Below are 55805 nucleotides of genomic sequence, written 5' to 3'. Positions count from 1 at the left end.
TGTCAACGTCGCCCGGCGTCGTGAACGTGCTGCCGAAGAAGTTGTCACCCGTCAGCGGCTGAACCAGGTCGACCAGCGGATCGTACTGGCGACCCAGCGTGAGCGTACCGTATGCATCTTGCGTCAAGCCGACGTATGCCTGGCGACCGAACAGCTTGGTGCCCGTGCCGTACGAACCCATCTTGCCGTTGTTCGGGTTGAAGCCGCTTTCCAACTGGAAAATCGCCTTCAAGCCACCGCCCAGGTCTTCCGAGCCCTTCAGGCCCCAGCGGCTGCCCTGCAGGTTACCCGCTGCGAGCTGCCACAGATTATTGTTAGCCGGGTTGGCGTTGTGAACGTACTGGACCGATTCATCGATCAAGCCATACAGGGTCACGCTGCTCTGAGCGTGAGCGACGCCCGTTGCGCCCAGGAGCGCCAGCGAGAGGGTAGACAGTGCGATTCGTTTCATCCATTTCTCCACGCAGATGATTAGTTTACTTGTTGCGGAAAGGAGAATAGCTCACTGCGTCAATCAGCAAGAACTGGAAAAAAAAGAGTGTCGCCAAAAACCGACAACCCGCGCAAACCCTTGTATTTAAAGCTCATCCGGGATTGTTGCCTTTTCGGCAATATTGATTCGTTGCATTCGCATTATTGTTGTTTCGTTGACGATGAACGTTTGAGTGTGCCTACTTCCCGCATTTATTTGTAATAGATATGTAATGAAGTCGTCTAGCGAAGCGACGGCGGCGGGAGTGCGCCCAAGCGGCGCCATGCATTTTGGCCGAAAAGGGGAGTAGACAGACGGGTGCGATTGTGATCCACACGCACCAACAAGGTGCGGCGCTGATTGTGCAACCGCCGGGCTATTTGGAACCGTCGTCGTCCGCGCGCGTGTGCCGCGCCATGCGGGCCGCCGCGAGGCCGGCGGCCGCGGCCAGCGCGACCGACTTCCACGGATGCTCGCGCACGTAGCGATTCGCCGCAACGGCTTTGCGGCTCGCGCCAAGCAGCGTAACGGCCGCCAGATGCGTCGCGCCCGCTTCGGCGGAAAGCACCGAGCGTCCGACGCCGAGCGCCTTCGCGCCTACCGATGCTTTTGCGTGTGTCTCGAACCGCGGCGGTTGAACTTCGGCGGACACAGCGCCAATCCTCGAAGCCCGCGCGTCGCTCGAATCGGACGAACCGGCGTGCAACGCCGCGCCGCCCGGGACCGTCGACGCCGCCAGCACCGACGCCAGCTTCGCGCGGCTGCCCGGCGGCGCGTCGGACTGCATGCCCCAACCGCCGCGCGGATCGTTCAGCCGGCCGCGCGCCGCCGAAAATTCCGCGCCGAGCAGCAGCACCGCCGCGGAAAAGTACAGCCACATCAACAGCACCGCGAGCGATCCGGCCGCGCCGAACGAACTCGCCATGCCGGCGTGCGCGAGGTACAGCGCGAACAGCTTCTTGCCCGCCGAAAACAGCACCGCCGCGACCACGCCGCCGACCAGCGCATCGCGCCAACGCACGCTCGCGTCGGGCAGAAACTTCAGCAAGCCGGCGAACGCGAACGCCAGCACGAGCAAGCCAACACCGAGTTGCAGCAGATTGCCGATCACCACATAAGGCGAGTCGCCCCACAGCCACTTGCCGACATACGTGATCACCGTATCGAGCACGAGCGAGACGATCAGCAGAAACGCGACGCCCAGCACGAGCCCGAACGAGATCAGCCGCACGCGCACCAGCGCAAGCACGCTCGACGTGCGCGGACCGGTGTACGGCCATACGACGTTGAGCGCGCTGTTCAGCGAAGAGAAAGTGGCCGACGCGCCGATGGCCAGCATCGTGAACGAGATGATCGCGGCCACGCCGCCCGCGCTGCCGCTGTGATGCGCGTTTTCGACGATGGTCTGCACGCCTGCCGCGGCCTGGTCGCCGAGCAGTCCGTGGATGTGGTCGAAGAGTTCGCCGCGCGCGGCCTCGGCGCCGAAGAACCAGCCGGCCACGGCGATCACCATGACGAGCGTCGGCGCCAAAGAAAACGCGGCGTAGAACGCGATGCTCGCTGCCAGCGCAGTGCAGCGGTCTTCGGAAAACTGCTTGAGTGCTCCGATCGCCCAGTTCGCCTGCGTGCGAGCCATGTGCTGGAGGTTGCCGGCGGAAAGCGTGTCGATGTCCATGGTCGAAGTCTCACTGGTTCGGGCGGTGCGCAGGCACGAGCCGCTCGGGCCGGCCGGACGCAGCCTCCGTATGGCCGTCGTTCGCAAGCGTTGTGCCTGTGACTATAGCAAGCGCACTGGCCGCACGCCGCATTGCATGCCGCACCGCGCGCATGCCGGTAGAATGCGATGGCCTTCCTCTCTACTTCTCTCGACCGCCATGCATTCGCACGAAGCCGTAAAGCAGTTGGACGTGATCCCCGCCGATGAACTCGCCACGCGTTTGCCGCCGCAAGTGCTGGCGCAGTTGCCGCAACAGGGCGTCACGGTTTTCTCCGTCACCGACGACGCGTCGGACACCGCCGCCTTCAGCGCACGCTATGGCTTCGGTCTCGAGGACTGCGCGAATACGATCGTCGTGCGTTATAAGAAGGACGGCGGCGAGCACTATGCGGCGCTCGTTTCGCTCGGCTCGCTGCGGCTCGACATCAACGGAGCGGTGAAGGCGGCGCTCGGCGCGCAGCGGCTGTCGTTCGCGAAGCGTGAGCTTGCGGTTGAACTGAGCGGCATGGAGTTCGGCGGCATTACGGCTTTCGGCTTGCCGCAGGACTGGCGCATTCTCGTCGATGCCGCCGTCATGGAGCGCGCGCAGATCGTCATGGGCGCGGGCATTCGCGCGGCCAAACTGCTGCTCGCGCCGGACGTGTTGCGTCAATGGCCGCGCTGCGAAGTGGCGCAGATGACGCTCGTGGCGGAGTAACTATCGCCGGTTAAGTGACTGAGTGACTGACTGAGTAATGCGGAAGCGCCACGCGGTCCGCACAGTGGCCGCGTGGCTTGTCGACGATCAGATGATGAGGCGCGACACCTTCGTACCTTCCAGCGATACGCCCGCCATCAAGCCGCCGTTGGTCAGCACGAATGCTTCGACCGGGCTTGTCGCCGTCGATGTGTCGATCGCGCCGTTCGCGCCGACCTTGAGCACCGCGACGGTTGCGTCGGCGCCCGCTGCCCAGCCCTGGCTATTGAGGAATTTGTCGAGTGCTTCCTGCGTCATGAACAGGAAGATAAGCGCCTTCGACTGCGCGCCGATCTGCAAGCCAAACGATCCCGCCACCGTGCTGTAGTAGCCGGTCGTGCGACCGCCCACGCGCAGCCCGCCTTCGCCGTATTGGCCGCCGACCCAGAAGCCCGCCGAGATCACCGACGGAAACACCAGCACGCCGCGCGCTTTCGCCACGAGTTCGCGCGAACCGCCGACGTTCGCGTAGAGACGCGAAAGCGTGGAGTCGATACCCGCGTTGATCGTGTCGCGCTTGTTGGCGTTCGCGGACGCCGACGTGCCCGACGACCCTGACGTGGTGGTGCAACCGGCAAGGCCGAGGCCCGCGGTAGCGAAAGCCGCGCCGGCCGTCGTGATGAATTGTCGTCTGCGCATGATAGTTGTCCTTTTACGTTATCGAGGCGGTTTTTGTTTATGGATCAAAGGTAATGCTGTGACGTTGGCCAATAGGGCCAGCATCAATGATAAAGCAGCATTTGCCGTGCCTGATCCATGCCGCCCGCGCAGAGGGACATTCATGCGTCGGGTGCGAGGAATCCGCGCTGAGACTCGCGCGGGTTCCTCAGCGGATTCCTCCGCGGGTTCCTTTATTCGCTGCCACGCATTACATGGCTGGGCGAATGTTCTGGTTATGACGGAAGAGGTTGTGCGGATCGTAGCGGCTCTTAACCGCGACGAGCCGTTCGAAGTTCGGGCCGTATGCATCGGCGACGCGGCTCGCTTCTTCCTGCGTCATGAAGTTCACGTAGACGCTGCCGAGCGAGAACGGCGCTGCCTGCTCGAAGAATGCACGAGCCCACGCGATGCAACGTTCGTCGTCGGCGGGATCTTCCCAGCGGCCATGCACGTTCATCGCGTATTGCGTGTCGCGGCTCGAGTAGGCGGTCGCATTCACCGGCACGCGTTGCGTTTGCGCGCCGATCTGCCCGAAGAAAATCTCGCACTGTGGAGAAGGCAGATTCTCGATCGACTGAAGCAGTGCGTCGATCAGACCATCGTCGATATTGGCGAGATTGTGCGACTTCCAGTAGTTGCGCGATCCCGGCGCGAGCAGCGGATCGAATGCCTGTTGCCACATCGCATACGGCATTTCGCCGAGATGTTCGCCGACGGGCGTGCCGAACGTCTTCACTTGCGCGACCGCCGAAGGACCGTTCGCGATTGGCCCGGTGTAGCACATCGGGAAGATGATCACCGGCTTGCCGTGCACTTCGGCCGGCAGGAACGGCAGCGGCGGCGCGAGCCGTAGAACCGCCCACACGCTCAGGTCGTCGGGCATCTGCGCGGCGGCCGCGCGATATTTGACGAGCGCGTCTCTCGCCTCGGCGAACGGCAGCACGACGAGCCCGCCGTACACCATCGGTCCGACGGAATGCAGTGCGAATTCGAACGACGTGACCACGCCGAAATTGCCGCCGCCGCCACGAATCGCCCAGAACAGATCTTCGTTCGATTCGGCGCTGGCGCGAAGCAATTCGCCTTCGGCGGTGACCACGTCGGCTGAAATCAGATTGTCGATCGTCATGCCGTATTTGCGGCTGAGCCAGCCGAAGCCGCCGCCGAGCGTCAGGCCCGCGACACCCGTGGTCGAATTGATGCCGAGTGGTGTTGCAAGTCCGAAGGCTTGCGCTTCGTGATCGAAGTCCGCGAGCGTTGCGCCCGGTCCCACATACGCGCGTCTTGCGATCGGATCGATTCGCACGGACTTCATCTGCGAGAAGTCCATCACGAGACCGTCTTCGCATAGCGCGCTGCCGGCAATGTTATGACCGCCGCCGCGAAGCGCGAGCGGCAGATCATTCGCGCGCGCGAACGCGATGCCGCGACGCACGTCGGCGACGCCGGCGCAGCGCAGAATCATCGCCGGGCGGCAGTCGATCATTGCATTCCAGATGCTGCGGGCTTCGTTGAAACCGGGATCGTCGGGCAGTACTAGCTGCCCACGTATGGCGGTTTTCAGTTCTTCGATGGCGCTGCTCGACACTTGAGCCATGGCTTGTCTCCTGGTGTTGTAAGGGCGCTTTTTCAAGCGCTGTCGGCTGACCCAAGCAGACCGAAAGAATGTTGACAGCCTGGTTCAGCGTCCAGTAAACGGCGAGCTTCGCGCTACTCAAACGCACGTAAACCCGCGTGCGCTTCGCTGTTTGCTGCGAAGCACGCGCAGCGTGCCTTTGCGAGCGTGTATCGCCGACAACGGAATGCCGGCGCCGCGAATGGTGCATGTGCTTGCGGAAAAGATCGCGTGTGAAAGTGTTGGCGAACTCTGCTAATAGCGGAGTTCTGGCGTGACAGGTATGACGAAACTCGCGTGAGTCGCGCGTTGCGTGAAAGGCTTAGCGCGGCACTTCAATGACCTTGTCGTGAGCCACGACGAAAACCCTTTCTCCACTCACGCGGCCGTCGTCGCGCGCACCGCCGGTAAAGCTGCCGAATGCGGGCAGCACGCCGCATTGCGCGCCGAAACGAAAGCACGGCACGCGAACCGAGTCGTTGCGCGTCGCAATCCGATAGACAGGATGCAGATGGCCGGCGAGCGCGTACGCGCCGTCGACGGTCTGCGGGTGATGACACAGCGCCCACGGTCCAACGCGCCACGGCTCCAGCACAAGTTCCACATTGAGCGTACCAGGCAACGCGCCCGCATGCCGATCGTGATTGCCTTCTACGAGCAAGATTCGCAAACTCGGATGCCGCGCGCGCCACACGTGCAGTGCATCGAGAATCTCTTCGGCGTGCGCCTCGCGCGCATGCAGCAGATCGCCGAGAAAGACCAGCGTGGACGGTTCGAATTCGGCGATCAGTATGTCCAGACGCATCAGGTTGTCGGCAGTGGAACCGATGGGCACCGGCACGCCGCGCGCACGAAATACGGCGTCCTTGCCGAAATGCGCATCGGCGACGAAAAGACAGCGCAGCGCGGGATCGAAGGCCGCGCGCAAGCTCGACAGCACGAGCGGATGGCCGGCAATTTCAACGGACAACGACGCAGGCTTCATACGCGGGCCGCCTTCTCGAGTTCCGCAAGCATGCGCTGTACGCGATCCGCGAGCTTCTCTGTGCTTACTTTCTCGCGCAGGCGTCCGACGATAAGCGGAAACGCAAAGGGAGTCGGTTTTTTCGGATGCATGAGAACGAGGCGGCTCGCGTTCATTCGTTCTAGCGCGCTACGAATGCGTTTCGCGTCGAGTTCCTGCAATAGCACTTCGGTATCAGCCTGATCGAGTAACAGATTGCCGCTGTCATGATTGCGGAAGATCTCATAGAAAAGGCCGCTGGAGGCCTGCAATTGCCGGGCGCTTTTCTGCTGCCCTGGATGTCCCTGAAACACGAGCCCCGACACGCGCGCAATTTCGCGGAATCGTCGTCGAGACAACTCCGACGAATTGAGGCTCGCCAGAATGTCGTGATCGAGTTGTTCCGCCGAGAGCAATTCACTCTCCAATGCCGCGGCCCAGTCGAATGGTTGCGCGGACAACAGCTCGAAACCATAGTCGTTCATTGAAATAGAAAAAGTACCGGGCTTCTCTCGCGCGATTCTCCAGGCGAGCAATGCGCCAAGACCGATATGCGCGGTGCGCCCCGCAAATGGATAACAGAAGAAGTGATGCCCTTCGCGCGACTTGAGTACTTCGGCCACCAGCAAACCGGGCTGCGGCAGAGCCGACCATTTCTGCTGCAATTCGAGCAGCGGCCGAACGGCGCGCATCTCGGGTTCGTCATAGATGCCGCCGGCGGCGCGCGCGAGCATCGTCAACGTCGCCTCGGCGAGTTCCGAGGAGAGCGGCATGCGGCTGCCTGCCCATTGCGGCATCGCGCCGCGTGCCGAGGTCGCGCGTTTGACCCACGCAGTCATGTCCTGCACGCGAATCAATTCGAGCGCACGTCCGCCGAAGGTAAAAATATCGCCGGGTTTCAGCCGCGAAATAAACGACTCTTCGATTGCGCCTATGCGGCCGCCCGCCAGATACGCGACATTCAGCGTGCCGTTCGCGACGATCGTGCCGACGTTGTTGCGATGCCGCCGCACCAGATCTTCGCGCGGCACGCGGTACAGGCCGTCGCTTTCGCGCACCACGCGGTGGTAGTCCGGGTACGCGCGCAACGCGGTGCCGCCGCCTTCGACGAAACCTAATGCCCAATCGAATTCATCTTGCGTTAGTTGCCGGTACGCGTACGTCGTGCGAACTTCGTCGTAGAGATCGCGCGCGTCGAAGCCGCCGCCAATTGCCACTGTCACCAGATGCTGAACGAGAACATCAAACGGTTTGTCCGGCGTTTCGCGGCATTCTATTTGCCGCTTTGCGACTGCCTCGCGCGCGGCGGCCGCTTCGACGAGTTCGAGCGCGTGCGTGGGCACGATGGTCACGCGCGACGGCCGTCCCGGCGCGTGACCCGAGCGGCCGGCGCGCTGCATCAAACGCGCGACGCCTTTCGGCGAGCCGATCTGAAACACGCGCTCCACAGGCAGAAAGTCGACGCCGAGATCCAGGCTCGATGTGCATACAACGACCTTTAGCAAGCCGTTCTTCAAGCCGCGCTCGACCCACTCGCGCACTTCCTGATCGAGCGAACCATGATGCAACGCAATTGCGCCGGCCCATTGCGGACGCGCTTCGAGCAGCGCCTGATACCAGACTTCGCATTGCGAGCGCGTGTTGGTAAATACGAGCGATGTCTGCGCCTCGCCGATCGCCTCGGCCACGGCCTCGACCTGGCGCATTCCCATATGACCGCCCCAAGGAAATCGCTCGATGGTCTCGGGAATAACCGTGTCCACGATCAATGCCTTCGGCAGCTTGCCGTGCACGCTGACACGCGGGGTTCTGACCGGGGAGAGCAATACATCGGCGGCGAAGGGAAGGTTGCCGAGCGTCGCCGACAAGCCCCATATCTGCAAATCGGGCCGCCAATGCGCGAGCCGCGCCAGCGCCAGTTGTGTCTGCGTGCCGCGCTTGTTGCCGAGCAGTTCATGCCATTCGTCGACGACCACGAGCTTTACGTGCGAGAGTACTTCGCGCGCATCGGGTCTCGTCAGGATCAGCGACAGACTCTCGGGCGTCGTGATCAGCGCTGACGGCATGCGCCGGTTTTGCCGCGCGCGTTCGGCGGTGGACGTATCGCCGGTTCGCAAGCCTACTGTCCACGGCACGGCCAGTTCGATCGCCGAGCTTTGCAATGCGCGTGCCGTATCGGCGGCAAGGGCGCGCATCGGCGTGATCCAGAGGACGGTGAGCGGCTCGGGCTGCATGCTTGTGGCGCGCCGACGCGTCGCCGCTGAATGGGAAGGTACGGCTCGCGCGAACGCGGCAAGCGCGCCGAACCAGATGGCCCACGTCTTGCCCGCGCCCGTGGTTGCATGGAGCAGGCCGCTCGCGCCTCGCTCCATCTCGCGCCACACCTCGCGCTGAAAATCGAACGGCTGCCAACGCCGCGCTTCGAACCACGCATGCAGCTTCCCGGCGAAAGGGCGCCGCGCCGCCTCTTCGTCGATGGAAAACGGCAGCGGCTCGAATGCCGGCTCGCGAGCGTCGAGCCGCGCCTGTTGCTCGCGGCTGCGCGGAATGCGTCGCGGCCGTGGCGCGCGGCGTCGCTCCGGCACGACCGAAGGCGGCGCAATGTCCTGCTTGTCGGGATCAACCGGCTCGTTCATTGAAAGTTGAAAGCGCTCGTTGGCATCGGGTTGCGCACGACGATACTTCGCCGTACCTCTTCTACGTGGACCGCGCGCGCAAAGCGCTGGTTCAAGAGAATTGCGCTGACACGCCGCCGCAGTCCATGTTTAAATGCCTCGCTTCAGACGCGCGGGCTCCCGCCATTGGCCATCGGCAAGCGGGTACGCGCTGAACCTGCGCTCGATTCAATAACGGAGTTGACGGTGAATAACAAGTTCGCAGCGTTGCCCCGATCACCCCTGCAAATTGCAGCCGCGCAAGCGCTACCGGTTTGCGGAGACGTGACGGCAAACATCATGAAGACGGTCGAATTGACCGGTCTTGCCGCCGATCGCGGTGCCCGACTGGTGGTTTTTCCCGAGAAGTTCCTGAGCGGCTATGAACCCGGCCTGATCGCCGGCGACCCAGCGCAATATGCATTCGAACTCGCCGATGCACGTCTCGATCCGATCCGCGAGATTTGCCGCCGACGCGGCATTGCGGCAATTGTCGGCGCGGCCACGCGCGGCGCGGACGGCCTGCGTATTTCGTCGCTCGTATTCGATTGCCGCGGCGAGGACGCAAAGCCGTATCACAAGCAGTATCTATATAGAAGCGAAGCGGAAATCTACCGGCCGGGCACGCAAGGCTGCATGCTCGAACTCGACGGATGGCGGCTCGCACTCGGCGTGTGCTACGACTCGGGCTTTCCCGAGCACGCGCGCATGGCGGCGGTAAACGGCGCGCACGCCTATCTCGTGAGCGGGCTCTTTAGCGTGAAGTCCGGCTATCACCAGTCGCGCATCTGGTTCCCCGCACGCGCGTTCGACAATACGATGTATGTGTTGCTGTCGAATCACGTCGGCATGACCGGCGGCTGGGACACATGCGGTGCGAGCGCAGTCTGGAGTCCCTATGGCGATGTGATTGAAGAAGCCAGCCGCGAACGGGAAGAAGTCATCGTCGCGCGGCTCGATCCGGCCGTGCTTGCCGACGTTCGCGAACGGGAAACGGCGCTGGCGGATTTCGTCGCGCATGGCGATATGGCGGCCGATAACGTTGCGGTGCTGCCGCTGGATTAGCAGCGCGCTCTATTCCGTGCGCTAGAATGAACCGTACTACCCATCTGGAGATTCGTTTTGAAATCTATCGTTGCTCTGCTTGCCGCTACTGTACTTTCGTCGACGGCGATGGCTGCCGCTTCTACTGAGAAGCTGCCTTCGGGCGTGGTTGTCGAACACCTCGTGCAAGGCACCGGCGCGCAGCCGGCCGCCACCGATGTCGTGAAGGTCAACTATCGCGGCACGCTTGCGAACGGCACTGAATTCGACGCGTCCGCGAAACACGGCGGTCCGGCAACGTTCCCGCTGAACCGCGTGATTCCGTGCTGGACGCAGGGCGTGCAAACCATGAAAGTGGGCGGCAAGGCAAAACTGACGTGCCCGGCCGCCACCGCCTACGGCAGCCGCGCCGTGGGCACGATTCCGCCGAACAGCGACTTGACGTTCGAAGTCGAGCTGGTCGACATCGTCAAATAAGGCGCGACGTGCGCTGAAACGCAACCCCGCGACGGATAACGTAGCGGGGTTTTTTTATGGGCTGCAGTGGCCCGCCGTGGCCCGCAGTCGGATAGAGGATGGAATAAAACACGACAACACCGCGTAGGGCAATAAAGAACGACGTCTTTTCAACTCGCCGCCTACTCGCTCGTTTACCAGTGCTGTTGTAGTCATTCATCGTGCATGAGGAGAATCTGCCATGAATATCGACTTTCATTACGGCGTGGTCTATATCGTCGCGCGAGTTGGCGGAATGACGCCGAGCCAGGCGCTGACGGTCGCCCATGCGTGCCAGTATGTCGACGATGCAACGACGCCGGGCATCCTGCGTTTTCAGGGCGGCGAGACGTTCGAACGCTTCGCCACCGCGCACAAGACCTTCGACTATGCGAATACGGAGAACGACCAGAACCGGCTCGTGTGGGCGCCGTTTCATTTTCTGCCGGCAGGAGAGGGCGCGACGCTCGACGAAAAAGCCGTGTGCCGCGCGGACAGCGCGGTCGCGCGCGAGGTGGTGCGGCGCGCCATCCGGCAGCGCAGCACGGAGATGGGCTTGCATCGTCTCGGCGTGACGCTGCATACGTATGTGGATACGTGGGCGCACCAGGGGTTCGCGGGCATCGAAAGTCCGGGCAACCGGGTTCATTCTCTCGAGGCGCAAGATTGCACGCGCACGGGCTGGCTCGAGAATCTCACACTCGCCATGCAGCACCTGGTGCAGCACGTCGAAGCCGATGTTCTGACGCTTGCGCTACCTGTGGGCCACGGCGCCGCGTTGCATTATCCGGATCAGCCGTGGGCGAAATGGCATTACATCGACGGCAGGAATATGTTCATACAGCGACACAACCTGCCGGAGTTTGTCGAGGCCGCCGACATGGCGTGCCGTGCGGTTCGCGCGTATGTGGCCGGGCGCGAAGACTTCGAAAACGAAGAGGGCATGCCGCAAAACGTGAAAGCGACGCTCACCGAATTGCTCGATACCAACCGGATCATGGACGACAACGAGCGGTTGCGGGCGATCTGCGAGTTCGTGAAGGAGGGCGGCATTCCCGGCCTGAAAGAGGCCATTCCGGACTACGTGCCGAAGGGAGTCGGCTCATGGAAGTACAAAGCCACCGGTCTTCGCGCGGAAGACGACTCCGGCGAAAAGCCCGTGTGGGGCGAGGCATTCGAAAAGAGCGACTACCGGCTCTTTCATGACGCGGTAAAACAGCACCGTTTCGTGACGACTCAGGAAGTGCTGCCGGCTCACGGCTTGCGAATCGCATGATGCGTTCATGCGCGAATGAGTGGAGACCGCCACGCGGGCGGCCTCTTTATGTCTTTATGGCCCGGTTTCAGATGAAAGTACTGAACGCCACAACGCTTAAAGCGATGGCGCCGCCTCAATAACCCCAGCGTTGCCGCTCGCGCCATTCATGCTCGCGCCAGTGCTCGCGGCGCCATTCGTGTTCCCGCCATTCGCGGCGTTCGCGCCACGCGTCGCGGCCGTCATAAGCGCGATAACCGCCATAGGCTACCGCGACCGCGGCAGGGCCGTACGCAACCGGAGGCGCCACATAAACGGGCTGCGGCGCATAGACGCCGACCGGAATGCCGACGCCGACGGCGAGATTCACATGAGCAGAAGCAACCGACGATGCGGCGAGAACTGCCAGACCGAGTGCTGCGCCAACGATCTTCTTGTTCATTTTCCTTCTCCTTGCACTTGAAGTGCGCTGCCAGAGCTTTGTCTCGATGGACGGTTGAAGTGTAGAAGCGTGCCCACGACACAGGTGAAACAGCGCTGCGAGATTGGTAACGCACGGTTACGGTCACTGCGGCGTTAAAAAATGAACTCGAAGCCTTTGAATCTCCGAATGCTTGCCTATAGTAGAAGCGGCTCTTGCCGCAATGCACAGTGCCGCCTTTTCTCGATACAGGTGACGGGGAACCGACATGACGCCATCGAATGCCGCGATCTATCAGGCCCAGACTTGCACGCCCGAGTCGCTGCGAATTCTGGCGGCCTATCTTGAACTGGCGCTCGACGAGGGCGAAAGCGTCGTTCTCATGAGAATTGGCGCGCACGTGCGCAGTGTTTATATCGGCGATCCGTCCGCTTCTCTGGAAGATTTGCGCGATGAGGGCGTAGTACAGGCCGGGCAGGCTGACGAGATTCTCGCGCTGACCCGCATAGGACTTAACCGGATCACCGCCGATAGCCAGCAGTATCGCTTTTTGCGCAGCGTCAGATACATTGCCGACCGTCAGGTTGTCGTTTTTACCCCGACCTGAGCGGCCCGGCAACAATTGGAAAGAAAGAGAGCGCCGGAATAAAGAAAGAAGCAACGCGTAATAAAGAGTCCATAAAAAGTGGCACAGGCAAAGAACGAATGCATGCTAAAGGCGTCTATCGATTGCATCGAAGAGAACTTTTTGTATTCCGCACGCGTAGAGCAAGTCAGAATTCGGTTTTTTATGGCCATCCGGCTATGCCGTTCCCACGTTATTCATGGCATAGTTCGTTCGATTACCACATAAGGAGCAATTCAATGCCCACGTTAGAGCAAATCCAGGCAAAGCTTAAGAAGCTCCAGGCGCAAGCTGACGCCCTTATTGCAAGGAAAGCGCAAGTCGCAATCGACCAGATTCGCGAATTGATGCTTAAGCACGGCCTGACTACCGCCGACATCGAAGCGCAAGCAAAAGCGCGGCGCGCGGCCAAGGGCCTTAACGGCCATGCCGGCAACGCAAAGGCCGCGGCAGCCGGACAGAAGATTCCGAAGTATCGCGATCACAAAACCGGTGCGACCTGGACCGGACACGGCCGCGCGCCCGGTTGGATTGCAACCGCGAAAGACCGCAGCGTGTTTCTCATCGACGGCGCAAGCGAATCGAAGTGGGGCAGCGTTGCCGCTAACAACGCGAAAGCCAAAGGTCAGCCGAAAGGCGCGCAACCGCCGAAGTATCGCAATCCGTCAACCGGCGCGACCTGGAGCGGACGCGGCCCGGCGCCTGCATGGCTTGCATCGGTGAAGGATCGCAGCAGGTTTCTGATCGACGGCGGCGCAGCGTCGGTGGCGGGCAAGGCCGGCAAAGTGAAATCCGCGGCTGTGAAAAAGGTTGTGGCGAAAAAGGCGCGGGCGGGTAGTCAATCTGTTGCCACTAAAAAAGCTGCGGTAAAACCCGCTGCAAAGAAAACCGCCGCGCGAAAAGTCACCGCAAAAAAGGCAGCAAGCAAAGCCGCGAGCAAACTTCCGGGCCGCAAGAAAGCCGCAAGTTCGCAACCCGCAGTGACCGCTGCGGCACCGGTCGCGTCGACCGCGGCGAGCGCATAAGCGCACTGCACTGGCACAGCGAAGTACATGACGAGCGTACATGAATCGCCCCAGCAGGAGGATCAGGTTCTCCTGCTGGACTCAGTTCCTCATCCCGCAGCCGACGCAGCGGAGCCGTTCATTGTCGCGAGCGATCGCCGCGTGATTCTCGCTTATCCGATTGCGGAATCCGACTTCGAGCGGTTCGGTCCGTTCGATCCCGACGACGATCCGTTCTGCGCAGTGCTATTTCCCGACACGCAGTTTCATCGGCTAGGGCCGCCGGGCGATGGCGATCTCGAGATTCATCCGCTCGCGTCGCAAGGTCTGGCCGCTTTTGCCGCACAAGAAGTGATCAACTGTTCTCTTGTCGATGAACTCGCCGCAGTGTCATTGCCGGAACTGGCGAAGCGTCATTTCGTCATTACGTTTCTGGAGTCCACCTTCGAGTGCATAGCGTCCGATTACACGCTGGTCGGTGTATACGGCGCGGCTGAAATCGCAAGCCGCGAGGCATTTGCACTCGTACGGTAGATCTATCCAGAGCGGCGCTGCCTGTTTGCCGCGCGCCAGGTTAGTTGCCCGGATCGAGTACCGGCCGATCCGGCTCTGCAAGCGTTCTATAAGGCAGTCGTGCGGCGCGCGGGTTGGTCGTCGTATTGTCGATTACGCGTTCGACGTCCGCGGTTTTCGCGAGTTCGCTGAGGAACGCCTGCTTGTCGAAGCCAGGCGATACGCAGCCTTCCACATAGACAAAGCGACGTTGCAGCGTGAGCCAAAGCGTCGAATGTTCGCGCCAATGAGTCGCGGCATTGATATTGGCGAGACGCCGCTGCACGGCCTCCGCAACTTCCTTGTCGTACAGATAAGCGTTGGGTAAGCGGCAACGGCCTTCTATCCAGCAACTGTTGCCGCGTTCAATGCGGTAATGACTGTCGGCGAGCCATTCCTGTTCGGTTTCGAGTGGGCCGAGCGGCGCTGGGCATCCGTCAATGGCTTTGGAAATCTGAAAGAACGGGTCGTGTCCGCGATTGATTCGCTGTTCTTCGCCGCGAGCCAAAGGCAGAACCAAAAACAACGATAGACTTAAAGCCGCGCATTGCAATGCACTCGCCGGCCGCTGCGTGAATCGTCTCAGTGTCATGCTGATTGTCTCCACTCGTTGCGCAGCGAGACGTTCTTCTTATTAGCGGCTCGTGCGCCGGTTCTCGACCGCAAACTTGATCAATTCGGCCTGGCCTTCAATATCGAGCTTGCGTTTCAGATTCAGGCGATGTGTCTCGACAGTACGCACCGACAGATCGTTGCGTTGAGCAATCTGCTTGCTCGACAAACCCTCGGCGAGTGCATCGAGAATATCGCGTTCGCGCGGCGTGAGCCGTTCAACCGGCGATTGCATCGCCGAAGCCTGAATCAATCGGGCGCCGAGTCCCGCGCTGAAATAGGTCTTTCCGTCGAGCACGGCGCTAATCGCCTGAATGATTTCGGTCGACGGCGAGTCCTTCAGCACGTAACCGCTTGCTCCCGCGCGCACTGCCTGTGTGACGTATTCGAGGTTGTCGTGCATCGACAGCATCAATACGCGGATCGCGGGGAATCGCTCATGAAACATGCCGGCAAGCGCAATGCCGTTCATTCCGTTCATGCCGACATCCATCAGCACGAGGTGAGGCTCCAGGCTCGCGGCGAGCGCGAGCGCTTCCTGTGCATTGCCTGCTTCGCCGACTACCTCCAGGTTGCGCACTGCTTCGAGCCGCGCACGCAAGCCGTCGCGAACGAGCGGATGATCGTCGACCAGAATCAGACGGGCAATGGGGTGTGAGATGTCGTTCATGAAGACGCTTCCTGCAAGCTCTGCTTATGAGGCTCCGTTGTACCGGCGACGAGCGGAACACGCGCGGTGACGAGCGTATGGCCAGGCTGCGAGTTGAGCGCAAGCGTGCCGCCTAACGCTTCCACGCGCTCGCGCATATTGCGCAGCCCAACGCCCGAGCGGCGGCCGACAAACGCGTGCGCGACATCGAAACCGCAGCCGTTGTCGGCGATTGTGAGCGCGACGGCATCGTTCGACACTTCCAGCGAGAGCGCCGCGTTCGACGCACGCGCATGGCGCACGATGTTGGTCAGCGCTTCCTGGGCAATGCGGAACAGAACGGTGTTGACCGCCTCGGCCAAAACCGCGGCGTGAGTATGCGTGATCTGCGTGAAGCCGATTTCAATGCCCGATTGTTCGCTCAGTTCGCGCGTGAGTTGCTCGATGGCTGCCGCGACGCCCAGGTCGTCGAGCATCGACGGGCGCAGCGCATGAGAAATACGCCGCACTTCGCGCAACGTGTCGCCGAGACGCGTGAGACTGGTCGACAACGCGGCTTCCGCGGCGGGCACGCGCGTTTCGCTGCGCTCGAAACGCGCGAGCGCCGATTCGAGCAGCAGCTTCACCGACACCATCATCTGACTGATGCCGTCGTGCAATTCCCGCGAAAGCCGCGCGCGTTCGTTCTCCTGCGATTCGACCACCTGCTGCGCGAGCCGCTTCAGTTTCGCGTCGGCGCTGCGATATTCGGTGACGTTGAGCACGAGCGCGCACAGCGCGATAGCGGCGAGCCCCGCGAGTGCGATCGCGTCGATCCACATCATCGTGCGATCGATATTGATCGCCGCGCGCTCGTCGATATGCGCGAGGGTCGTGTCGACGTCGTCGAGATAGATGCCGGTGCCGATCATCCAGCCCCAGCGTTCGAGCGGCACCACGTAGCCGAGTTTCGAGGCGAGCTTGCCCGTCGAAGGGCGATGCCATAAATAGCGCACATAGCCGCCGCCTTGCGACGCCGCGGCGAGCAGCTTCTGGATGGTGAGCACGCCTTGCGGATCGCGCAGTTCCGACAAATCGCGTCCCACGAGATGCGGCTCGCGCGGATGCATGAGCGAACGGCCATGCATGTCGTAGACGAAGAAATAGCCGTCCTTGCCGAAGTCCATCTTCTCGAGCACGTCGAGCGCGCGCGTGCGGCGCAGCGCGTCGTCGCGTGCGTTATCTTCGCCGGCTTCGTAAAGCGGCGCGATCGCGGACGTGGCCAATTCGACGTAATGCTTGAGCTCGATTTCCTTGCTCGCCATGTACGCGGCCTGAGTCGTCGCGTGCTGCGTTTGCGCGAGCGCGGTCGCTTCGCGGCGCACGCCGATTTCGATGCTGGCGATAGCCGCGAGAAAGGGCACGATAGCCAGCAAGACGATCTTGGCTTTGAGTTTCATCGTTGAAAAGACGGCCAGTGGACTACGTAGTAATACGTAGCCGGCTTACGTAGTTGCGCGCTTGTGAGGACGCTTACGAAGGCGAATACTACATCCCCGCGGCGCATTGCGTCTTGCGGACGTTTTCGCGCTCATGCGTCGGCAGTGCGCAAAAGCAGATTCCGGTTTCGGCAGATGACTGCGCGGGTATTTCACACGAATACCCGTTACCGGATTTCCGCGCGCCGGATCACAAGTCCGGATGCGTGGTGTCAATAATAGACCTAGGAGATGTACATGGAGACCTCCCCATCCGCCGGCCGGTCATGGCTATGGCTCATTCTTTTGCTTCCGTATATCGCGCTCTTGTGGCTGCCGTTCTATAACGACACGCGTCCGTCGTTCGCCGGTTTTCCGTTCTTCTACTGGTATCAGTTCTTGTGGGTGCCGTTGACCTCGCTACTGATTTACGTCGTGTACCGAGGTGTCAAATGAGCGACCTGAACCCCGTCAATCCGGTGGCGATGACCGTCTTCATCGCATTCTTCGTGCTTGTCACGGTAATCGGTTTCTTTGCCGCCCGCTGGAAACGCGGCGACCTCACGCAGTTGCACGAATGGGGTCTGGGCGGCCGGCAGTTCGGCACGGTCATTTCCTGGTTCCTCGTCGGCGGCGACTTTTATACCGCCTACACGGTGATCGCCGTACCCGCACTCGTGTATTCCGTCGGCGCATATGGTTTCTTCGCGTTGCCGTACACGATCATCGTTTACCCGTTCGTGTTCGCGGTGATGCCGAAGTTGTGGAAAATCGCACACGCGAAGAACCACATCACGGCAGCGGACTACGTGCACGGCGAATACGGCGGCAAGTGGTTTCCGGCCGCGGTCGCGTTGACCGGTATCGTGGCGACCATGCCGTATATCGCGCTGCAACTGGTCGGCATGCAAGTGGTGATCAAGGGACTCGGCGTGACCGGCGAATTGCCGCTGATCGTCGCGTTCGTGATTCTCGCGCTGTACACGTATGCAAGCGGCTTGCGCGCCCCGGCGATGATCGCGTTCGTGAAGGACATCATGATTTACATCGTCGTGATCGCGGCGGTGTGGCTGATTCCCGCGAAACTCGGCGGCTACGCGCATGTGTTCGACGCAGCGGATACCTACTTCAAGGCGAAGGGCGGCGCGACCGGCATCATTCTCAAGCCGACGCAATTCACCGCGTATGCATCGCTCGCACTGGGTTCGGCGCTCGCGGCCTTCATGTATCCGCACACGATGACGGCGGTGCTCTCGTCCTCTTCGGCAAAAACGGTGCGCAAGAATGCGATTTTTCTGCCGGCTTATACGCTGCTGCTCGGCCTGATCGCGTTGCTTGGTTATATGGCGATCGCGGCCGGCGTGCATGTGAAGTCGGCTTCGGATATCGTGCCGGCGCTTTTCAATACGCTGTTCCCGTCGTGGTTCGTCGGCTTTGCGGCGGCTGCAATTGCGATTAGCGCACTGGTTCCGGCAGCGATCATGTCGATCGGCGCGGCCAATCTGTTCACGCGCAATTTGTGGCGCCCGCTGGTGTCGCCGAATATCACGCCTGAAGCCGAGGCGGCGAACGCGAAGATCGTGTCGCTCGTGGTGAAGTTCGGCGCGTTGCTGTTCATCGTGTTCCTGCCGACGCAATATGCGATCGACCTGCAATTGCTCGGCGGCGTGTGGATCTTGCAGATCTTCCCGGCTATCGTGTTCTCGCTGTACACGCGGCGCCTGAATACGCCGGGTCTCTTTAGCGGTTGGCTCGTCGGCATTTTGCTTGGCACGTCGCTCGCGATTTCGCAAGGGCTCAAGCCGGTGTTCGCACTGCATCTCGGCGACGCCGTGTATCCGGTTTATATCGGCCTGATCGCACTGGTCGCGAACATCGTGGTGGCGTTCGTCGTGTCGGCGCTGTCGCCGCGGCGAGTGGCCGTGACCGCCTGATCGTTCTTTACGGATCGAGTGTTATTGACGCCGCGGGCCTTCGGGCTCGCGGCGTTTTTTATTTAAAGCGAGCGAGGCGCGCTAAACGAGCACTTCCACCGATTGCATGGCGCGGCGAATCTCCGTCGTGCGGCCCCACGATTCATCGCGGATCGTTTCGAGCAGGCAATCGATAAAGCACTGCGACGCTGCATCGGACGGCTCGCCCGTGCGCGTGATGATGCCGACTGTCGAGTCCTCGAGTTCTTCGCGCAAGGGGATCGCGCACAAACCGTCGCGCGCCGCGCAGAGTTCGACGAGCGGCCACGGAAAAATGCTCACCATGTCAGTGCGCTTGAGCAGTGCGACCGCCACGGTGAGCGAATGGAGAAAGTGGATGCTGCGCGGCACCGGCAATCCGTAGCGGGAAAACATCTGATAGGGCGCATGCCCCTCGGTTTCCGGATCGAGCGCAACCAGCCAGTCGTCGTCGAGCAATTCCGCGAGAGAACGCGATTCCGCGCGCGGATGACCCAGGCGTGCGACGACCGCGCGGCTCGTGGCGAACAGCGGCTGATAGTTGAAATCGCATGCAGAGACACTCGGCGATTGACGCCCGACATAAATGTCCAGGCTGCCGTCGCGTAAGCGCGGTGTCGCGATCGCGAGTAAGCCTTCGAATAATTCCAGTTGTATTGCCGGCATTCTGGCGCGAAAGCGCGCGACTGTTTCGGGCAGAAATGTCAATGCGACCCACGCGGTCACCGCAATCGAAAGACGCCCGCTTGGCTCGCCGCGCATTGCGTCCATCGCCTGATGCGCACGCACCATTTGCGCGGCGACGAGCCGTGCATGCAAAAGCAGGGTTTGCCCGCATTCGGTGAGCGTCACTCCGGACGATGTGCGCACAACGAGTTGAACGTGTGCCGCTTCTTCCAGTTGCTGAATATTTTGCGTTACGGCCGCCGGCGACGAATTGAGCGTTCGCGCGGCACCCCTGACACTTCCCGCATCGGCAATGGCGATGAGGGCGCGTAGCTGATGAATTTTCATTTGTGGCCCAGCGGTTTATACCGCGTGTGGTAAAGCGTTTGCCGTTGCTTTACGCGTTCACCGGCGTGGCGCGTTCTCAAGCGGCCTATGCGGGAATATCGTGGAGGCACGGCTACCGCATGGCGGCGCGTGTTTTTTCTCGCGCGATAAAGCTCTACACCTCGTAGTCTCGACGGCTATAAAAATTTAGCTGCATGCATAAAACGGCAAGCTGTCTGCTGAATGCGTAATGCCTAGCATAGGAGTGTAATGATGACCGAGCAAGTTTCCGTGCCGGCAAGCGCTTCCGGCGTTCCATTGCACTTCGCACATGACGACGCAACATTGAAAAGCCCTACTGTGCAAAGGGTGGCGGATGGACGGCTCCTGCATGCTTTGTTTGTCGATTCGCTCACGGGTGTCTATAACCGCGCGTACGCGACAGGGCGCGCTCAACAGCTTCTGAAGTCTGCGCGGGCGGCGCGTGTGGCAATGCTGGTGGTCAACGTGGATGGCTTCAGCAGGATCAACGACATTGCTGACTACGATCTCGGCGACCGCCTGTTGCGCAGCGTCGCCCAGCGGCTCGCGCGCGCGCTCGCCACGAACGATCTGCTTGCGCGGATCGGCGGCGACGAGTTCCTGATCGTTACCGAACATCACGGCCACATGCCGATGCTAGCCGCGTTCGCGCAACAGATGCTCGCGTTATTCGCCGAGCCGTTCGTGATCGCGGGGCGCGAGTATCGCGTGAGTGCGTCGGTGGGCGTTGCGCGCTCCAACGACGGCGCTCGCGATGCGGCGCTGTTGATGCGCGATGCCGGCGCCGCGATGCGTCGCGCGAAAGTCCATGCACCCGGCAACGTGTGCTTTTTCACGCGCGATATGAAAGAGGCTGCGCAGCGCCGCTTTGCGATCGAGAACCGGCTGCGCGATGCGCTCAAGGCGGGCGAATTAACAATTGCGTATCAGCCAGTCGTGGCGGCGGCGTCGCGCGAAACCATAGCTGTGGAGGCATTGTTGCGCTGGACCAGCAGCGAACTTGGCGACGTGGCCCCCGCGGAATTCATCCCGATTGCGGAACAGGCGGGCTTGATGGAAGACATCGGCGATTGGGTACTCGAGCAGGCCTGCGCACAGGTCGCGAACTGGCGCTGGAGCATCGCGCCGGATGTCAGTGTGTCCGTGAATATTTCGCCGGTGCAGTTCAACGCGCGGCTCGTGCAACGTGTCGCTGCGTGCCTTGCGAACAGCGGGCTCGACCCCTGCGCTTTGCAGCTCGAAATCACCGAGGGCATTCTCCTGCCGGACGATGCCACCGTGCGCGCGACGATGGCCGCGCTGGCCAAACTAGGCGTCACGCTCGCAATCGACGACTTCGGCACGGGCTACGCGTCGCTGTCGTATCTGAAGCGTTTTGCGCTGCATGGCCTGAAGATCGACCGCTCGTTTGTCGCCGGTTTGCCGGGCGACACGGATTGCGCTGCGATTGCAGAGGCGCTTGTGAAAATGGCTCATGCATGCGGAATGTCGGTCACGGCTGAAGGCGTGGAAACCGAACAGCAGGCAGTGATGCTGCGCGAGATGGGCTGCGACGCGCTGCAAGGCTATCTGTTCGGCCGCCCTGGAACCGCGGCCGATTGCGCCGGCAGATTATCGGACGCGGACCGCTTCAGGAGAAAGCGTATGCCCAGATAACGAATGCGTGAGAGGGCTGGCGTTTTCGGCCATGACTTCTAGAATGATTTCATAAAAATGACGAGCTTGAACGCCACCGGCATGGGAGGTGTCGCGTTAGTCAGTCAGGAGAGAGAGAACATGTGTGATGCAGAAATCGCTGCTGTGCTGTTGAACCGTTGCACCGCTCAGCCATTCGATAACGAGGAGCCCGCCTATCTCGACATATTGCGCGAAGGCAATCTTTCGTTCAAACATGTCGTGAGCTTTGTGGGTCCGCGCGATATTCCGGACCCCGAAGCATGTCATGCCGAATCGATCATTTTCGCCGACGGCTCGCGCGCATTGCGGATCAGCCCGGTAGCAGGCGACAGCGGCTGGACGCGCTGGACCGCGCTGCAACCGCTGCACTAAATGAAGCGGCAGGCGCGCTTCCCGCACGAAGCGGCAGGCGCGCTGCCCGCGTTTGACGTTAGAACCTGTCCACTCTGAACGGATGCGTGTCTACGAGCGTTTCTTCACCCGTCATCATTTCGGCGATCAGGCGGCCGGTCACCGGCCCGAGCGTGAGTCCGTGATGCGCGTGACCAAATGCGAACCACAAGCCCTGATGTTTTTCGGCGCGGCCAATCACCGGCATCATGTCCGGCGTGCAAGGCCGCGCGCCCATCCACGGTTGATCGTCGAGGCGTTTGTCGAGTGGGAACAGCGTGCGTGCAATCGGTTCGACGGCGGCGAGTTGCGTGGGCGTTTTCGGCGCATCGAGCAATGCGATTTCAGCGCCGGTCGTCAGGCGGATGCCGCGCGCCATCGGCGCGAGCAGATAGCCTCTTTCGGCGTCGAGTACCGGATGATTGAGGCGCGCGCCCGCGCGTGCCGCGTAATGCATGTGGTAGCCGCGCTTGACGCCGAGCGGCAGCCGATACCCGAGCCGCGAACTGAGCACGCCGGACCACGGCCCCAACGCGACCACCGCCGATGAAGCCGCGATCGTCCCTGCGTTTGTCGTGACCTCCCAGCCGTTGCGCAGCGTATTGGCGTCGCCGGTGAAGAACCGTCCGCCGAGCGCCTCGAAGTATTTCGCGTAGGCCGTGACGAGCGCGTTCGGATCGCTCACCGAATCCGCTTGCGTGTAGCGCAGGCCGCCGAGCAATGCCTTGTCGAGATCGGGCTCGATGTGCTGCAGGTGGGCGGCGTCGAGCGCTTCGAATTCGACGCCGTATTCGCGGCTCCATCGATCGGCGACTCGCAGTTCCGCGTCCTGAGCGGCGTTGCTGCGAAACACCTTGATCCAGCCCGTGGGGCGCAGCAAAGCACTCGCGTCCGCTTGCGCGGCCAGCGTGCGATGCTCGCTCACGCAATGTTCGATCAGCGTCGAATATGACTTTGCAATCGCGGCGTGTTTCGCCGGATCGGAGTTGCGCCAGTATCTCCACAGAAACGGCGCCGCGTGAAATAGCGCATCGGCGTGGTAGCGAACGTCGAGCGACTGGTTGCGCGCATAGCGAAGCAATGCACCCAGTCCGCGCGGAAATGCGTACGGGTACACGCCTTCTCGCTGAATCAATCCGGCATTGCCGAACGAGGTCTCGTTGCCTGGCGCCTTGCGGTCGACCAGCGCGACCTGTCGGCCGCGCTTTTGCAAATGCACGGCCACGCACACGCCGACAATGCCGGCGCCGAGTACGACGGTATCGAACTTCATTGTTGTCATCGTTAAACCGCTGAGAGGCCCGAGCCGTTCGCGTCGGCGTCGTTAAAAAGAGGGGGCGACGTCACGATCGATTTCAACGAGGCGTCCGCTTTCGTGAGCTTCGACAGATCGGGGCGCGGACGGCGCAACGCAGGCGATTGCGCGAAAACCTGCTCCATCGCATGTGCGACGGCGAGTGTCTTGCGGTCGCCATGAAACGGCCCGACGACCTGCAAGCCGAACGGCATGCCCGCGTGATCGACACCGCATGGCAGCGACAGCGCCGGATGCGTCGTCAGCGTGACGACATAGGTGAGCGCGAGCCAGCGGTAATAGTTGTCCTGCTCGCGCCCGTCGATTTGCGCGGCGTACAGTTGCTGCCACGGAAACGGCGACACCGGCGTGGTCGGCGAGAGGATCACGTCGTACTGCTCGAACGCGGCCTGAAAGCGTTTGAAGATGCGCGTCTGTTCGGCTTGAGCCCACGCGCTGTCCGCGAGACTCATGCTTGCGCCGAGCTCATAGTTGGCGCGCGTGTTCGGGCCGAGTTGCGCCGGATCGCGCGTGTAGGCATCGTGCAGACCGGCGACGAAGCTCTCCGCGCGAATCACGTCGAAGCAGCGGTGCACGTCGCCGAGATCGAAGCTCACTTCCTCGCATGAACGGAAAGACGGCGCGATCAGCGCGATGCGTTCACGAAACACGTTGCGGATCGACGCATCCACGTCGCAACTGCCGAAGTCTTCGGTCCAGCCCACGCGCAACGTGCTGAGGTCGATGTCGGCGGGCGCGGCGAAGCTGAGCGGATCGGCGGCAAAGCTGAGCGGGTCGCCCGCCGAGATGCCCACGGTAGCGGCGAGTTGCAAGCACGCTTCGGCGACGCTGCGGCCCATCGGTCCAACCACCGAGATCGGCGACCAGCCCACCAGCTTGCGCGAATTCGGCACGAGTCCCGGCGTCGGACGAAAGCCCACCACGCCGCATTTGGAAGCGGGAATGCGCAACGAGCCGCCGGTGTCCGAGCCGGTGCACACGGGCAGCATGTCGCACGCAAGCGCGGCCGCCGAACCGCCCGACGAGCCGCCTGCATTCAATGCTGTATTGAACGGATTGCCGGTCGCGCCCCACACCGGATTGCGCGTGTTCGCGCCGGCGCCGAGTTCCGGCACGTTGGTCTTCGCGGTGACGATCGCGCCGGCGGCACGCAGACGCTCGACGAGCACCACGTCTTGCGTGGGCACGTTGCCGCGCGACATCGGCGAACCATAAGTCGTCAGGAGTCCGGCGGTATTTTCGAGGTCCTTCACGCCGAGCGGCAAGCCGTGCAGAAGGCCGAGCGGCTCGCCGTCGAGTACCTGCTTTTCCGCGCGTTTCGCGGCGGCGCGCGCGGCCACAAAGTCGGTTGCGGTGATCGCGTTGACCGCCGGATTCACCGCCTCGATTCGCGCGATGCACGCCTCCAGCAGTTCGACGGGCGAGATCTCTTTCGCGCCGATCATCCGGCGCAACTCGACCGCGCTGCGGCCGGGCAAATCGTTGTCTCGACTCATATCGTCTCCACTCATTGTGCTCATTGTGTCTTTCTTTGTCAGCCGAGCGCTTCGCCGGTGCGGTCCTTCAGCCAGATTACCGGCACGAGCGAAATCGCGCATGCGGCGGCCACATACCAGGCCGGCGCGAGCGGATTGCCGGTGCGCGCGACCAGCCAGCTTGCGATAAACGGCGAGAAGCCGCCGAAAAACGATGCGCTCACAACATACGTCAATGCAATTCCGGTTGCACGCACATGCTTCGGGAACAGTTCCGGGATCATCACGAGCACGGGCACGATCTGCCCGGACACGAACACGGCGAGCAGCGCGGACACGATGCAAAGCGCCGTCATCGACGGATGCGCGCTCAGGAATGCAAACGCCGGATACACGAGCAACAGCATCACGACGCGCGAAATCACGAGCACGCGCTTGCGGGTGTAGCGGTCCGCGAGCATGCCGGCGAGCGGCGCGGCGACGAACAGCGCAAGCGAACTGACGATACCGGAGATCACCGCGGACGTCGACGAAAGATGCAGCGCGCGCACCGCATGACTCGGCAGAAAAAAGGCGGTGATGTAGACCGACACGGAGCCGCCCAACTCGGCGAAAGTGCCGAGAATCGTCAGCTTCAGATGCGTGGTCAGCGCGGCCTTCAGCGCGCCGCTCGGCGCGGCTTCGCCGGGCTTGCGCGCGGTCAGCGTTTCTTCGAGGCGCCGGCGGATCAGCATGCCGGCCGGCGCCGCGACGATGCCGAGCACGAACGGAATCCGCCAGCCCCATTCGAGCACGGCCTGCTTCGGCAGCAGCACGTTGACGAGCGTCGCGACCAGCGCGCCGAGCACGAGGCCTGCCGCGGTCGCCGCGAAGTTCCAGCTCGCGAAGAACGCGCGCGTGTTGTCGGTGGCATATTCGACGAGCAGCGTCGTGCCCGGTCCGAACTCGCCGCCCGCCGCGAAGCCTTGTATCAACCGCGCGGCGAGCACGATGAGCGGCGCGGCGAAGCCGGCGACCGCGTAAGTGGGCGCGCACGCGATCATCGCGCAGCTAAGCGCCATCAGCATGATCGTGAGGACCATCGCGTTCTTGCGGCCCGCGCGATCCGCATACGCGCCGATCACGACGCCGCCGAGCGGCCGCACCACGAAGCCCACGCCGAATACGCCGATCGACAGCAAAAACTGATTGACGGGCGACGCGCCCGGAAAGAACAACTGCCCGATCTGGATCGCGAAGAAGCTGTAGATCGTGAAGTCGTAGAATTCGAGCGCCGTGCCGATGGTCGTGGCAGTAATGACGCGGGTCTTCGTCAAACGGGACTGACTAAGCGCAAGGGTAGACACAATACGGGCCCCACATAAAGGTGGAATCGACGTGAGTTATCATATACGAGAAAAAAATAATTTCTCGCATACGAGAAATTTTTGTGGAACAGGCGGGAAGCAAGGAAGCCAGGCGGAATCAGTGACATGGTCAAAGCCGTAGCCGTAGTGAAACAACCGAAGGCGCACGCGCATGAAGCGCCGCCGTCGCTCGATCACAAACTGGTGGGCGGGCATTTGCGGCAGGCGCGCAAGGCGCGCGGGCTGACGCTCGCCGAATTGTCCGAGCGCTCGGGCATTGCGGTATCGACGATCTCGAAGGCCGAGCGCGGGGACATCGCGCTGACCTACGACAAGTTCGCGGCACTCGCGCATTCGCTCGAGCTCGAGTTCGACGCGATTTTCGGCCGGCGCCGCAAGCCGGCGGCCGGCGCGATGAAGCCGTCGTTCACCGCGGCCGGCAAGCAGCAGGTGTACGACACGCCGAACTACGAGTACGGCATGCTCGCGAACAACCTCACGGGCAAACGCATGATGCCGATGCGCGCGCACATCCATGCGCGCGCCGTGGCGGACTTTCCCGAGTACATCCGGCATTCGGGCGAGGAGTTCGTCTTTCTGCTCTCCGGCAAGCTTGAATTGCGCTTCGAGAACGGCAAGTCGTTCAGGCTGATGCCGGGCGACAGCCTGTACTTCGACAGCTCGGTCGGGCACATCTATGTGAGCGTCGGCGAGGAAGATGCGGATGCGCTGGTGTGCTGCGTCGATACGGACGAGCATCGGCCGCGCGGAGCGATTTGAACGCCTATTCCCGAGCGCCACGATGTCTGCGTGCGAGGACGTTGTAATGGGGAGCGAAGCCGTCGTGCGCGTCAGCGTGTAAACTGCTGACTTTTTTGCATCCGGTGGTATGTTGCAAGCCCCCCAGCGCACAGCTCTCAGCGGCCCGGCGCTCGTTCGCCTGCTGGCGCGCTTCGCCAATGTCGACGTTCCCGAACCACGGCAATCGCTATCCGACCGGCTGAGCCAGTGGCTCGGCTGGACGGATGCGATCGCGCTGTCGTCGGCGCTCAGCGGCGCGCCGCCCACGCGGGCCGCGGGCGCGCGAGCGTTCGGCAGCGCGGAGGAGGCGGAATGCGCGCGCGCGCGGGCCGCGCTCGTCGGCACGATTACCGGCGACAGCGCGTTCGCGACCGCCAGGCGCCGCGGTCCCGCGTATGTGGAGCCGCAGGCCGCGCCCGTCGACTACGCGCTCTTTCGTCAGCGCTACCAGGCCATGCAGCAGTCGATGGAAACGGGTGTCGGCAATCTACGCGGCCGGCTGCGCGCGTTGCTTGCCGCCAGGAATCCTGCGATGGGCCGTCTCGCGGTGCTCGATGCCGTGATGGAACGCGCGCTTGGCGAACGCGAGCGGAGCCTGCTGGCCAATCTGCCGGTGCTGCTCGCCGGACACTTCGAGCGTTTGCGCGACGCCGCACAGCCGCTGCCGGACGATGGCGATGGCGCACAAGCCGCCCCCGGCGCGCCCGGCCCCTGGCTCGACGTGTTCCGCAAGGACATGCAAAGCGTGTTGCTTGCCGAGCTGGATATTCGTTTACAACCAGTCGAAGGGTTGCTTGCCGCCCTTCGTACTCGCTAACCGGGACGCCATGTCCAGATATCGTATTGATCTCGTTGTGTTCGCGGCAGGTCTCGCCGCGGTGTGCGGCATTGCCATCGGCTATGTCGGGTCCAACTGGCTGGCGCTGGCCGTCACGCTGCTGATCGGCGCGTTCTATCTTGCCGGCGCGCTCGAATTGCGGCGCTATAGCGCGGCGACCGCGACGCTCACTAGCGCCGTGGCGCGCCTCACTGAGCCGCCGCCGCGGCTTGGCGCGTGGCTCGAGGAATTGCATCCGGGCTTGCGCAATACGGTTCGTCTTCGCATCGAAGGCGAGCGCGTCGCGTTGCCGGGGCCTGCGCTCACGCCTTATCTCGTCGGCTTGCTGGTGCTGCTCGGCATGCTCGGCACGCTGCTCGGCATGGTCGTGACCTTGCGCGGCACCGGCATGGCGCTCGAAAGCGCAACCGATCTGGCCGCGATCCGCGCTTCGCTGGCCGCGCCGGTGAAGGGCCTGGGCTTCGCGTTCGGTACGTCGATCGCGGGCGTGGCGAGTTCCGCGATGCTGGGCCTGTTGTCGGCGTTGTGCCGCCGCGAGCGGCTCGAAGCGGCGCAACAGCTCGACGTCAGGATCGCCACGAGCCTGCGCATCTATTCGCAGGCTCATCAGCGCGACGAGAGCTTCCGGCTCCTGCAACGGCAAGCGGAACTGATGCCGACGCTGGTCGATCGCCTGCAAACGATGATGGCCGCGATGGAGCAGCACAGCCTCGCTTTCAACGAGCGCCAGCTTGCGAGCCAGGAGACGTTTCACAGCAAGGCGCAGGTCGCATACACGCGGCTCGCGGCATCGGTCGAACAGTCGTTGAAGCAGAGCGTCGCGGACAGCACGCGTGCTGCCGGCGCGGCGCTCGAACCGGTCATGCAGGCGACGATGGCCGGCCTCGCGCGCGAGAGCGCCGCGTTGCACGAGAGCGTCTCGCAGGCGGTGCAGCGGCAACTGGATGCGCTGTCGAACGGTTTCGAGTCGGCTACCGGCAAGATCGCGGGCATCTGGAACGAGGCGCTCGCCGGCCAGCAACGTTCGAACGATGCAATGACGCAGCAATTACAGGCATCGCTGGAGCGCTTCACGCAGACTTTCGACGAGCGCTCGGCCGGACTTGTCGACGGCGTTTCCGCGCGCCTCGAAACCGCGGCGGGCAAGCTTTCGCAGACGTGGAACGACGCGCTGTCGCGCCACGAGCAGTCCGGCGCGACGCTGGCGGCGCGGCACGAGCAGGCGCTGGTTGCGGCGGCGGCGGCGTTCGCGGAGCATTCGGCGTCGCTGGTGCGCAACGTGGGCGAGTCGCATGCGGACTTGCAGACGCAACTGGCCTCGCGAGACGAAGCGCGGCTCGCCGCGTGGACGGAGAAGCTCGAGTCGATGGCGGGCATGATCGGCAAGGAGTGGCAGCAGGCGGGCGAACAGAACGAAGCGCGGCTTGCGGCATGGACCGCGAAGCTCGATTCGATGGCGACCACGCTTAGCGAGAAATGGCAGCAAGCCGGGGAACATAACGAAGAGCGGCTCACGGCGTGGACGTCGAAGCTCGATTCGATGGCGAGCGCCCTCGGCAAGGAATGGCAGCAGGCGGGAGAGCACAACGAAGCGCGGCTCGCGGCATGGACGTCGAAGCTCGATTCGATGGTGGCGATGCTCGGCAAGGAATGGCAGCAAGCCGGCGAACACAACGAAGCACGTCTTACGGCATGGACGTCGAAGCTCGATTCGATGGCGAGCGCCCTCGGTAAGGAATGGCAGCAGGCGGGAGAGCACAACGAAGCGCGTCTCGCGGCGTGGACGTCGAAGCTCGATTCGATGGTGGCGATGCTCGGCAAGGAATGGCAGCAAGCCGGCGAACTAACGGCCAACCGTCAGCAGCAGATTTGCGACACGCTCGAGCAGACCGCGCGCGATATTTCGGCTCAGACGCAGGCGCATGCCAGCGAAACCATCGCTGAAATTTCGCGGCTCATGCAGGCGGCGTCCGAGGCGCCGAAGGCCGCTGCCGAAGTGGTCGCCGAGTTGCGGCAGAAGCTGTCGGACAGCATGGTGCGCGACACGGCGATGCTGCAGGAGCGCAGCCGTCTGCTCGAAACCCTGGAGACGCTGCTGGACGCGGTCAACCATGCATCCACGGAACAGCGCACGGCGGTCGATGCGCTCGTCGCGACGTCGGCGGATTTGCTCGAACGCGTCGGCACGCGTTTCACCGACAAGGTCGAGGCCGAGGCCGACAAGATCGGCGCGATAGCCGCGCAGATCGCGGGCGGCGCCGTCGAAGTGGCGAGCCTCAGCGACGCGTTCGGCGCGGCGGTGCAGTTGTTCGGCGAATCGAACGACAAGCTCGTCGCGCATCTGGAGAGAATCGAAGCGGCGCTCGACAAGTCGCTCACGCGCAGCGACGAACAGCTTGCCTACTACGTGGCGCAGGCGCGCGAAGTTATCGATCTGAGCGTGATGTCGCAAAAGCAGATCGTCGAAGATCTGCAGCAGCTTGCGGCGCGGCGCTCGGCTGATGGAGTCGAGGCGGCATGAGCGGGATGAGCGAGGACATCGACGGCGGCGTCGAGCCGGGCACGCCAATCTGGGCGGCGTTCGGCGACATGATGTCCGTGCTGCTCGGCGCGTTCATGCTGATTCTGGTGGCCGTCATCGGCGTGCAACTGGAACTGTCGAACAAGCTCGAGCAGGAGGTCAAGCAGCGTCAGGTTGAAACGCAGCGCCGCAAGACGCTCGAAGAGGCGCTCGCCGGCCCGCTCGCGGCCGGCCGCGTGACGCTCGTGAACGGGCGCATCGGCATCAGCGGCAATGTGCTGTTCGCGCTCAACTCCGACCAGTTGCAGCCGCAAGGGCGCGATCTATTGAAGAGCCTGGCCGGCCCGCTGTCCGCCTATCTGCGTGCAAGCGACCAGATCCTGATGGTGAGCGGCTTTACCGACGATCAGCGGCTGCGCGAAGGCAATCGCCGTTTCGCGGACAACTGGGAGTTGTCGGCGCAGCGCGCGCTGACGGTGACGCGCGCGTTGATCGAGGCGGGCGTGCCGGCGCCGTCGCTGTTCGCGGCGGCATTCGGCTCCGGCCAGCCCGTCAGTTCGAATGCCGACGAGCAAGGGCGCGCGCGCAACCGTCGCGTGGAAATCGCGCCGGTGCCGAGACTGTCGGCGGCCGCGGGAAAGCCTCGTGAGTAACGGCGCGAGCGATCCCATGACTGAAGCCGCAGGCGACACACAGACGCCGCGCGCCATGCTCGATGCGTGGCGCGAGCGCGGCGCCGATCGTGTCGATCCGTCGCGGTTTCGTTTCATCGACGCGTTGGAGCGGCGTGCCGCCGCGCAGTGCGGCGAGACTCGCCGCGTGCTCGACGAGAGGCTCGCCGTGTTGCTTGATGCGTATGCGCGGCAAATAGCTGCGGCCGAGCGCGACGCATGCGACGCTATGAAAACCGATAACGCTGCCCGCACAGCCGAATCGACAACAGGCGCAGGCCCGCTCGTCCAGCTCATCGCCGAATTGCAAAGTGCGTCGCAACACCGCGAGCGCAACCACACCGCCTATCCCGAACTCCCCGAACTCGATTATTTCCGGCAGACGTGGGCCAAAGTCCGCACCGACAAGCAGTTGCGGCAGTCGCTGCAACCTGCGCCCGGCAACGCCGGGCCGCTCAATTCGAGCAGCCTCGTGCATCGCTCGCTGTCGCTGATGCGCGAGTTGTCGCCGGGCTATCTGAAGCAGTTTCTCTCGTATGTCGACGCGTTGTCGTGGATCGAGCAATTGAACGGCGGCGCCCCGCCCAGCAAGGAGCCGCCGCGCGCGGCGACGGGCGGCAAGGGCGGGCGCGGCAAGACGCGCTGATGCCTCGCGGCGCTTGACGTGGCATATTGGCGGGTAGCCATCGAAAGGAGCCCACCATGCGTATCCAGACCTCATTTCTGTTCGATCTCGACGGCACGCTCGTCGATAGCGTCTATCAACACGTGCTGGCCTGGAAAGAAGCGCTCGACAGCGAAGGCATTTCGTTGTCCGTGTGGCGGATTCATCGAAAGATCGGCATGAGCGGCGGTCTCTTCACCAATCAGCTTCTGCGCGAGACGCACGGCGACATCAGCGTCGAGCGCGGCGAGCGTCTTCGTCATGCGCACGCGGCGGCGTATAAAAGGTTGCGCGCGCAAGTATGTCCGCTGCCGGGCGCGCGCGAGCTGCTCGATGCGCTCACGCAAGCGGGCACGCCGTGGGCCGTGGCGACCAGCGGCCGCATGGAAACCGCGGCGGTGAATCTCGAGGCGCTCGGCGTCGATCCGTCAAAAGCAGTCGTCGTGACGCGCGACGACGTCAAATACGCGAAGCCCGATCCCGATCTTTTCATCGCGGCCGCCGAACGTCTCGGCGTGCAGATCGAACACTCGGTCGTGGTCGGCGACAGCATCTGGGACATGCTCGCGGCGCGCCGCTGCCGCGCGCTCGGCGTGGGCCTGCTGTCGGGCGGCTACGGCACGGAAGAGCTCGAACGTGCCGGCGCGCTGCGCGTCTACGACGACCCCGCGGCTCTGCTCGATCATCTCGACGAAGTAGCCTCGCGACCGTAGTCGCGCGCATTGCGGCATGACGCGGCCGCGACGAAATGCGCTGGCCGCGCCTCGTTTTTTGCATCGCCCATTGGTTTCATTCAGACCGCATACGCTGCTGCAAACACACGGAACTTTGTACTGTTGCAGCCAGGAGCCCTGCACTCCCTGTACTATATGGATCAACGGGAACCGGCCCGGCAACAGCGATAGAAAGACCGGCGTGTACGCAGTGGCGGCGCGCCCGGCATGTTCCACGTGAGCGCATGCGGCGACCGGCGAGCCTGTCACGGCGATCCCGCCTGCGGCGGGGCTGACGAACCACGTGAAAATATGAACAAGTTTATTCGACCACCCGTCTCCTATCCGACCACGGTTGTTTTCGTCGACGACAACGACAACTACCTCGACGCGCTGCGCCGTTTCTTCCCGGATGTTTCCACCAATCTGTTTTTCTCGCGTCCGCAAACGGCGCTGGCTTTTATCCGTCAGCACGCGCGCGAAAACTCGCTCGAGTTCGCGCCGGCTTCCGCGTGTTTGAGCGAGACGGGCTTTGAACGCTTCGTCGAAACGTCGCCGCAGCGCGACGTGCTGGCGCGCGATTCGCGTTTCTCCGAGGTAGCCGCGGTCGTGGTGGACTACGACATGCCCGGCATAAGCGGCGTCGAGTTTCTGTCGTCCATCTCCAACCTGCATTGCGCAAAAATCCTGCTGACGGGCGTCGCCGACGAAACCGTCGCCGTCAAGGCATTCAATGCGGGCATTGTCGATTTATATCTGCGCAAGACCGACGCGGATTCGGCGAACCGGCTCGTGCATTTTCTGAAGGACGCGAAGAGCCGCCATTGCTCCGAGGCCGGTTGGCTCGCATTGGGCGAGAACGGCATCACGTATTGCGATCCGCGCACGCGCAGCGTGATCGATCAGGTCGTGAAGGACAAAGGCATCGTCGAGTATTACTGGCGTCCCGAGCAGAATGCCATTCTGATGTTCGATCGCGAGGGAAGGGCGAGCGTGTTCGTCGCGTGGGCCGAGCACGACTGGATTGCGCAAGGCGAAATCGTCGCGGACGAAAGCGGCCCGGCCGAGTTGCTCAGGCAGATGGCCGTGCGCGAGGTCATGCCGCTCTTCTGGCCGCATCTTGCGTTCCGGTCGAATGTCGAATTCAGAATGCTTAAGCCGCAGCCCATTCCCGGTTGGGGTGACGCGTTCTACTGCTGGAGCCAGGTGGAGTCGCCGGAAGTGGCGCAAGGCGGCGTCAGGCCGCTGACGTTCGCGCAGTGGCGCAGCGACAGGGCACGCTAGGGCTGCCGGCACGACGAGACATTCCATGCTGTTGGGGAAATGCGCGATGTGGCCATTCATGCGCGACAAGAGCCATGCAATTCCGATAGGGCTCGCGTAACGGCGCCTGGATGACGACGCATTGGCGCGGTTTTATTGATCGCCCATAAGGCCCATGCGAATGAGCCGCTCAAGCCGCTCCGGCGTTCGCGCACAGAAAGCGGCACACTTCGTCATGCATGGCTTGCACGCCAGGGCTCGATTCAATGGCGCGCCAGCAGCCATGCACGAGTCCCGCGCCGATCCATAGCCGCGCTTGTCCGCCCGCCGCCTGAATGCGTTCGGCGAATACGCGGGCGTCATCTCTGAGCGGATCGTGCTCCGCGCCGATCGCGAGCGTAGGCGGAAGGCTGCCATAACGTGCGGCGTCGAGCGGCACCGTCCACACGGGATACGGCGCGCTTTCGCCCGAACTGCGGCCACAACTTCCGCCCCAATACATGTCGCGAAACGCGTGGACGTCGGCGAGCGTCAGCATCGGCGCGTGCGCTTCGGTATCGCGTGCGGGCGGCTGCGGGTCGGTGCCGAGCATCGGATAGATCAGCGCAACACCGCGTATGCCGTCGATGCCCTCGTCGCGCAAACGCATCGCCACGCTGGCCGCGAGCGTGCCGCCGGCACTGTCGCCGGCCAGTTGCAACGCGGCGTCGGCGGGAAGATCGAAGGGCAGTCTGCGTTGCAGGGCGGCGCGCGTGATCTCCAGGCAGTCGTCGTGCGCGGCCGGCGCGCGGTGTTCGGGCGCGAGCCGGTAATCGACGGCGATCACGTCGAGGCCCGTGTCCGCAGCAAGACGCGCCGTGATCAGTTGATGGCTATCGAGCGATCCAAGCACGAAGCCGCCGCCGTGGAAGTACAGCACGACGCCGCGCGGCATGTCGTCCGCTTTGGCACGGTTGCGATAGAGCCGCAACGCAATCGGATGACCCGCAGCGGCCTCGAATTGCGCATCTTCGGTGACGACTTCCGGCGGCAACGGCGGAGTGAGCGCGCCCGCGTAACGGTCATAGGCTTCGCGTTGCTCGGGCGGCGCGATGGACGCGCCCGACGTGTTATGTCCTCCGGGATACAGCGCGGCGGCTCGCGCGATGAACGCCGCCATTTGCGGCTCAAGCATGCTGTTGGCTCCGGCTGCGTTGCGCGGCGGCGGGCAGGCCGATCATGCGGCCCGCGTAGGCGGCGGCGGGTAATGCGGCTTGCGCGTCGGCCAGTTCTTTTACGCGCGCGGCGACATCGGCGTCGAATGCGACGGAGCGTGGCCCGCTCGTATCGACATGCAGCAGCATTTGCTCGCCGGCGGCGACTGGCGTGTCGCCTTCGTCGGCGAACATTTCGAGGTAGAGATGTAGCCGCTTCGTGTCATGCGCGAGCACGCGCATATCGACACGCACGCGCGTGCCTTCCTTGATCTCATGCAGATAGTTGATGTGCGCTTCGAGCGTGTAGATAGAGCGGCCGCGTTCCTTGCGCACGGCGTCGGGCAAACCGATCCGGTCGATCAGCTCGTCGGTCGCGAAGCTGAAGATCAGCATGTAGAACGCGTCGCGCAAATGGCCGTTGTAGTCGACCCATTCCGCGCGGACCGTGTCGCGATAGCAGGGCAGGGAAGAAGCGGTTTGCGGCATGCTGCGGGTCTCCGTGGTCTTGGGTTTGTGTGCGGCGTGCGGCGTGCGGCGTGCGGCGTGCGACGCGCGAATCGGGTCGCGCGCCGCGCCGGCGTCAATCCGCAGCCGTCAACCCATGCCGCGCCTTCGCCTCGCCGATCGCCGCGAGCACGCTCGTGATGCAGTCGTCGCGATAGCGCTCCAGTTGCTTGATCGAGCGCGGGCCGACCTGTTCGGCGGTGCCGTCGACAACGCGGTCGATCAGTTCGTCCGTCAGCTTCGGCGCTATCAGTTTAGTCCACGGAAGCTCCAGCGCGGGACCGAATTGCTGCATGAAATGGCGCATGCCCGCGTCGCCGCCCGCGAGCGTGTAGGTCAGGAACGTCCCCATGAAAGACCAGCGGATGCCCGCGCCGAAGCGGATCGCGTCGTCGATTTCGCCGGTGGTCGCGACGCCCTCGTTGACCAGATGCAGCGCCTCGCGCCACAGCGCTTCGAGCAGCCGGTCGGCGATGAAGCCGGGCACTTCCTTGCGAACGCGCAGCGGGCGCATCGATAGCGAGCGATAAATGCGCAGCGCGGCGTCGATGGTCTCAGAAGCCGTGCGCTCGCCGCCGAGCACTTCCACGAGCGGCAGCAGATAAACCGGATTGAACGGATGCCCGACGATGCAGCGCTCCGGGTTCACAGTGCGTGCATAGAAATCGCTCGGCAAAAGCCCGGACGTCGACGACGCGATGATCGCGTCGGGCTTCGCCGCGCGGCTGATCTGCTCGTGCAACGCGAGCTTCAATTCCTCGCGCTCGGGCGCGCTTTCCTGAATGAAGTCGGCGTCGGCGACACACGCCTCGATCGTATCGACAAAGCGCAATCGCGATGGCGACGCGCCTTCCGCGAGGCCGACGCGCTCGAGCGCGGGCCATGCATTCGCGACGTTCTCGCGCAACTGTTTTTCCGCGCCCGGCGCCGGATCCCACGCGATCACGTCGAGCCCGTGCGCGAGCGCGCGCGCCACCCAGCCGCTGCCGATCACGCCCGCGCCGATCGCGGCAAATGTTTTGATGTTGACGATCACTGCCATTGCTGACGTTTCCTTGTTTGCCTATGCGTTGCTGGTTGTCGCGATCACGCGTATTCGCCGGCTGCGCGCCGTTCGAGTTGCCGTTCGCCGCGCGCGGGCAAGCCGAGCTTGCGCCGGCCTTCGGCGGGCGTCAGTGCGCGTCCGCCAAGACGCTCGATGATTTCCACCGCGCGCTGCACGAGCGTGCCGTTGGTTGCGGGCACACCTTTATCGAGCCAGATGTTGTCTTCGAGGCCGACGCGCACGTGGCCGCCGAGCAGCATCGCCTGCGCGACCATCGGCATCTGCATGCGGCCGATGCCGAAGCCGGCCCATTGCGCGCCGGGCGGCAGGTTGTCGGCCATCGCTTTCATGGTCGTCGTATCGGCGGGCGCCCCCCAGGGAATGCCGAGGCATAGCTGAAAGAGCGGCGGCGCGTCGAGCAGCCCTTCCTTGAGCAACTGCTTCGCGAACCACAAGTGCCCCGTGTCGAAGATCTCCAGTTCGGGTTTTACGCCCAGTTCCTGAATGCGCGCTGCACCGGCGCGCAATTGCGCGGGCGTCGATACATAGATATAGTCGCCGTCGCCGAAATTGAGCGTGCCGCAATCGAGCGTGCAGATTTCCGGCAACAGCTCCTCGACGTGCGCGAGGCGCGTCAGGCCGCCGACCAGGTCCGTATTCGCACCGAAGCGCATGGGATCTTCGCCGGGACCGATTTCCAGATCGCCGCCCATGCCCGCGGTCAGATTGATGATGACGTCCGTGCCCGACGAGCGGATTCGGTCGACCACTTCGCGATACAGCTGCGGATCGCGGCTGCCGCGTCCGGTCCTCGGATCGCGGACGTGGCAGTGCGCGACGGTCGCGCCTGCTTTCGCGGCTTCGATGGCGGCCTCGGCGATCTGCTTCGGCGTAACCGGAATCGCGGGATGCTTGCCGACGGTGTCGCCGGCGCCGGTGACCGCGCAGGTCACGATGACTTCATGGTTCATGCGTGCAAGTTCCTGTAGATGTTCAATGCGCGACGCTTCGGGAATCAAAGCCCGAGATAGGCTTTCACCGCAGGCAAACCGTCCTTGCCGTCGTAGGTCTTCACGCCGGCGAGCCACGCGTCGAGTATTTGCGGGTTTTTCTTCAGATAGGCTTTCGCGGCATCGGCGGGCTTTTGCTTGTTCATCACCGATTGCATCACCACGTTTTCGAGCTGCGTCGAAAAGCGCAGATTGCTTACGAGCTTGCCCGCGTTGGGGCAACGCGTCAGGTAGTCGGGCGACGTCAACGTATAAACGCGCGCTTCGCCGTCGTTGGGGCCGAACACGCCGTCGCTGCCGGACAGGTACTTCATGTCGATCTGAATGTTCATCGGATGCGGTTCCCAGCCGAGAAACACCACCCATTTCTTGTCGCGGATCGCGCGCTCCACTGAAACGAGCATGCCCGCTTCGCTCGATTCGATCAGCTTGAAGCCGCCGAGGCCGAACTTGTTGGTGGCGATCATCTTCTGGATGGCCGCGTTGGCGCTGCTGCCGGGCTCGATGCCGTAGATCTTGCCGTCGAGCTGATCGCGATGTTTCGCGATGTCGGCGAATGTTTTGAGGCCCGCGTCGTACGCATAGCCCGGCACGGCGAAGGTTGCTTTTGCGCCGGTCAGGTTGGGCGGCTGCAGCACGTCGATTGCCTTCGAGTCGACGAACGGCGCAATCGCTTTCTCCTGCACCGGCCACCAGTAGCCGAGCGACACGTCGAGCTGTTTCGTCTTCAGACCGGCAAACGAAATCGGCACAGAAGCAACGGTCGTGACCGGCTGATAACCGAGCCCTTCGAAGACCGTGGAGGCGAGCGCGGTGGTCGACGTGATGTCCGTCCAGCCGATGTCGGCGAAACGCACCGCGCGGCACGCGGGCGGATCCTGCGCAAACGCGGGCAGCGCGGCGACGGCGGCGCTGCCCGCGGCCGCGAGGCAGGCAAGCCGGGCAAGTTGGGCAAGCAAGGTGGTGATGCGTGACTTCATGACCTTCCCCTATTGACGCTTATGCACGTCTGACAGCGCGTTTTCGAAAGGGCCGCTTTGATGCGCGAATGCGAAGCGCGGCCCACCGGCAAGTGCTAAGTGATAAGTGATGCGTGAGGTGCTATGTGAGTCCATCGACGATGCGGTCGGAATGGCACTAACGTTAATGCCCCATATTGCCGCCAAAGCGACCATCAGCGACCCGTTCTTGCTTCCACGCGACAACGAGGGAAAACCAGCATGCGCGAGCGGGTGTCGGCATTGCAGCGAGCTTCCGGCGGCATTGCAGCGCGGCATCGGCTATGGACAAATTTTGGCGCGCCTTGTCCGCTCGCAGTCTGCTTGCTACGCTCGCCGGGAACCGCGCGTTCGCTTGCGCTTTTCGCTGCTTTCGACTGCTTGTCCCTTTCACGCCGCCTTTCACGGGATTCCCGCGACATGCCTGAAGAAATATCGTTTTTGCTGCTGCCGGGCTATTCGGCGATCGGCTTCATGTCCGCCGTCGAGCCCTTGCGCGTGGCGAACCGCTTTCGCGGCGAGTTGTACCGATGGCGCATTCTCAGTCTGGACGGCGCGCCGGTTGCAGCGAGCAACGGGATTTCGATCAACGCGGACGCGGCCATCGGCGACGTGCGTGATCTGGGTGGCACGGACAGCACGGCGACGCTCTTCGTCGTGGCGGGCTTCGAGCCGCTCGCCTGCTACACGCGCGAACTCGCCGAATGGTTGAAGCGGCTCGAGCGCGCGGGCGCGACGCTCGGCGGCATCGACACGGGCAGCTTCGTGCTCGCCGAAGCCGGGCTGCTGGGCGGCGCGGACAACGTGACCGTGCATTGGGAGGCGCTCTCGGCATTTCGCGAGCGTTATCCGTCGCTGGATGCCAGTCAGGAACTGTTCGAGATCGGCGCGCGGCGCATCACGTGCGCGGGCGGCACTGCGTCGATCGACATGATGCTCGACCTGATCGGACGCAAGCACGGCGCGGCGCTCGCGTCGGCGGTGTCGGAGCAGTTCGTGGTGAGCCGCATCCGTCAGCGCTCCGACCATCAGCGCATGGAGATTGCCGCGCGCTACGGCGTGCACAACCGCAAGCTGATCCAGGTGATCGGCGTGATGGAGCAGCACATGGAAGAGCCGCTGACGCCCGACCGGCTCGCGCAGGAAATCGGCGTGACGCGCCGGCAACTGGAGCGGCTCTTTTGCGCGTCGCTGAAGGACACGCCGACGCACTTCTATCTGCAGTTGCGGCTCGGCCGCGCGCGCGAGCTTTTGCAACAGACCGACATGTCGATCACGTCGATTTGCGTCGCCTGCGGATTCGAGTCGCCGTCGCACTTCTCGCGGACTTATCGCGCGCGATTCGGTGCAAGCCCGAGGAGCGACCGGCAGGCGAGCGGCGGTTTGGTGCCACCCAAAGCGCTAATTAATGCGCGTGTTGAAGGATTATCACAAGCGCAGCAACAGTGAATTCATCGATTCGGGGTTTACCCTAGGTCGCCGCCCTCCTAGACTGTGTTCATCGGCTGAAGACACAACGCCTTCAGCACCTGACAAAACAATCTTTGGAGGTAGGTCATCATGAAATCGCTGATCGAAGCTGCTGTTATCGCCGCTCTTATTTCCGCACCGCTTGCTGCTTTTGCCCAATCGAACCAGCCGGTCACGCGCGCTCAGGTTCGCGCCGAACTGGTTCAACTGGAGAAGGCCGGCTACAACCCGGCCACGTCGAACGACTACGATTACCCGGCGAACATCCAGGCCGCCGAAGCGCGCGTCGCCGCGCAGAACGGCACCGCTCAGACGAGCGGCTATGGCTCGGCGACCAATGGATCGTCGCAAACGGGCGGCCGGGCTGAAGTCACTTCGAGCTCGTATTCGGCGCCGGTTTATGTCGGCCACTGATGGACGGCGGCGCGGCGAGGTTCGTCGCGCGATAGGTCAAAAACGGCACGCATCGGCGTGCCGTCCCCCCTTCAAACCCCACCCACACACATATACTTGACGACCACATAATCGTCGATGCCATAGTGCGAGCCTTCGCGCCCCAGACCCGACTGCTTGACGCCGCCAAACGGCGCCACTTCGTTCGAAATCAGTCCGGTGTTGATCCCTACCATGCCGTACTCGAGCGCTTCCGCGACGCGCCATACGCGCCCGATGTCGCGGCTATAAAAGTACGACGCAAGACCGAACTCGGTATCGTTCGCGAGCCGGATTACTTCGTCGTCCGATGAAAAACGGAACAGCGGCGCGAGCGGCCCGAAGGTTTCGTCGCGCGCTACTTTCATGTCGGGCGTGACATCCGCGAGCACGGTCGGCTCGAAGAAGCCGTGACCGAGCGCATGACGCTTGCCGCCCGTGAGCACGCGCGCGCCTTTGGCGAGCGCGTCCTCGATATGCGACTCGACCTTGAGCACAGCCGCTTCGTTGATCAGTGGACCTTGCGTGACGCCGGCCTCGGTGCCGCGGCCCACTTGCAGTTGTTCGACGGCGGCGCGCAATTTGTCGGCGAAGGCATCGTAGACCTTGTCGTGCACGTAGAAGCGGTTCGTGCACACGCAGGTCTGGCCGCTGTTGCGATACTTCGACGCAATCGCGCCGGCCACGGCGGCGTCGAGATCCGCGTCGTCGAAAACGATGAACGGCGCGTTGCCGCCCAGTTCCAGCGATACCTTCTTCACCGTCGGCGCGCACTGCGCCATCAAGAGACGCCCGACCGGCGTCGAGCCCGTGAACGACAGCTTGCGCACGACCGGATTGCCGGTCATTTCTGCGCCGATCGCCTTCGGCTCGCCCGTCACCACATTGAACACACCGCGCGGCACGCCCGCGCGTTCCGCGAGCACGGCGAGCGCGAGCGCCGAGAGCGGCGTGGCTTCAGCCGGTTTGACGATGATCGGGCAGCCCGCCGCGAGCGCCGGGCCGACCTTGCGCGTAATCATCGCGGCCGGGAAATTCCACGGCGTGATGGCGGCGCACACGCCGACCGGTTCCTTCGTCACGACAATGCGCTTGTCGCTCGCGGGCGTCGGAATCGTGTCGCCATTCACGCGCTTGCCTTCTTCCGCGAACCATTCGAGGAACGACGCGGCGTATTGAATCTCGCCCTTGGCCTCGGCAAGCGGCTTGCCTTGCTCGGTGGTGAGAATCAGCGCGAGGTCGTCGGCGTTCTCCAGCATCAGGTCGTGCCATTTGCGCAGGACCACCGCGCGTTGCTTCGCGGTGCTTGCCCGCCATGCGGGCCACGCGGCGTTCGCCGAGTCGATGGCGCGGCGCGTTTCCGCCGCACCCATGCGCGGCACCGTCGCGATTACTTCGCCGGTCGCGGGATTCACGACGTCGAAGGTCGCGCCGTCGTCGGCGCCTTGCCATTCGCCCGCAATGTAGGCGGCGGTCTTCAGCAGGGACGGGTCTTTCAGAGTCAGCGTGGTCATCGGTCGATTTCCTCAGGCTGCGACAGCAACGCTGTCCTTGATGACGTCCTCGAGAATGGCGAGCGCCTCGTCGAAGACGGCGTCCTGAATCGTCAACGGAAACAGGAAGCGCACCACGTTTGAATAAACGCCGCACACGAGCAGCAGCAGGCCGCGTTCGAGCGCGCGCGCCTGCACGCGCTTCGTGAAGTCCGCGTCCGGCTCCACGCTGCCCGGCTTGCAGAACTCAACGGCCACCATGCCGCCAGGGCCACGCACATCGGCGATTTGCGGCGCATCTTTTTGCAGTTCGATCAGCTTGGCCTTGACGCGATCGCCGAGAACGACGGCGCGCTCGCACAGCTTCTCTTCGTCGATGATGTCGAGCACCGCATGCGCCGCCGCCAGCGCGAGCGGATTGCCCGCGTACGTGCCGCCGAGTCCGCCGGGCGCCGCGGCGTCCATCACGTCGGCGCGGCCGATGACGCCCGACAGCGGCATGCCGCCCGCGAGGCTCTTGGCGACCGTCATCAGGTCAGGCACGACGTCGTAGTGATGCATCGCGAACAGCTTGCCGGTGCGCGCGAAGCCGGTTTGCACTTCATCGGCGATCAGCAGAATGCCGTGCTCGTTGCACAGCTTGCGCAGGGCGCGCACGAACTCGGCCGGCGCGGGATAGAAGCCGCCTTCGCCCTGGACCGGTTCGAAGATGATCGCGGCCACGCGCTTGGGATCGATGTCGGCCTTGAACAGGAACTCGATGGCCTTCAGCGAATCGGCGGTGGTCACGCCATGCAGCGGATTCGGAAACGGCGCATGGAACACGTCCGACGGGAACGGCCCGAAGCCGAGCTTGTACGGCGCGACCTTGCCGGTCAGCGCCATGCCCATCAGCGTGCGACCGTGAAAGCCGCCGGTGAAGGCGATCACGCCCGGACGCCCGGTCGCGGCGCGCGCGATCTTGATCGCGTTTTCGACGGCTTCGGCGCCGGTCGTGAAGAAAGCGGTTTTCTTCGGATGATCGCCGGGCGCACGCTCGTTGAGCTTTTCAGCGAGTTCGACATACGACGCGTACGGCACGATCTGATACGCGGTGTGCGTGAAATGATCGAGCTGGTCGCGAATCGCGGCCACGATTTTCGGATGACGATGGCCCGTGTTGCACACGGCGATCCCCGCGGCGAAGTCGATGAAGCGGCGGCCTTCCACGTCCCAAAGCTCCGCGTTTTCGGCCCGCGCCGCGTAAAAATCGCACATTACGCCGACGCCGCGCGGCGTGGCTGCGTCCTTGCGGCTCTTCAGTTCTGCGTTCTTCAGGTTCATCACGTGGCTCCTCGCTGTCGGCGGACGCCGCGCGGCAAGGCGCGGCACATGCAGCGACTATAGTGAGATTTGGCTCTGAGCTTCAGAGCCATTTCTATAAAAATGTAGGAGCCAATTTGGCCGGCGAGCGGATTCACCGGGCGCGGCGGATTTGCGTCAGATGCGAATCAGCACTGCCCCGAGCGTAACAAGCGCGCACGCCACGATGCGCCGCGCGGTCAGCTTCTCGCGCATGAACAGCCAGCCGATCAGCACCGCGAAGATCGAGCTCAATTCGCGCAGCGCGGAGACCATCGCGATCGGCAGATAGCGGTAAGCCTCGATGATCAGGCAATACGCGAACAACGCGAGCGCGCCCGACGCGATGCCCTTGAGCACCACCGCGCGGCCGATGAACAGCCCCTTCGCCCCGCCGCGCCAATGCCACGCGAGCAGGAACTGCGGCACATTCCAGATCAGGTAGACCCACATGATGTAACTGAGGCCATTGCCCGCGACGCGCGCGCCGATTCCGTCGACAACCGAATAGGTGGAGATGAAAAAGCCCGTCAGCAGCGCGAACGGCACGCTCTCGCCGGAGAAGCGCATGCCGCGCCGAAACGCGAGCGAAACGATGCCGCACGACACCAGCGCGACGCCGATGGCGGCGAGCGGTTTCAGCGATTCATGAGCGAACACGAGCGCGCCGACGAATACCAGCATCGGCGACAGGCCGCGCGCAATCGGATAGATCTGGCCGAAGTCGCCGCTTCGATAAGCGCGGATCAACGCGAGCAGATAGCCGAACTCGAGCACGACCGACGCGAAGATATACGGCCACGCGGCAGGCGCGGGCATCGGCAGGACGATCACGCCGACCGCGCTCACGGCGAGGTAAGGAATCGCCATCATGCCGAGCAGCCAGATGCGGTCTTCCGACAGATGCAGGAACGCATTCCACGTCGCGTGGAGCAGCGCCGACAGCAGGACCAGCAGGACGACGACGGTTTCCATGGAAGGCGAGAACGGGCCAAGGGTTAGCTGGCCCGACTCCGGCCGCAAGCCCGTGATTATTCCAGCAGAACGCGCGACGCGATGAGTGGGCGACTAAAGCAAAGGGGCTTTATGGGGCGAAAATCGCAAATTTGTGGCGCCGAAAATGACGGGCAAATGACGGCCAAATGACGTGCGTGTGACGGCGTTTCACATCTGTTCAGCCGTCATGCAGGTTGACTTGCAGCCAGGCTATATTGCGTCATTCGCCGTGCCGTCCCTGACATCCCGCACTCCTCGCGACGCCCACATGCAGCCTTTGAGCTTCCTTCCCGACACCTTTGCGGAGTACGAAGATCTCAAGACGATCCTCGATCAGGGCAGCGCGAGCTTCGCGATCCGCACGGTCTGCGAGACGACGGTGCGCGGCCGGCGCTTCGGCGTGCATACCGCGAGCATCGGCTCGACCGATCCGCAGGCGCCGGCCATCGGCTTCTTCGGCGGCATTCATGGGCTCGAGCGAATCGGCTCGCAACTCGTGCTCGACTACATGCGCGCGCTGCTCGCGCGGCTCGAATGGGACGAACTGCTCGTCCGCCAACTGCAGTCCATCCGTCTCGTCTTCATGCCGATCGTCAATCCTGGTGGGATGTGGGCGGCCACGCGCGCTAATCCGAACGGCGTCGACCTGATGCGCAATGCGCCGCAAAACGCCGACGAACGCGTGCCGCTGCTCGCCGGCGGCCAGCGCGTCGGCGCATGGCTGCCGTGGTATCGCGGACGCCGCGGCGCTCCGATGGAAGCCGAGGCTGCCGCGCTGCTTCAGGTGGTCGAAACGGAACTGGCGGCGCGGCCGTTGAGCATCGCGCTCGATTGCCATTCGGGCTACGGCTGGAGCGACAGCATCTGGTTTCCGTACGCGCGCACTCGCAAGCTGATGCCGCATTTGCCGGAAATGTACGTGCTGAAAACGATGTTCGAGCGCTCGCATCCGCATCATGGCTACACGTTCGAGCCGCAAAGCCATCAATATCTGCTGCACGGCGACCTGTGGGACTTCGCGTACGACCGCGCGCCCGCACCCAACGTCTTTCTGCCGATGACGCTCGAACTCGGCTCATGGCTGTGGATCAAGAAGAACCCGCGCCAATTGTTTTCGCGCCAGGGCTTCTTCAATCCGGTGAAGGCGCATCGCACGGCGCGCGTGTTGCGGCGTCACGCGAACCTGCTGGATTTTCTGGCGCGCGCGGCTTTCTCGTCGCAGCGCTGGCTGCCGCAAGGCAATCGCCGCGAGCAATTGCTGCAAAGCGCGATTGATCACTGGTACAGGGCGCACACCGCATGAGCACGTGGATTTTGCTGCGCGGCCTGACACGCGAGACGCGTCATTGGGGACGCCTGCCCGACGCGTTGCGCGAAGCCACTGGCGGCGCGCCGCATCTGCTGCTGCTCGATCTGCCGGGCAACGGCGAATTCGCGCAGTTGCGCGCGCCGTCGACGGTCGCCGCGATGGTCGACTTCGTGCGCGGGGCTGCCCGGCAACGAGGCGCGGCGGGCCCGTTCAACATACTGGCGATGTCGCTCGGCGGCATGGTCGCGACCGCCTGGGCGCGGCGGCATGCCGATGACATCGAGCGGCTCGTGTTGATCAACACGAGCATGCGTCCGTTCAGCCGCGTGCATGAGCGGCTGCGTCCGTCGGCGTGGCCGGGTCTCGCGACAGTTGCTACGCATTGGCACGACGCGACGCGTGCCGAGACTGTTATTCATCGGTTGACGTGCAATAACGCCGACACGCTCCAGGCCGATCTTGAATCATGGGCCACGATTCGCCGCAGCGCACCGGTGAGCCGCGGCAATGCATGGCGGCAACTGTGGGCGGCGGCGCGCTTTACCGCGGACGCGGCAAAACCGGCTTGCCCGCTGCTGCTTCTGTCGTCGCGCGACGACCGGCTCGTTGATCCCGCATGTTCGGCAAGGCTCGCGGCGGCGTGGGGCGCGCCGCATCGCGAGCATGCATGGGCCGGTCACGATCTGCCGCACGACGACCCCGCGTGGGTCGCCGAGCAGATCCGCGCATGGCTTGCCCACGAAACCGTCGAGAGCACGGCCACGCGTTAAGCCGCGCTAAGCCAGCCGCGTTAAGCCGCAATTGCGCGCTTGCAGCATAAGACGAGGCAGCGGGTATAACCTAACTCGCGGCGCCGGTTGCCCTGCTGCATGCAGGTGCATAATCGTTCCTCAGACGATGCATCCGATCCGGGCAATTCCCACATTGCCGCCAACCGGGGGAGTTCATCATGCAAGCAAAGAACGAAGAAGCCGTCACGCACTTGCTGAACGATGTCGTCGAGTTTGCACGAGCGCGCTTGCCCGAGCCGGCGTTTGACATCGTCGAACCGTTTTTGCGGCACTACTACGATTTCGTCGATGCCGACGATCTGCAAAGCCGCTCCATCCCCGATCTGTACGGCGCCGCGCTCGCGCACTGGCAGACCGCGCAGCGCTTCGTGCCGGGCAAGGAAAGGTTGCGCGTCTATAACCCGATTCTCGAACAGCATGGCTGGCATTCCGATCACACGGTGATCGAGATCGTCAACGACGACATGCCGTTCCTGGTCGACTCCGTTTCGATGGCGGTCAACCGCCAGGGACTCGCGCTGCATTCGGTCGTGCATCCGGTGTTTCGCATCTGGCGCGGCGCCGATGGCGACATCGCGCGCGTGACGCAAGGCGCCGAAGAAGCCGCCGACACGCGCTCGCAACTGGCCTCGTTCATTCACTTCGAAGTGGACCGTTGCGGCGACGCGGCAAAGCTCGATGCGCTGCGCGACGACATCGCGAAAGTGCTGCGCGACGTGCGCGCCGCGGTGGAAGACTGGCCGAAGATAGTCGAACTCGCGCGCGTCACGATCAAAGGCATGAAGGTCGGCGAGAGCGGGCCGGATGCGATGGAAGCGCGCGCGTTCCTCGAATGGATGGTCGCCGATCATTTCACGTTTCTCGGCCAGCGCGACTATGAACTGGTGCAACAACAAGGCACGGGCTACGGCTTGCGTGCGGTGCCGGGTTCGGGCCTCGGCATCATGCGCGACGAATTGCGCGCAAGCGCTGACGGCGCGGCGGCCGCATCGGAAGTAACTGTATTGCCTCCGGCCGCCGCCGAAATCATTTCAAGCGCGTCGCCGATCTTTCTCACCAAGGCCAACTCGCGCGCGACCGTGCATCGGCCAGGCTACCTGGATTATGTCGGCATCAAGCTGACGGGCGCGGACGGCAAGGTGATCGGCGAGCGGCGCTTCATCGGGCTTTACACATCCACCGCGTATTTTTTGTCGGCGGCGGAGATTCCTATCGTGCGGCGCAAATGCGCAAATATCGTGAGACGGGCCGGATTCTTGCCAAAAGGTCATCTCGCGAAATCGCTCGTGACGGTGCTCGAAACCTATCCGCGCGACGAACTCTTCCAGGCCGACGAAAACCAGCTCTACGATACCGCGCTCGGTGTACTGCGTTTGCAGGAACATCAGCGCACGCGTCTTTTCGTGCGGCGCGATCGCTTCGACCGCTTCGTGTCGTGCCTCGTGTTCGTGCCGCGCGACAAGTACAACACCGATTTGCGGCAACGTATCGCCAATCTGCTCGCGGATGCCTTCAACGGAGCCAGCGTCGAATTCACGCCGCTGCTTTCGGAATCGACACTCGCGCGGATTCACTTCGTGGTTCATGCAAAGCCGGGCGGCATGCCGCGTGTCGACACACGCGAACTCGAAGCGCGCCTCGTGCAGGTCGCGCGCCGCTGGCAGGACGATCTTGCCGATGCGCTGCTCGACGCATTCGGCGAAGAGCAGGGCAACCGTCTGCTGCAACACTACGCGGATTCGTTTCCGCCGGGCTATCGCGATGACTATGCCGCGCGCACGGCAGTACGCGACATCGAGTTGATCGAACGCGTGCAGGGCAGCGAGCGGCTCGCGATGAACCTCTATCGTCCGATCGAAGCCGGGCCGCGCGCGTTCCGCTTCAAGGTGTATCGCGCGGGCATGCCGATCGCGCTGTCGCGCAGTTTGCCGATGCTCGAACATCTCGGCGTGCGCGTCGATGAAGAGCGGCCATATCTGATCGAGGCGCTCGGCTCGACGCCAGCATGGATTCACGACTTCGGCCTCGAACTCGCCGACGACGCCGAGTTCGACATCGAGCGCGTGAAGGATCTTTTCGAAGACGCGTTCGAGCAGGTCTGGACCGGCGCGATAGAAAGCGACGACTTCAACCGCCTCGTTCTGCGTGCGCAATTGAGCGCGCGCGAAGTGACGATACTGCGCGCGTATGCGAAGTATCTGCGCCAGGTCGGCTCCACGTTCAGCGACGCGTATATCGAGCGCGCGGTGACCGGCAATCCCGCGATTGCGCGAATGCTCGTCGAATTGTTTGTCGCGCGTTTCGATCCGGCGCATGGCGGCACACGCGAAGCGCGCATCGAGAACTTGATGAAGACGATCGACGGCGCGCTCGATCAGGTTCCGAATCTCGACGAAGACCGCATCCTGCGGCAGTTTCTCGGCGTCATCAAGGCGACGCAGCGCACCAACTATTACGTGTTCGATGCGGATGGCAAGCCGAAGCCGTATCTGTCGTTCAAGTTCAATCCCGCGCAAGTGCCCGGCTTGCCCGAGCCCAAGCCGATGTTCGAAATATGGGTCTATTCGCCGCGCGTGGAAGGCGTGCATTTGCGCGGCGGACGTGTCGCGCGCGGCGGCTTGCGCTGGTCCGATCGTCGCGAGGATTTCCGCACGGAAGTGCTCGGCCTGATGAAGGCGCAGATGGTGAAGAACGTCGTGATCGTGCCGGTCGGCTCGAAGGGCGGCTTCGTCGTGAAGAACCCGCCGCCGCAAAGCGAGCGCGATGCCTGGATGCGCGAAGGCATTGCCTGCTATCAAACGTTTCTGCGCGGCCTGCTCGATCTGACCGACAACCTTGCGGGCACAACCGTCGTGCCGCCGCGCGACGTGGTGCGGCACGATCCCGACGACCCGTATCTGGTCGTTGCCGCCGACAAAGGCACGGCCACGTTCTCCGACTACGCGAACGCGATCTCGCAGGAATATGGCTTCTGGCTCGACGACGCATTCGCGTCCGGCGGTTCGGTCGGCTACGACCACAAGAAGATGGCGATTACCGCGCGTGGCGCGTGGGAGTCGGTGAAGCGGCACTTCCGCGAAATGGGCGTCGATACTCAAACGATGGACTTCACGGTGGTCGGCATCGGCGATATGTCGGGCGACGTGTTCGGCAACGGCATGCTGCTGTCGCCGCATATCAGGCTCGTGGCCGCGTTCGATCATCGGCATATTTTCCTCGACCCGAATCCCGATCCGGCGACGAGTCTTGCCGAGCGCGGGCGGCTCTTTCTTCTCGACCGTTCGAGTTGGGCCGACTACGATCCTTCGCTGATTTCAGCGGGCGGCGGCATATTTCCGCGCACCGCCAAGACGATTCCGTTGTCGCCCGCGGTGCAGTCGGTGCTCGGTATCAGTGCGCCGGCGTTGTCGCCCGCCGAACTGATGCGCGCGATTTTGCAGGCGCCCGTCGATCTGCTTTACAACGGCGGCATCGGCACCTACGTGAAGGCGACGCGCGAAACGCATCTGCAAGTGGGCGACCGCGCGAACGATACGATCCGCGTGAACGGCGCCGAATTGCGCTGCAAAGTCGTGGCCGAAGGCGGCAATCTCGGGCTCACGCAACTCGGCCGCATTGAATTCGCGCAGCGCGGCGGGCGCATCAATACGGATGCAATCGACAACTCGGCCGGTGTCGACTGCTCGGACCACGAGGTCAACATCAAGATCCTGCTCGGACTGGTCGTGGCCGACGGCGAGATGACCGACAAGCAGCGCAATGCGCTGCTCGCCGAAATGACAGATGAAGTCGGCCTGCTCGTGCTGAAGGACAACTATTACCAGACGCAGGCACTGTCGATTGCAGGCCGTTTCGGCGTCGAACTGCTTGATGCGGAAGCGCGCCTCATGCGTTTTCTCGAACGCGCGGGCCGCCTGAATCGCGGGATCGAGTTTCTTCCTAGCGACGAAGACGTGGCCGAGCGGCAAGCCGCCAAACAAGGACTCACCACGCCCGAGCGCGCGGTGCTGCTCGCCTATAGCAAGATGTGGCTGTACGACGCGCTGCTCGATTCGCCGGTGCCGGAAGATCCGCTCGTCAGCGACATGCTGATCGAATACTTTCCGAAGCCCTTGCGTCAGCGTTTCAGCGAGCCGATGCAGCGGCACCCGCTGCGCCGCGAGATTCTCGCCACGCATCTCACGAACGCACTGGTGAACCGCGTCGGCTGCGAGTTCGTGCACCGGCTGATGGAGGAGACCGACGCGCGGCCCGGCGACATCGTGCGGGCCTGCATCATGGCGCGCGATGTGTTCGACCTCGATCACGTTTGGCACAGCATCGACGCGCTCGATAACCGCGTCGCCGACGACGTGCAGGCACGCATGTTCGTCGAAGTCGCGCGGCTCGTCGAACGCTCGGCGTTGTGGTTCTTGCGGCATCTGTCGTCGCCGGCGGTGAATGGCGACGACGTGACGGATCTGCTCGCGCGTTGCCGCGACGCCGCGCAACGTCTCGCGCCGCAATGGCCCGCGCTGTTGCCGGCCGCGGATCTCGAAGCGCTGTCCGAACGACAACGCGTGCTGGTGGATGCGGGCGTCGACAGTGACCTCGCGGTACGCATCGCCAGTGGCGAAATCTCGGCTGCGCTGCTCGACATTGCGGAAGTGGCGTCGACGTGCGAGCGCAAACTCGAACTCGTGGCGGGCGTGTATTTCGCGCTCGGCACGCTGCTGAATTACCACTGGATCAGCGAACGCGCGGCCGCGCTGCCCGCGCCGTCGCACTGGGACATGCTCGCGCGCGCATCGGCATTGGCGGAACTCGCGCGCCTCAAACGCGCGCTCACCACGAGCGCGCTCGCCGGCGCAGACGACTCAGCCGCGCCCGACACGCTGGTTCATGCCTGGCGCGACAGGCGCGGCGCACAACTGGAACGCTATGCGCGTTTGCTTGCCGATCTGCGCGCCACGGGGGGCGCGAGTCTGTCGATGCTGCTGGTGATCGTGCGCGAGATGGCCGCGCTCGAGAGGGCATGAGGGTTGCGTGGAGAGTGCGTTGACGGCGCGGCGCAACACATGGCGCGCCGCTGTTGGACATGCTGTGCGGCATGGCCATAATACGCATTCCCGGAAGCCGAAAGCCTTTCGCAAATTGAACAACGCCCTCGATAACGATGAAAGAAGAATCGCCGAAAGCCATTATTTATGCGCTGGCCGCCAACTTTGGTATTGCCGTTTGCAAGTTCGCTGCCGCTTCATTCACCGGTTCCGGCTCGATGTTCGCCGAAGCCATTCACTCGACCGCCGACTGCGGTAATCAATTGCTGCTGCTGTTCGGCCTGCGTCAGGCGCGCCGGCCGGCGAGTCCCTTGCATCCAATGGGCGGCGGCCGCGAGATCAACTTCTATTCGCTGCTCGTCGCGTTACTGCTGTTCTTCGTGGGCGGCGCGTTTTCCGTCTATGAAGGCGTGCATCGGCTGATGGCGCGCGAGCCATTGCAGTACGCGTATGTCGCGCTCGTGGTGCTGGGCGTGTCGGTGGTGCTCGAGGCGTTTTCGCTGTGGGGCGCGCTCAGGGAAATCCGCCGCGTGCATCCTGAGAAAAACATCTGGCGATGGTTCAGGGAAACGCGCGAGTCGGAACTACTGGTAGTCGCTGGCGAAGATATTGCCGCGCTGGTGGGCCTCGCGATCGCGTTTGCCGCGGTGCTGCTCACGCTCGTGACCGGCAATCCTGTCTATGACGCGTTTGGCTCCATCGCCGTCGGCTTGCTGCTGATGGTGATCGCGGGACTGGTGGCGCGCGAGGTGAAGTCGATGATCGTCGGCGAATCGGCGAGCCCCGAAGTGCGCCGCGCCATCGAGGCGCATTTGCGCGCGCGCAGCGAAATTCGCGGCATCATCAATATGATCACGCTGCAATGGGGACGTCATGTCGTGGTCGCGGTGCAGGCCGAGATGATCGACTATGCGAGCGGCCGCGCGATGGTCGATGCGATCAACATCATCGAGGCCGATTTGCAGGCCGCCTTTCCGCAAGTGCGCTGGGTGTTTTTCGAACCGGATGTACCGCGCGCGTGATTTTCCTTTTTCTGGTGCACGCGACTGGCGACTCGCCACTCGCGGAGAGCTTCGTGCGATTAACGTAATCGACGTGTCGTGTAGTGGACAATAATTTCGTCGCATCTATACTTCTTCCGGCTTGAAGCGGCACTCTCCCCAACTGCATCACAAGCAAAAGGAAGATCACGATGCTGACTCGCACATTGGGCGCGCTATCCGTCATTGCACTCGCGGCATGCGCAGCCTTTACTTCCGGACCCGCAAGCGCGGACGACAGCGACGCTTTCTCGCATGGCGACGGCGGCTCGCGCGGGCGGCCGGTCAAGGTGATGATCATCTCGATGTTCGGTCCCGAGGGCCAGGTGTGGCTCGACAAGCTCGGACCGTGGCGCGATATTCCGGTGGACGGCTTGTCGCCGGATTATCCGGCAGTGCATTGCAACCGCCAGGACGTCTGCGTGATGACGACCGGCATGGGCCACACGAATGCCGCGGCGTCCATCATGGCGCTGACGTTCTCGCCGCGTTTCGATTTGCGGCATACGTATTTCATGGTCGCGGGCATTGCCGGCATCGATCCTCAGCAGGGCACGGTGGGCTCGGCGGCGTGGGCGAAATATCTCGTCGACTTCGGCATTCAATGGGAAATTGACGGGCGCGAAATTCCGGCCGGCTGGAACACCGGCTATCTTGGGATCAATACAAAGAGCCCCTCGGAAAAGCCGCCGCTCGATTACCGCACCGAAGTATTCCAGCTCAATATGCAGCTTGCCGATACGGCATTCGCTTTATCGCGCAACGTTGTGCTTTCGGACAATGCGCAGGCGCAGGCTGCGCGCGCCAAGTATTCGTACGCGCCGGCTAATCGTCCGCCGACGGTCATTCAATGCGATACGCTCGCCGGCGACACATGGTGGTCCGGCACATTGCTCGGGCAACGCGCTCGCGACTGGACCAAAATATTGACCGATGGAAAGGGCACGTATTGCACGACGCAGCAGGAAGACAATGCGACGTATGAAGCACTGAAACGCGCGGCTTCGGTGCATAAGGTCGATTTGAACCGCGTGGCTGTAGTGCGTGCGGGCTCGGATTTCGACCGCCCTTATGACGGACAGACGAGCGCCGATAACTTGCTCAACTACTCAGCGCAAGGCGGCTTTACGATTGCGCTGGAAAACCTGTATCGCTCGGGCAATCCGCTTGTGCAGGACATTGTCACGCACTGGGGCGAATGGCGCGAAGGCGTGCCGAAGCGCTAATCCAATGATTGCAACAAGGGCCGCCCGATGTGAACCGCGGCCCTTGTTGCAATGGCGCGGCGCATTAGCGTTGCGGCGCGCGATACGGCGTCCATACTGCGGAGTCCGTGTTCCAGTGGTCGAGTTCCGATGGTGTCATGGTGTGCTCCTTTATAAAGTGCTGAAGTCTGTTGGGCTCGCCGTCATCGGCATTTAATCCGGATGGCTAACTATTGCGGCGAGCTTCTTGTTGCATTGCTGAGAATTTACTGACCGTTTGCCACGCGCGTGACATCGCCATTCGCGCCTTCCTGCAGCGCGATACGCGCGGCTTGCGTCTGGCCGATCAAGCCTTTGTTCGGATACGTCGTGCGATTGAGCGAAGGCAGCGAGCCGTCGCGATAGGCGGCGACCAGTTCGGCCTGCACTTCGGCGCGCGTCTTGCCGCCCGTCGCCGTCGTCGAGGCGGTGGGTTGAGTCTGATAGCTGCCTGCGTGGCCGATGCCGTTGCTCTGTGCGAATACCGGCGCGCTCACGAGCAGCGAGAGAGTAAGACCTGCGAGAAGATTGCGTTTCATGATTCACTCCTGTCGATTCATTTGCAGCACGACGGGTGCTGCGACAGGGTGAAATGTAGACTTCGAGCGAGCGCCGATAAATTGCGCTTTCGCGAAATGAATTGTCGCGATTCCAGAACAATCGAACGACAAGCCTTATAAACACAGGCCGAAACAACAACCGCGGCATTAGCGCCGCGGTTGGAATTCACTGTTTCACTATCTGCACTTCAATTGAGTTGAGTCACGCGACCCATTCGGATATAACCGGTGTGTCGAGTGCCGGAGCGGACTCGCGTTCTTCGAGCGTGCGCTTCGAGCAGGTTGCGTCGAGCGTGCCGCGGCCACTCAGTAGTGGGCAACGGTCGAACACTTCCGCAATCCAGTCTACGAAAACACGGACTTTAGGCGACAGATGCCGACTGTGCGGATAGACTGCCGAAATAGGCATCGGCAAAGGCTTCATCTCGGGCAGTACTTCTACGAGTTGGCCCGCACGCAAATGCGGCAGCACCATGAAGAGCGCCGGCTGAATCAGGCCAAAACCTTCCAGCCCGCAGGTCACGTAGGCATCGGCGTCGTTCACCGACACAATGCTCTTCATTTTTACTTCAACCTCTTTACCATCAACCAGGAATGCCCAATCGAGCGTGCGTCCCGTGCGGCTCGAGAAGTAATTGACTGCTTTGTGATTTTCCAGGTCCTCGAGCGAAGTCGGCATGCCGGCCCGTTCGATGTACTCCGGCGACGCACACGACACGCCCTCGAAGAGGCCGATCCGTCGCGCCACCAGCGAGGAATCCTGCAGCGCGCCGACGCGCACCACGCAATCCACGCCTTCCTGCAGCAAGTCGACCGGCCGGTCCGACAAGCCGAGTTGCAGATCGATGTCCGGGTAGCGCTTGTGGAATTCACATAGTTGCGGAATCACCAGCAGGCGGCCAATCGAACCCGGCATGTCGATGCGCAGCTTGCCGTGCGGCTTTTTATTGCCGCTCTGAAAACTGGCCTCGGTCTCTTCCACGTCCGCGAGGATGCGCACGCAGCGTTCGTAGTACGCCGCGCCGTCCGGCGTGAGCGACAGGCGCCGCGTCGTGCGGTGCATGAGCCGTGTGCCGAGGAACGCTTCGAGGTTCTGAATGATCGTGGTAACCGATGCGCGCGGCAGGTCGAGCGTTTCAGCCGCGCGAGTAAAGCTGTTTGTGTCGACGACACGCGTGAACACTTGCATGGCCTGAAGCCGGTCCATTGCAAACCTCCAGAAGGGGCAGGCGTACTGAGCAGGATTCGAATCCGCCGAGCAATCGGTTCGATTGTTCAGAGGGGCCGAATTGTGTTGCCGGATTATAGGCATTTATTTACGAGTCTGCCGAACCCACAATTCGCACCATTGAAGTTCTTTGCGCATTGCGCGGCTCGACATGGAAGCATTCAAACCGCCGTACTCATTTGTGCCCGCCGGCATTGCGCCGGCCGGGGCCGACAGCACGGCACTCGAAGTCACTGACGTACAGATAGAAGGACACGCGCAGGACATCACGTTGCGTTTGTACCGGCAGCCGAAGAAAACAGCACTGCCGGTACTGCTTTATTTTCACGGCGGCGGTTTTACGAAGGGGTCGATCGATCAGGCCGACTTTGCGTCGCGCTATTTCGCAGAACATTTACCTGCATTGGTGGTGTCGGTCGGTTATTCGCTCGCGCCGCAGTTTCCATTTCCCGCTGCGCCCGAAGACGCACATCGCGC

At 63.0% G+C, this 55805-nt stretch carries 50 protein-coding genes (1 of these 50 running past the window's edge); 26 read left to right on the top strand and 24 right to left on the bottom strand.

The window, feature by feature from the left end; translation table 11 throughout:
* Positions 1 to 451, bottom strand: the 5' portion of a protein-coding gene (locus BGRAMDRAFT_RS14345) for a porin (protein WP_006049486.1). 749 nt of this gene lie to the left of the window's left edge; the window shows 451 of its 1200 coding nt (coding positions 1-451); the start codon lies at positions 449 to 451; the stop codon falls past the left edge of the window.
* A 397-nt stretch (positions 452 to 848) separates the two neighbouring features.
* Positions 849 to 2147: a YihY/virulence factor BrkB family protein gene (locus tag BGRAMDRAFT_RS14340; protein ID WP_006049485.1), complete on the bottom strand. Its 1299-nt coding sequence runs from the start codon at positions 2145 to 2147 to the stop codon at positions 849 to 851.
* A 199-nt stretch (positions 2148 to 2346) separates the two neighbouring features.
* Here BGRAMDRAFT_RS14340 and BGRAMDRAFT_RS14335 point away from each other — a divergent pair, with 199 nt between their 5' ends.
* Positions 2347 to 2886: a YbaK/EbsC family protein gene (locus BGRAMDRAFT_RS14335; protein WP_006049484.1), complete on the top strand. Its 540-nt coding sequence runs from the start codon at positions 2347 to 2349 to the stop codon at positions 2884 to 2886.
* A gap of 87 nt (positions 2887 to 2973) precedes the next feature.
* On the opposite strand, the gene BGRAMDRAFT_RS14330 is transcribed toward BGRAMDRAFT_RS14335, so the two are convergent.
* The 4 genes from BGRAMDRAFT_RS14330 to BGRAMDRAFT_RS14315 form a co-directional block, all read right to left on the bottom strand.
* Positions 2974 to 3564, bottom strand: coding sequence for a BPSL1445 family SYLF domain-containing lipoprotein (locus BGRAMDRAFT_RS14330; protein WP_006049483.1), 591 nt, complete (start codon positions 3562 to 3564; stop codon positions 2974 to 2976).
* A 229-nt stretch (positions 3565 to 3793) separates the two neighbouring features.
* Positions 3794 to 5182, bottom strand: coding sequence for an FAD-binding oxidoreductase (locus BGRAMDRAFT_RS14325; RefSeq protein ID WP_006049482.1), 1389 nt, complete (start codon positions 5180 to 5182; stop codon positions 3794 to 3796).
* A gap of 340 nt (positions 5183 to 5522) precedes the next feature.
* Entirely contained in the window at positions 5523 to 6185 is a 663-nt protein-coding gene (gene pdeM, locus BGRAMDRAFT_RS14320) for a ligase-associated DNA damage response endonuclease PdeM (protein ID WP_006049481.1), read from the bottom strand.
* The gene (locus BGRAMDRAFT_RS14315) at positions 6182 to 8839 is read right to left on the bottom strand and encodes a ligase-associated DNA damage response DEXH box helicase (RefSeq protein ID WP_006049480.1); all 2658 of its coding nucleotides are present in this window, start codon (positions 8837 to 8839) and stop codon (positions 6182 to 6184) included. Before BGRAMDRAFT_RS14315 ends, pdeM begins: the two co-directional genes overlap by 4 nt.
* A gap of 225 nt (positions 8840 to 9064) precedes the next feature.
* Between BGRAMDRAFT_RS14315 and BGRAMDRAFT_RS14310 the strand changes: the two genes are divergently transcribed.
* The 3 genes from BGRAMDRAFT_RS14310 (at position 9065) to BGRAMDRAFT_RS14300 (ending at position 11672) form a co-directional block, all read left to right on the top strand.
* Entirely contained in the window at positions 9065 to 9922 is an 858-nt protein-coding gene (locus tag BGRAMDRAFT_RS14310) for a carbon-nitrogen hydrolase family protein (protein ID WP_006049479.1), read from the top strand.
* Positions 9923 to 9979: 57 nt separating this feature from the next.
* Positions 9980 to 10378 carry an FKBP-type peptidyl-prolyl cis-trans isomerase gene (locus BGRAMDRAFT_RS14305; RefSeq protein WP_029966664.1) on the top strand — a complete coding sequence of 133 codons (399 nt, stop codon included), beginning with the start codon at positions 9980 to 9982 and terminating at the stop codon, positions 10376 to 10378.
* 220 nt (positions 10379 to 10598) lie between these two features.
* Complete coding sequence (locus BGRAMDRAFT_RS14300) at positions 10599 to 11672, top strand: DUF6765 family protein (protein WP_006049477.1); 1074 nt, start codon at positions 10599 to 10601, stop codon at positions 11670 to 11672.
* A 115-nt stretch (positions 11673 to 11787) separates the two neighbouring features.
* On the opposite strand, the gene BGRAMDRAFT_RS14295 is transcribed toward BGRAMDRAFT_RS14300, so the two are convergent.
* Positions 11788 to 12093: a hypothetical protein gene (locus BGRAMDRAFT_RS14295; protein WP_006049476.1), complete on the bottom strand. Its 306-nt coding sequence runs from the start codon at positions 12091 to 12093 to the stop codon at positions 11788 to 11790.
* Positions 12094 to 12340: 247 nt separating this feature from the next.
* On the opposite strand from BGRAMDRAFT_RS14295, the gene BGRAMDRAFT_RS14290 reads away from it, so the two are divergent.
* From BGRAMDRAFT_RS14290 to BGRAMDRAFT_RS14280, 3 genes are all read left to right on the top strand, one after another.
* Positions 12341 to 12679, top strand: coding sequence for a hypothetical protein (locus BGRAMDRAFT_RS14290; RefSeq protein WP_006049475.1), 339 nt, complete (start codon positions 12341 to 12343; stop codon positions 12677 to 12679).
* 257 nt (positions 12680 to 12936) lie between these two features.
* Complete coding sequence (locus tag BGRAMDRAFT_RS14285; protein ID WP_006049474.1) at positions 12937 to 13722, top strand: H-NS family nucleoid-associated regulatory protein; 786 nt, start codon at positions 12937 to 12939, stop codon at positions 13720 to 13722.
* A 27-nt stretch (positions 13723 to 13749) separates the two neighbouring features.
* Complete coding sequence (locus BGRAMDRAFT_RS14280) at positions 13750 to 14235, top strand: hypothetical protein (RefSeq protein ID WP_006049473.1); 486 nt, start codon at positions 13750 to 13752, stop codon at positions 14233 to 14235.
* 40 nt (positions 14236 to 14275) lie between these two features.
* On the opposite strand, the gene BGRAMDRAFT_RS14275 is transcribed toward BGRAMDRAFT_RS14280, so the two are convergent.
* From BGRAMDRAFT_RS14275 to BGRAMDRAFT_RS14265, 3 genes are read right to left on the bottom strand one after another with little or no spacing between them, the layout of a single operon-like run.
* Complete coding sequence (locus BGRAMDRAFT_RS14275) at positions 14276 to 14845, bottom strand: hypothetical protein (RefSeq protein WP_006049472.1); 570 nt, start codon at positions 14843 to 14845, stop codon at positions 14276 to 14278.
* A 42-nt stretch (positions 14846 to 14887) separates the two neighbouring features.
* A complete protein-coding gene (locus tag BGRAMDRAFT_RS14270; RefSeq protein ID WP_006049471.1) occupies positions 14888 to 15535 on the bottom strand; it encodes a response regulator in 648 nt (215 codons plus the stop codon).
* Positions 15532 to 16953 (bottom strand): cache domain-containing protein, encoded by a 1422-nt coding sequence (locus tag BGRAMDRAFT_RS14265; protein ID WP_006049470.1) that lies wholly within the window; start codon positions 16951 to 16953, stop codon positions 15532 to 15534. Before BGRAMDRAFT_RS14265 ends, BGRAMDRAFT_RS14270 begins: the two co-directional genes overlap by 4 nt.
* Positions 16954 to 17229: 276 nt before the next feature.
* On the opposite strand from BGRAMDRAFT_RS14265, the gene BGRAMDRAFT_RS14260 reads away from it, so the two are divergent.
* Positions 17230 to 17427: a DUF3311 domain-containing protein gene (locus BGRAMDRAFT_RS14260; RefSeq protein ID WP_006049469.1), complete on the top strand. Its 198-nt coding sequence runs from the start codon at positions 17230 to 17232 to the stop codon at positions 17425 to 17427.
* Positions 17424 to 18905, top strand: a complete 1482-nt coding sequence (gene mctP, locus BGRAMDRAFT_RS14255; RefSeq protein ID WP_006049468.1) for a monocarboxylate uptake permease MctP — start codon at positions 17424 to 17426, stop codon at positions 18903 to 18905. Before BGRAMDRAFT_RS14260 ends, mctP begins: the two co-directional genes overlap by 4 nt.
* An 81-nt stretch (positions 18906 to 18986) precedes the next feature.
* Here mctP and BGRAMDRAFT_RS14250 read toward each other — a convergent pair whose 3' ends face one another.
* The gene (locus tag BGRAMDRAFT_RS14250) at positions 18987 to 19937 is read right to left on the bottom strand and encodes a LysR substrate-binding domain-containing protein (protein WP_006049467.1); all 951 of its coding nucleotides are present in this window, start codon (positions 19935 to 19937) and stop codon (positions 18987 to 18989) included.
* A gap of 252 nt (positions 19938 to 20189) precedes the next feature.
* Here BGRAMDRAFT_RS14250 and BGRAMDRAFT_RS14245 point away from each other — a divergent pair, with 252 nt between their 5' ends.
* Positions 20190 to 21614 carry a putative bifunctional diguanylate cyclase/phosphodiesterase gene (locus BGRAMDRAFT_RS14245; protein ID WP_006049466.1) on the top strand — a complete coding sequence of 475 codons (1425 nt, stop codon included), beginning with the start codon at positions 20190 to 20192 and terminating at the stop codon, positions 21612 to 21614.
* Between the two features lie 120 nt (positions 21615 to 21734).
* Complete coding sequence (locus tag BGRAMDRAFT_RS14240; RefSeq protein ID WP_006049465.1) at positions 21735 to 22007, top strand: hypothetical protein; 273 nt, start codon at positions 21735 to 21737, stop codon at positions 22005 to 22007.
* Positions 22008 to 22065: 58 nt separating this feature from the next.
* On the opposite strand, the gene BGRAMDRAFT_RS14235 is transcribed toward BGRAMDRAFT_RS14240, so the two are convergent.
* Genes BGRAMDRAFT_RS14235 through BGRAMDRAFT_RS14225 form a run of 3 tightly spaced genes read right to left on the bottom strand, consistent with a single transcriptional unit; the run spans position 22066 to position 26161 of the window.
* Positions 22066 to 23298, bottom strand: coding sequence for an NAD(P)/FAD-dependent oxidoreductase (locus BGRAMDRAFT_RS14235; protein ID WP_044021108.1), 1233 nt, complete (start codon positions 23296 to 23298; stop codon positions 22066 to 22068).
* A gap of 11 nt (positions 23299 to 23309) precedes the next feature.
* Complete coding sequence (locus BGRAMDRAFT_RS14230) at positions 23310 to 24836, bottom strand: amidase (RefSeq protein WP_006049463.1); 1527 nt, start codon at positions 24834 to 24836, stop codon at positions 23310 to 23312.
* Between the two features lie 38 nt (positions 24837 to 24874).
* Positions 24875 to 26161, bottom strand: a complete 1287-nt coding sequence (locus BGRAMDRAFT_RS14225) for an MFS transporter (protein ID WP_006049462.1) — start codon at positions 26159 to 26161, stop codon at positions 24875 to 24877.
* A gap of 126 nt (positions 26162 to 26287) precedes the next feature.
* Between BGRAMDRAFT_RS14225 and BGRAMDRAFT_RS14220 the strand changes: the two genes are divergently transcribed.
* The 7 genes from BGRAMDRAFT_RS14220 to BGRAMDRAFT_RS14190 all read left to right on the top strand — a co-directional run bounded on the left by BGRAMDRAFT_RS14220 (position 26288) and on the right by BGRAMDRAFT_RS14190 (position 33653).
* Positions 26288 to 26941 (top strand): helix-turn-helix domain-containing protein, encoded by a 654-nt coding sequence (locus tag BGRAMDRAFT_RS14220; protein WP_006049461.1) that lies wholly within the window; start codon positions 26288 to 26290, stop codon positions 26939 to 26941.
* Between the two features lie 109 nt (positions 26942 to 27050).
* Positions 27051 to 27779, top strand: coding sequence for a DUF3348 domain-containing protein (locus BGRAMDRAFT_RS14215; protein ID WP_006049460.1), 729 nt, complete (start codon positions 27051 to 27053; stop codon positions 27777 to 27779).
* A gap of 10 nt (positions 27780 to 27789) precedes the next feature.
* Positions 27790 to 30321: a DUF802 domain-containing protein gene (locus tag BGRAMDRAFT_RS14210; RefSeq protein ID WP_006049459.1), complete on the top strand. Its 2532-nt coding sequence runs from the start codon at positions 27790 to 27792 to the stop codon at positions 30319 to 30321.
* 5 nt (positions 30322 to 30326) lie between these two features.
* Positions 30327 to 30974 carry an OmpA family protein gene (locus BGRAMDRAFT_RS14205; RefSeq protein WP_029970086.1) on the top strand — a complete coding sequence of 216 codons (648 nt, stop codon included), beginning with the start codon at positions 30327 to 30329 and terminating at the stop codon, positions 30972 to 30974.
* A gap of 16 nt (positions 30975 to 30990) precedes the next feature.
* Positions 30991 to 31638, top strand: coding sequence for a DUF2894 domain-containing protein (locus BGRAMDRAFT_RS14200; RefSeq protein ID WP_006049457.1), 648 nt, complete (start codon positions 30991 to 30993; stop codon positions 31636 to 31638).
* Positions 31639 to 31694: 56 nt separating this feature from the next.
* Positions 31695 to 32369, top strand: coding sequence for an HAD family hydrolase (locus BGRAMDRAFT_RS14195; protein ID WP_006049456.1), 675 nt, complete (start codon positions 31695 to 31697; stop codon positions 32367 to 32369).
* A gap of 312 nt (positions 32370 to 32681) precedes the next feature.
* Positions 32682 to 33653: a response regulator gene (locus tag BGRAMDRAFT_RS14190; protein WP_006049455.1), complete on the top strand. Its 972-nt coding sequence runs from the start codon at positions 32682 to 32684 to the stop codon at positions 33651 to 33653.
* Positions 33654 to 33822: 169 nt separating this feature from the next.
* On the opposite strand, the gene BGRAMDRAFT_RS14185 is transcribed toward BGRAMDRAFT_RS14190, so the two are convergent.
* The 5 genes from BGRAMDRAFT_RS14185 to BGRAMDRAFT_RS14165 all read right to left on the bottom strand — a co-directional run bounded on the left by BGRAMDRAFT_RS14185 (position 33823) and on the right by BGRAMDRAFT_RS14165 (position 38367).
* On the bottom strand, positions 33823 to 34806 hold the full coding sequence (locus tag BGRAMDRAFT_RS14185) for an alpha/beta hydrolase (protein ID WP_006049454.1): 984 nt from the start codon (positions 34804 to 34806) through the stop codon (positions 33823 to 33825).
* Entirely contained in the window at positions 34799 to 35314 is a 516-nt protein-coding gene (locus tag BGRAMDRAFT_RS14180; RefSeq protein ID WP_006049453.1) for a thioesterase family protein, read from the bottom strand. Before BGRAMDRAFT_RS14180 ends, BGRAMDRAFT_RS14185 begins: the two co-directional genes overlap by 8 nt.
* A 94-nt stretch (positions 35315 to 35408) precedes the next feature.
* Positions 35409 to 36374, bottom strand: a complete 966-nt coding sequence (locus BGRAMDRAFT_RS14175; RefSeq protein WP_006049452.1) for an L-carnitine dehydrogenase — start codon at positions 36372 to 36374, stop codon at positions 35409 to 35411.
* Positions 36375 to 36418: 44 nt separating this feature from the next.
* On the bottom strand, positions 36419 to 37348 hold the full coding sequence (cdhC, locus tag BGRAMDRAFT_RS14170; RefSeq protein ID WP_006049451.1) for a 3-dehydrocarnitine:acetyl-CoA trimethylamine transferase CdhC: 930 nt from the start codon (positions 37346 to 37348) through the stop codon (positions 36419 to 36421).
* A 44-nt stretch (positions 37349 to 37392) separates the two neighbouring features.
* Positions 37393 to 38367 carry a choline ABC transporter substrate-binding protein gene (locus tag BGRAMDRAFT_RS14165; RefSeq protein WP_006049450.1) on the bottom strand — a complete coding sequence of 325 codons (975 nt, stop codon included), beginning with the start codon at positions 38365 to 38367 and terminating at the stop codon, positions 37393 to 37395.
* Positions 38368 to 38805: 438 nt separating this feature from the next.
* Here BGRAMDRAFT_RS14165 and BGRAMDRAFT_RS14155 point away from each other — a divergent pair, with 438 nt between their 5' ends.
* Positions 38806 to 39834 carry a GlxA family transcriptional regulator gene (locus BGRAMDRAFT_RS14155; RefSeq protein WP_006049449.1) on the top strand — a complete coding sequence of 343 codons (1029 nt, stop codon included), beginning with the start codon at positions 38806 to 38808 and terminating at the stop codon, positions 39832 to 39834.
* Between the two features lie 111 nt (positions 39835 to 39945).
* Complete coding sequence (locus BGRAMDRAFT_RS14150) at positions 39946 to 40269, top strand: DUF4148 domain-containing protein (protein WP_006049448.1); 324 nt, start codon at positions 39946 to 39948, stop codon at positions 40267 to 40269.
* Positions 40270 to 40340: 71 nt separating this feature from the next.
* Here BGRAMDRAFT_RS14150 and gabD read toward each other — a convergent pair whose 3' ends face one another.
* The 3 genes from gabD to BGRAMDRAFT_RS14135 all read right to left on the bottom strand — a co-directional run bounded on the left by gabD (position 40341) and on the right by BGRAMDRAFT_RS14135 (position 44096).
* Positions 40341 to 41801: an NADP-dependent succinate-semialdehyde dehydrogenase gene (gene gabD / locus BGRAMDRAFT_RS14145; protein WP_006049447.1), complete on the bottom strand. Its 1461-nt coding sequence runs from the start codon at positions 41799 to 41801 to the stop codon at positions 40341 to 40343.
* A gap of 12 nt (positions 41802 to 41813) precedes the next feature.
* Positions 41814 to 43103: a 4-aminobutyrate--2-oxoglutarate transaminase gene (locus BGRAMDRAFT_RS14140; protein ID WP_006049446.1), complete on the bottom strand. Its 1290-nt coding sequence runs from the start codon at positions 43101 to 43103 to the stop codon at positions 41814 to 41816.
* A gap of 156 nt (positions 43104 to 43259) precedes the next feature.
* Positions 43260 to 44096, bottom strand: a complete 837-nt coding sequence (locus BGRAMDRAFT_RS14135) for a DMT family transporter (protein ID WP_006049445.1) — start codon at positions 44094 to 44096, stop codon at positions 43260 to 43262.
* Between the two features lie 289 nt (positions 44097 to 44385).
* Between BGRAMDRAFT_RS14135 and BGRAMDRAFT_RS14130 the strand changes: the two genes are divergently transcribed.
* The 5 genes from BGRAMDRAFT_RS14130 to BGRAMDRAFT_RS14110 all read left to right on the top strand — a co-directional run bounded on the left by BGRAMDRAFT_RS14130 (position 44386) and on the right by BGRAMDRAFT_RS14110 (position 53522).
* Complete coding sequence (locus tag BGRAMDRAFT_RS14130) at positions 44386 to 45420, top strand: M14 family zinc carboxypeptidase (protein ID WP_044021096.1); 1035 nt, start codon at positions 44386 to 44388, stop codon at positions 45418 to 45420.
* Positions 45417 to 46196 carry an alpha/beta fold hydrolase gene (locus tag BGRAMDRAFT_RS14125; protein WP_006049443.1) on the top strand — a complete coding sequence of 260 codons (780 nt, stop codon included), beginning with the start codon at positions 45417 to 45419 and terminating at the stop codon, positions 46194 to 46196. Before BGRAMDRAFT_RS14130 ends, BGRAMDRAFT_RS14125 begins: the two co-directional genes overlap by 4 nt.
* A 179-nt stretch (positions 46197 to 46375) precedes the next feature.
* Positions 46376 to 51235, top strand: a complete 4860-nt coding sequence (locus BGRAMDRAFT_RS14120; protein ID WP_006049442.1) for an NAD-glutamate dehydrogenase — start codon at positions 46376 to 46378, stop codon at positions 51233 to 51235.
* 137 nt (positions 51236 to 51372) lie between these two features.
* Complete coding sequence (locus tag BGRAMDRAFT_RS14115) at positions 51373 to 52278, top strand: cation diffusion facilitator family transporter (RefSeq protein ID WP_006049441.1); 906 nt, start codon at positions 51373 to 51375, stop codon at positions 52276 to 52278.
* A gap of 170 nt (positions 52279 to 52448) precedes the next feature.
* Positions 52449 to 53522 carry a purine-nucleoside phosphorylase gene (locus BGRAMDRAFT_RS14110; protein ID WP_006049440.1) on the top strand — a complete coding sequence of 358 codons (1074 nt, stop codon included), beginning with the start codon at positions 52449 to 52451 and terminating at the stop codon, positions 53520 to 53522.
* Positions 53523 to 53767: 245 nt separating this feature from the next.
* On the opposite strand, the gene BGRAMDRAFT_RS14105 is transcribed toward BGRAMDRAFT_RS14110, so the two are convergent.
* Positions 53768 to 54079 carry a DUF4148 domain-containing protein gene (locus BGRAMDRAFT_RS14105; RefSeq protein ID WP_006049439.1) on the bottom strand — a complete coding sequence of 104 codons (312 nt, stop codon included), beginning with the start codon at positions 54077 to 54079 and terminating at the stop codon, positions 53768 to 53770.
* Between the two features lie 223 nt (positions 54080 to 54302).
* A complete protein-coding gene (locus tag BGRAMDRAFT_RS14100; protein WP_006049438.1) occupies positions 54303 to 55307 on the bottom strand; it encodes a LysR family transcriptional regulator in 1005 nt (334 codons plus the stop codon).
* A gap of 172 nt (positions 55308 to 55479) precedes the next feature.
* On the opposite strand from BGRAMDRAFT_RS14100, the gene BGRAMDRAFT_RS14095 reads away from it, so the two are divergent.
* Positions 55480 to 55805, top strand: a 326-nt coding sequence (locus BGRAMDRAFT_RS14095; RefSeq protein WP_044021141.1) for an alpha/beta hydrolase, incomplete at its 3' end; no start/stop codon positions are given.

Source organism: Paraburkholderia graminis C4D1M (assembly GCF_000172415.1).
Lineage (GTDB): Bacteria > Pseudomonadota > Gammaproteobacteria > Burkholderiales > Burkholderiaceae > Paraburkholderia > Paraburkholderia graminis.
Note: the sequence above shows the minus strand (reverse complement) of the source record. Positions and strands in the feature narration are given on the sequence as shown.

What these genes read in the sequence shown, in the direction of transcription:
- BGRAMDRAFT_RS14340 (WP_006049485.1), bottom strand. Translation starts at nt 2,147, where the DNA reads ATGGACATCGACACGCTTTCCGCCGGCAACCTCCAGCACATGGCTCGC.
- BGRAMDRAFT_RS14335 (WP_006049484.1), top strand. Translation starts at nt 2,347, where the DNA reads ATGCATTCGCACGAAGCCGTAAAGCAGTTGGACGTGATCCCCGCCGAT.
- BGRAMDRAFT_RS14330 (WP_006049483.1), bottom strand. Translation starts at nt 3,564, where the DNA reads ATGCGCAGACGACAATTCATCACGACGGCCGGCGCGGCTTTCGCTACC.
- BGRAMDRAFT_RS14325 (WP_006049482.1), bottom strand. Translation starts at nt 5,182, where the DNA reads ATGGCTCAAGTGTCGAGCAGCGCCATCGAAGAACTGAAAACCGCCATA.
- pdeM (WP_006049481.1), bottom strand. Translation starts at nt 6,185, where the DNA reads ATGAAGCCTGCGTCGTTGTCCGTTGAAATTGCCGGCCATCCGCTCGTG.
- BGRAMDRAFT_RS14315 (WP_006049480.1), bottom strand. Translation starts at nt 8,839, where the DNA reads ATGAACGAGCCGGTTGATCCCGACAAGCAGGACATTGCGCCGCCTTCG.
- BGRAMDRAFT_RS14300 (WP_006049477.1), top strand. Translation starts at nt 10,599, where the DNA reads ATGAATATCGACTTTCATTACGGCGTGGTCTATATCGTCGCGCGAGTT.
- BGRAMDRAFT_RS14295 (WP_006049476.1), bottom strand. Translation starts at nt 12,093, where the DNA reads ATGAACAAGAAGATCGTTGGCGCAGCACTCGGTCTGGCAGTTCTCGCC.
- BGRAMDRAFT_RS14290 (WP_006049475.1), top strand. Translation starts at nt 12,341, where the DNA reads ATGACGCCATCGAATGCCGCGATCTATCAGGCCCAGACTTGCACGCCC.
- BGRAMDRAFT_RS14285 (WP_006049474.1), top strand. Translation starts at nt 12,937, where the DNA reads ATGCCCACGTTAGAGCAAATCCAGGCAAAGCTTAAGAAGCTCCAGGCG.
- BGRAMDRAFT_RS14280 (WP_006049473.1), top strand. Translation starts at nt 13,750, where the DNA reads ATGACGAGCGTACATGAATCGCCCCAGCAGGAGGATCAGGTTCTCCTG.
- BGRAMDRAFT_RS14275 (WP_006049472.1), bottom strand. Translation starts at nt 14,845, where the DNA reads ATGACACTGAGACGATTCACGCAGCGGCCGGCGAGTGCATTGCAATGC.
- BGRAMDRAFT_RS14270 (WP_006049471.1), bottom strand. Translation starts at nt 15,535, where the DNA reads ATGAACGACATCTCACACCCCATTGCCCGTCTGATTCTGGTCGACGAT.
- BGRAMDRAFT_RS14265 (WP_006049470.1), bottom strand. Translation starts at nt 16,953, where the DNA reads ATGAAACTCAAAGCCAAGATCGTCTTGCTGGCTATCGTGCCCTTTCTC.
- BGRAMDRAFT_RS14260 (WP_006049469.1), top strand. Translation starts at nt 17,230, where the DNA reads ATGGAGACCTCCCCATCCGCCGGCCGGTCATGGCTATGGCTCATTCTT.
- mctP (WP_006049468.1), top strand. Translation starts at nt 17,424, where the DNA reads ATGAGCGACCTGAACCCCGTCAATCCGGTGGCGATGACCGTCTTCATC.
- BGRAMDRAFT_RS14250 (WP_006049467.1), bottom strand. Translation starts at nt 19,937, where the DNA reads ATGAAAATTCATCAGCTACGCGCCCTCATCGCCATTGCCGATGCGGGA.
- BGRAMDRAFT_RS14245 (WP_006049466.1), top strand. Translation starts at nt 20,190, where the DNA reads ATGACCGAGCAAGTTTCCGTGCCGGCAAGCGCTTCCGGCGTTCCATTG.
- BGRAMDRAFT_RS14240 (WP_006049465.1), top strand. Translation starts at nt 21,735, where the DNA reads ATGTGTGATGCAGAAATCGCTGCTGTGCTGTTGAACCGTTGCACCGCT.
- BGRAMDRAFT_RS14235 (WP_044021108.1), bottom strand. Translation starts at nt 23,298, where the DNA reads ATGAAGTTCGATACCGTCGTACTCGGCGCCGGCATTGTCGGCGTGTGC.
- BGRAMDRAFT_RS14230 (WP_006049463.1), bottom strand. Translation starts at nt 24,836, where the DNA reads ATGAGTCGAGACAACGATTTGCCCGGCCGCAGCGCGGTCGAGTTGCGC.
- BGRAMDRAFT_RS14220 (WP_006049461.1), top strand. Translation starts at nt 26,288, where the DNA reads ATGGTCAAAGCCGTAGCCGTAGTGAAACAACCGAAGGCGCACGCGCAT.
- BGRAMDRAFT_RS14215 (WP_006049460.1), top strand. Translation starts at nt 27,051, where the DNA reads ATGTTGCAAGCCCCCCAGCGCACAGCTCTCAGCGGCCCGGCGCTCGTT.
- BGRAMDRAFT_RS14210 (WP_006049459.1), top strand. Translation starts at nt 27,790, where the DNA reads ATGTCCAGATATCGTATTGATCTCGTTGTGTTCGCGGCAGGTCTCGCC.
- BGRAMDRAFT_RS14205 (WP_029970086.1), top strand. Translation starts at nt 30,327, where the DNA reads ATGAGCGAGGACATCGACGGCGGCGTCGAGCCGGGCACGCCAATCTGG.
- BGRAMDRAFT_RS14200 (WP_006049457.1), top strand. Translation starts at nt 30,991, where the DNA reads ATGACTGAAGCCGCAGGCGACACACAGACGCCGCGCGCCATGCTCGAT.
- BGRAMDRAFT_RS14195 (WP_006049456.1), top strand. Translation starts at nt 31,695, where the DNA reads ATGCGTATCCAGACCTCATTTCTGTTCGATCTCGACGGCACGCTCGTC.
- BGRAMDRAFT_RS14190 (WP_006049455.1), top strand. Translation starts at nt 32,682, where the DNA reads ATGAACAAGTTTATTCGACCACCCGTCTCCTATCCGACCACGGTTGTT.
- BGRAMDRAFT_RS14185 (WP_006049454.1), bottom strand. Translation starts at nt 34,806, where the DNA reads ATGCTTGAGCCGCAAATGGCGGCGTTCATCGCGCGAGCCGCCGCGCTG.
- BGRAMDRAFT_RS14180 (WP_006049453.1), bottom strand. Translation starts at nt 35,314, where the DNA reads ATGCCGCAAACCGCTTCTTCCCTGCCCTGCTATCGCGACACGGTCCGC.
- BGRAMDRAFT_RS14175 (WP_006049452.1), bottom strand. Translation starts at nt 36,374, where the DNA reads ATGGCAGTGATCGTCAACATCAAAACATTTGCCGCGATCGGCGCGGGC.
- cdhC (WP_006049451.1), bottom strand. Translation starts at nt 37,348, where the DNA reads ATGAACCATGAAGTCATCGTGACCTGCGCGGTCACCGGCGCCGGCGAC.
- BGRAMDRAFT_RS14165 (WP_006049450.1), bottom strand. Translation starts at nt 38,367, where the DNA reads ATGAAGTCACGCATCACCACCTTGCTTGCCCAACTTGCCCGGCTTGCC.
- BGRAMDRAFT_RS14155 (WP_006049449.1), top strand. Translation starts at nt 38,806, where the DNA reads ATGCCTGAAGAAATATCGTTTTTGCTGCTGCCGGGCTATTCGGCGATC.
- BGRAMDRAFT_RS14150 (WP_006049448.1), top strand. Translation starts at nt 39,946, where the DNA reads ATGAAATCGCTGATCGAAGCTGCTGTTATCGCCGCTCTTATTTCCGCA.
- gabD (WP_006049447.1), bottom strand. Translation starts at nt 41,801, where the DNA reads ATGACCACGCTGACTCTGAAAGACCCGTCCCTGCTGAAGACCGCCGCC.
- BGRAMDRAFT_RS14140 (WP_006049446.1), bottom strand. Translation starts at nt 43,103, where the DNA reads ATGAACCTGAAGAACGCAGAACTGAAGAGCCGCAAGGACGCAGCCACG.
- BGRAMDRAFT_RS14135 (WP_006049445.1), bottom strand. Translation starts at nt 44,096, where the DNA reads ATGGAAACCGTCGTCGTCCTGCTGGTCCTGCTGTCGGCGCTGCTCCAC.
- BGRAMDRAFT_RS14130 (WP_044021096.1), top strand. Translation starts at nt 44,386, where the DNA reads ATGCAGCCTTTGAGCTTCCTTCCCGACACCTTTGCGGAGTACGAAGAT.
- BGRAMDRAFT_RS14125 (WP_006049443.1), top strand. Translation starts at nt 45,417, where the DNA reads ATGAGCACGTGGATTTTGCTGCGCGGCCTGACACGCGAGACGCGTCAT.
- BGRAMDRAFT_RS14120 (WP_006049442.1), top strand. Translation starts at nt 46,376, where the DNA reads ATGCAAGCAAAGAACGAAGAAGCCGTCACGCACTTGCTGAACGATGTC.
- BGRAMDRAFT_RS14115 (WP_006049441.1), top strand. Translation starts at nt 51,373, where the DNA reads ATGAAAGAAGAATCGCCGAAAGCCATTATTTATGCGCTGGCCGCCAAC.
- BGRAMDRAFT_RS14110 (WP_006049440.1), top strand. Translation starts at nt 52,449, where the DNA reads ATGCTGACTCGCACATTGGGCGCGCTATCCGTCATTGCACTCGCGGCA.
- BGRAMDRAFT_RS14105 (WP_006049439.1), bottom strand. Translation starts at nt 54,079, where the DNA reads ATGAAACGCAATCTTCTCGCAGGTCTTACTCTCTCGCTGCTCGTGAGC.
- BGRAMDRAFT_RS14100 (WP_006049438.1), bottom strand. Translation starts at nt 55,307, where the DNA reads ATGGACCGGCTTCAGGCCATGCAAGTGTTCACGCGTGTCGTCGACACA.